General features: G+C 48.2%; 44 protein-coding genes and 3 tRNA genes (1 of these 47 running past the window's edge). 21 read left to right on the plus strand and 26 right to left on the minus strand.

Translation table 11 applies throughout. From position 1 onward, the window contains the following. Nucleotides 1-510: 510 nt before the first annotated feature. The 5 genes from panP to L2713_RS13445 all read right to left on the minus strand — a co-directional run bounded on the left by panP (nucleotide 511) and on the right by L2713_RS13445 (nucleotide 7,709). Nucleotides 511-2,160 (minus strand): pyridoxal-dependent aspartate 1-decarboxylase PanP, encoded by a 1,650-nt coding sequence (gene panP, locus L2713_RS13425; RefSeq protein ID WP_248968236.1) that lies wholly within the window; start codon nucleotides 2,158-2,160, stop codon nucleotides 511-513. Between the two features lie 253 nt (nucleotides 2,161-2,413). Then, entirely contained in the window at nucleotides 2,414-3,559 is a 1,146-nt protein-coding gene (locus L2713_RS13430; RefSeq protein WP_248968237.1) for a glycerate kinase, read from the minus strand. Between the two features lie 58 nt (nucleotides 3,560-3,617). Further along, nucleotides 3,618-4,976 carry a GntP family permease gene (locus tag L2713_RS13435; protein WP_248968238.1) on the minus strand — a complete coding sequence of 453 codons (1,359 nt, stop codon included), beginning with the start codon at nucleotides 4,974-4,976 and terminating at the stop codon, nucleotides 3,618-3,620. 266 nt (nucleotides 4,977-5,242) lie between these two features. Then, nucleotides 5,243-6,241, minus strand: coding sequence for a catalase family peroxidase (locus tag L2713_RS13440; RefSeq protein WP_248968239.1), 999 nt, complete (start codon nucleotides 6,239-6,241; stop codon nucleotides 5,243-5,245). Between the two features lie 235 nt (nucleotides 6,242-6,476). After that, nucleotides 6,477-7,709: a sugar diacid recognition domain-containing protein gene (locus tag L2713_RS13445; protein ID WP_248968240.1), complete on the minus strand. Its 1,233-nt coding sequence runs from the start codon at nucleotides 7,707-7,709 to the stop codon at nucleotides 6,477-6,479. Nucleotides 7,710-7,940: 231 nt separating this feature from the next. On the opposite strand from L2713_RS13445, the gene L2713_RS13450 reads away from it, so the two are divergent. After that, nucleotides 7,941-9,443 (plus strand): M4 family metallopeptidase, encoded by a 1,503-nt coding sequence (locus L2713_RS13450; protein ID WP_248968241.1) that lies wholly within the window; start codon nucleotides 7,941-7,943, stop codon nucleotides 9,441-9,443. 127 nt (nucleotides 9,444-9,570) lie between these two features. Here L2713_RS13450 and L2713_RS13455 read toward each other — a convergent pair whose 3' ends face one another. The 9 genes from L2713_RS13455 to L2713_RS13495 form a co-directional block, all read right to left on the minus strand. Continuing rightward, nucleotides 9,571-10,293, minus strand: a complete 723-nt coding sequence (locus L2713_RS13455; protein WP_248968320.1) for a uracil-DNA glycosylase family protein — start codon at nucleotides 10,291-10,293, stop codon at nucleotides 9,571-9,573. Continuing rightward, nucleotides 10,293-10,907, minus strand: coding sequence for a hypothetical protein (locus tag L2713_RS13460; protein ID WP_248968242.1), 615 nt, complete (start codon nucleotides 10,905-10,907; stop codon nucleotides 10,293-10,295). The genes L2713_RS13455 and L2713_RS13460 overlap by 1 nt, the downstream gene beginning before the upstream one ends. Nucleotides 10,908-11,126: 219 nt before the next feature. After that, nucleotides 11,127-13,214: an MtrB/PioB family decaheme-associated outer membrane protein gene (locus tag L2713_RS13465; RefSeq protein WP_248968243.1), complete on the minus strand. Its 2,088-nt coding sequence runs from the start codon at nucleotides 13,212-13,214 to the stop codon at nucleotides 11,127-11,129. A 12-nt stretch (nucleotides 13,215-13,226) separates the two neighbouring features. Beyond that, nucleotides 13,227-14,216 carry a decaheme c-type cytochrome MtrA gene (mtrA, locus tag L2713_RS13470; RefSeq protein ID WP_011626614.1) on the minus strand — a complete coding sequence of 330 codons (990 nt, stop codon included), beginning with the start codon at nucleotides 14,214-14,216 and terminating at the stop codon, nucleotides 13,227-13,229. Between the two features lie 68 nt (nucleotides 14,217-14,284). Next, nucleotides 14,285-16,237 (minus strand): OmcA/MtrC family decaheme c-type cytochrome, encoded by a 1,953-nt coding sequence (locus L2713_RS13475; protein ID WP_248968244.1) that lies wholly within the window; start codon nucleotides 16,235-16,237, stop codon nucleotides 14,285-14,287. 333 nt (nucleotides 16,238-16,570) lie between these two features. Beyond that, nucleotides 16,571-18,745 (minus strand): OmcA/MtrC family decaheme c-type cytochrome, encoded by a 2,175-nt coding sequence (locus L2713_RS13480; protein ID WP_248968245.1) that lies wholly within the window; start codon nucleotides 18,743-18,745, stop codon nucleotides 16,571-16,573. A gap of 247 nt (nucleotides 18,746-18,992) precedes the next feature. Beyond that, on the minus strand, nucleotides 18,993-20,912 hold the full coding sequence (locus tag L2713_RS13485; RefSeq protein WP_248968246.1) for an OmcA/MtrC family decaheme c-type cytochrome: 1,920 nt from the start codon (nucleotides 20,910-20,912) through the stop codon (nucleotides 18,993-18,995). A gap of 35 nt (nucleotides 20,913-20,947) precedes the next feature. After that, the gene (locus tag L2713_RS13490; RefSeq protein WP_248968247.1) at nucleotides 20,948-23,086 is read right to left on the minus strand and encodes an MtrB/PioB family decaheme-associated outer membrane protein; all 2,139 of its coding nucleotides are present in this window, start codon (nucleotides 23,084-23,086) and stop codon (nucleotides 20,948-20,950) included. A gap of 13 nt (nucleotides 23,087-23,099) precedes the next feature. Beyond that, the gene (locus L2713_RS13495) at nucleotides 23,100-24,065 is read right to left on the minus strand and encodes a DmsE family decaheme c-type cytochrome (RefSeq protein ID WP_283105296.1); all 966 of its coding nucleotides are present in this window, start codon (nucleotides 24,063-24,065) and stop codon (nucleotides 23,100-23,102) included. A 426-nt stretch (nucleotides 24,066-24,491) separates the two neighbouring features. Between L2713_RS13495 and L2713_RS13500 the strand changes: the two genes are divergently transcribed. The 3 genes from L2713_RS13500 to glnS all read left to right on the plus strand — a co-directional run bounded on the left by L2713_RS13500 (nucleotide 24,492) and on the right by glnS (nucleotide 28,872). Beyond that, nucleotides 24,492-24,731, plus strand: a complete 240-nt coding sequence (locus L2713_RS13500) for a FeoA family protein (RefSeq protein ID WP_011623257.1) — start codon at nucleotides 24,492-24,494, stop codon at nucleotides 24,729-24,731. After that, nucleotides 24,724-27,018, plus strand: coding sequence for a Fe(2+) transporter permease subunit FeoB (feoB, locus tag L2713_RS13505; RefSeq protein ID WP_248968248.1), 2,295 nt, complete (start codon nucleotides 24,724-24,726; stop codon nucleotides 27,016-27,018). Before L2713_RS13500 ends, feoB begins: the two co-directional genes overlap by 8 nt. A 183-nt stretch (nucleotides 27,019-27,201) precedes the next feature. Further along, complete coding sequence (gene glnS / locus L2713_RS13510; RefSeq protein ID WP_248968249.1) at nucleotides 27,202-28,872, plus strand: glutamine--tRNA ligase; 1,671 nt, start codon at nucleotides 27,202-27,204, stop codon at nucleotides 28,870-28,872. Nucleotides 28,873-29,064: 192 nt separating this feature from the next. Here glnS and L2713_RS13515 read toward each other — a convergent pair whose 3' ends face one another. Further along, the gene (locus L2713_RS13515; protein WP_011626606.1) at nucleotides 29,065-29,661 is read right to left on the minus strand and encodes a Yip1 family protein; all 597 of its coding nucleotides are present in this window, start codon (nucleotides 29,659-29,661) and stop codon (nucleotides 29,065-29,067) included. Nucleotides 29,662-29,940: 279 nt separating this feature from the next. Here L2713_RS13515 and miaE point away from each other — a divergent pair, with 279 nt between their 5' ends. Continuing rightward, entirely contained in the window at nucleotides 29,941-30,711 is a 771-nt protein-coding gene (miaE, locus tag L2713_RS13520) for a tRNA isopentenyl-2-thiomethyl-A-37 hydroxylase MiaE (protein ID WP_248968250.1), read from the plus strand. An 85-nt stretch (nucleotides 30,712-30,796) separates the two neighbouring features. Here miaE and L2713_RS13525 read toward each other — a convergent pair whose 3' ends face one another. Further along, nucleotides 30,797-31,516 (minus strand): UDP-2,3-diacylglucosamine diphosphatase, encoded by a 720-nt coding sequence (locus tag L2713_RS13525; RefSeq protein WP_248968251.1) that lies wholly within the window; start codon nucleotides 31,514-31,516, stop codon nucleotides 30,797-30,799. Between the two features lie 9 nt (nucleotides 31,517-31,525). Next, a complete protein-coding gene (locus L2713_RS13530) occupies nucleotides 31,526-32,017 on the minus strand; it encodes a peptidylprolyl isomerase (RefSeq protein ID WP_011626603.1) in 492 nt (163 codons plus the stop codon). Nucleotides 32,018-32,157: 140 nt separating this feature from the next. On the opposite strand from L2713_RS13530, the gene cysS reads away from it, so the two are divergent. Beyond that, the gene (gene cysS, locus L2713_RS13535) at nucleotides 32,158-33,537 is read left to right on the plus strand and encodes a cysteine--tRNA ligase (protein WP_248968252.1); all 1,380 of its coding nucleotides are present in this window, start codon (nucleotides 32,158-32,160) and stop codon (nucleotides 33,535-33,537) included. 223 nt (nucleotides 33,538-33,760) lie between these two features. Here the strand turns inward: cysS and folD are convergent, their stop codons facing one another. Beyond that, nucleotides 33,761-34,615 carry a bifunctional methylenetetrahydrofolate dehydrogenase/methenyltetrahydrofolate cyclohydrolase FolD gene (gene folD, locus L2713_RS13540; protein WP_011623249.1) on the minus strand — a complete coding sequence of 285 codons (855 nt, stop codon included), beginning with the start codon at nucleotides 34,613-34,615 and terminating at the stop codon, nucleotides 33,761-33,763. Nucleotides 34,616-34,876: 261 nt separating this feature from the next. Here folD and L2713_RS13545 point away from each other — a divergent pair. The 9 genes from L2713_RS13545 (at nucleotide 34,877) to ppiD (ending at nucleotide 43,990) form a co-directional block, all read left to right on the plus strand. Then, nucleotides 34,877-34,953: transfer RNA gene (locus L2713_RS13545), tRNA-Pro, on the plus strand. A gap of 115 nt (nucleotides 34,954-35,068) precedes the next feature. Further along, a tRNA-Arg gene (locus L2713_RS13550) sits at nucleotides 35,069-35,145 on the plus strand. 9 nt (nucleotides 35,146-35,154) lie between these two features. Continuing rightward, a tRNA-His gene (locus L2713_RS13555) sits at nucleotides 35,155-35,230 on the plus strand. A 262-nt stretch (nucleotides 35,231-35,492) separates the two neighbouring features. Then, nucleotides 35,493-36,797: a trigger factor gene (gene tig / locus L2713_RS13560; RefSeq protein ID WP_011623248.1), complete on the plus strand. Its 1,305-nt coding sequence runs from the start codon at nucleotides 35,493-35,495 to the stop codon at nucleotides 36,795-36,797. An 89-nt stretch (nucleotides 36,798-36,886) separates the two neighbouring features. Continuing rightward, nucleotides 36,887-37,495, plus strand: a complete 609-nt coding sequence (gene clpP, locus L2713_RS13565; RefSeq protein WP_011717550.1) for an ATP-dependent Clp endopeptidase proteolytic subunit ClpP — start codon at nucleotides 36,887-36,889, stop codon at nucleotides 37,493-37,495. 99 nt (nucleotides 37,496-37,594) lie between these two features. Further along, on the plus strand, nucleotides 37,595-38,875 hold the full coding sequence (clpX, locus tag L2713_RS13570; protein WP_011623246.1) for an ATP-dependent protease ATP-binding subunit ClpX: 1,281 nt from the start codon (nucleotides 37,595-37,597) through the stop codon (nucleotides 38,873-38,875). Nucleotides 38,876-39,007: 132 nt separating this feature from the next. Further along, complete coding sequence (lon, locus tag L2713_RS13575; protein WP_248968253.1) at nucleotides 39,008-41,365, plus strand: endopeptidase La; 2,358 nt, start codon at nucleotides 39,008-39,010, stop codon at nucleotides 41,363-41,365. 260 nt (nucleotides 41,366-41,625) lie between these two features. Further along, nucleotides 41,626-41,898 carry a nucleoid-associated protein HU-beta gene (gene hupB / locus L2713_RS13580; protein WP_011717547.1) on the plus strand — a complete coding sequence of 91 codons (273 nt, stop codon included), beginning with the start codon at nucleotides 41,626-41,628 and terminating at the stop codon, nucleotides 41,896-41,898. Nucleotides 41,899-42,124: 226 nt separating this feature from the next. Beyond that, complete coding sequence (gene ppiD / locus L2713_RS13585) at nucleotides 42,125-43,990, plus strand: peptidylprolyl isomerase (protein ID WP_109285618.1); 1,866 nt, start codon at nucleotides 42,125-42,127, stop codon at nucleotides 43,988-43,990. Nucleotides 43,991-44,141: 151 nt separating this feature from the next. Here ppiD and L2713_RS13590 read toward each other — a convergent pair whose 3' ends face one another. From L2713_RS13590 to pspF, 8 genes are all read right to left on the minus strand, one after another. Further along, a complete protein-coding gene (locus L2713_RS13590; protein WP_037417205.1) occupies nucleotides 44,142-44,354 on the minus strand; it encodes a TOBE domain-containing protein in 213 nt (70 codons plus the stop codon). A gap of 118 nt (nucleotides 44,355-44,472) precedes the next feature. Next, nucleotides 44,473-45,675, minus strand: coding sequence for an enoyl-ACP reductase FabV (gene fabV / locus L2713_RS13595; RefSeq protein ID WP_248968254.1), 1,203 nt, complete (start codon nucleotides 45,673-45,675; stop codon nucleotides 44,473-44,475). A gap of 105 nt (nucleotides 45,676-45,780) precedes the next feature. Continuing rightward, on the minus strand, nucleotides 45,781-46,566 hold the full coding sequence (locus L2713_RS13600) for a peptide ABC transporter ATP-binding protein (RefSeq protein ID WP_011623242.1): 786 nt from the start codon (nucleotides 46,564-46,566) through the stop codon (nucleotides 45,781-45,783). After that, nucleotides 46,547-47,554: a peptide ABC transporter ATP-binding protein gene (locus tag L2713_RS13605; protein WP_011623241.1), complete on the minus strand. Its 1,008-nt coding sequence runs from the start codon at nucleotides 47,552-47,554 to the stop codon at nucleotides 46,547-46,549. Before L2713_RS13605 ends, L2713_RS13600 begins: the two co-directional genes overlap by 20 nt. A 3-nt stretch (nucleotides 47,555-47,557) precedes the next feature. Next, complete coding sequence (locus L2713_RS13610; protein ID WP_011623240.1) at nucleotides 47,558-48,448, minus strand: ABC transporter permease subunit; 891 nt, start codon at nucleotides 48,446-48,448, stop codon at nucleotides 47,558-47,560. After that, nucleotides 48,435-49,466, minus strand: a complete 1,032-nt coding sequence (locus L2713_RS13615) for an ABC transporter permease (RefSeq protein ID WP_011623239.1) — start codon at nucleotides 49,464-49,466, stop codon at nucleotides 48,435-48,437. The genes L2713_RS13610 and L2713_RS13615 overlap by 14 nt, the downstream gene beginning before the upstream one ends. Next, nucleotides 49,466-51,091, minus strand: a complete 1,626-nt coding sequence (locus L2713_RS13620) for an ABC transporter substrate-binding protein (protein WP_248968255.1) — start codon at nucleotides 51,089-51,091, stop codon at nucleotides 49,466-49,468. The genes L2713_RS13615 and L2713_RS13620 overlap by 1 nt, the downstream gene beginning before the upstream one ends. 69 nt (nucleotides 51,092-51,160) lie before the next feature. Continuing rightward, the gene (gene pspF, locus L2713_RS13625; protein WP_248968256.1) at nucleotides 51,161-52,249 is read right to left on the minus strand and encodes a phage shock protein operon transcriptional activator; all 1,089 of its coding nucleotides are present in this window, start codon (nucleotides 52,247-52,249) and stop codon (nucleotides 51,161-51,163) included. A 177-nt stretch (nucleotides 52,250-52,426) separates the two neighbouring features. Between pspF and pspA the strand changes: the two genes are divergently transcribed. The 6 genes from pspA to megL all read left to right on the plus strand — a co-directional run. Then, complete coding sequence (gene pspA / locus L2713_RS13630; RefSeq protein ID WP_248968257.1) at nucleotides 52,427-53,110, plus strand: phage shock protein PspA; 684 nt, start codon at nucleotides 52,427-52,429, stop codon at nucleotides 53,108-53,110. A gap of 18 nt (nucleotides 53,111-53,128) precedes the next feature. Further along, nucleotides 53,129-53,368, plus strand: coding sequence for an envelope stress response membrane protein PspB (pspB, locus tag L2713_RS13635; protein ID WP_089067504.1), 240 nt, complete (start codon nucleotides 53,129-53,131; stop codon nucleotides 53,366-53,368). Continuing rightward, nucleotides 53,355-53,741 (plus strand): envelope stress response membrane protein PspC, encoded by a 387-nt coding sequence (gene pspC, locus L2713_RS13640; RefSeq protein ID WP_011623234.1) that lies wholly within the window; start codon nucleotides 53,355-53,357, stop codon nucleotides 53,739-53,741. The genes pspB and pspC overlap by 14 nt, the downstream gene beginning before the upstream one ends. Nucleotides 53,742-53,835: 94 nt before the next feature. Continuing rightward, nucleotides 53,836-55,296 (plus strand): YcjX family GTP-binding protein, encoded by a 1,461-nt coding sequence (locus L2713_RS13645; protein ID WP_248968258.1) that lies wholly within the window; start codon nucleotides 53,836-53,838, stop codon nucleotides 55,294-55,296. Then, a complete protein-coding gene (locus L2713_RS13650; protein WP_248968259.1) occupies nucleotides 55,293-56,495 on the plus strand; it encodes a TIGR01620 family protein in 1,203 nt (400 codons plus the stop codon). Before L2713_RS13645 ends, L2713_RS13650 begins: the two co-directional genes overlap by 4 nt. A gap of 318 nt (nucleotides 56,496-56,813) precedes the next feature. Further along, nucleotides 56,814-57,671: the 5' portion of a methionine gamma-lyase gene (gene megL, locus L2713_RS13655; protein ID WP_248968260.1), read on the plus strand. Its footprint extends 336 nt past the window's final position; 858 of the gene's 1,194 nt are visible here — the first part of the coding sequence; it begins with the start codon at nucleotides 56,814-56,816; its stop codon lies beyond the right edge, outside the window.

Raw genomic sequence — 57,671 nt, forward strand, 5'->3', positions numbered from 1 at the left:
TAGTAATCTTCATAGGTGGACCCGTCCTCTTTCTGATGAGTTTTAGCGACTACATCGTGGCCCATTGCGAGGCCGATTAAAAGTGGATGGGTCCATTCCATTATCCATGGCAAGACTCTCGCAATTTGTCTATTCGCCCCGCGGCAACTCCGAGGGGAAGTGTATTCTGTTACGTCGGAGTTAACTGTTAATCCCAAAAGATTCAAGCATATTAAAACGTTGCCGCGATAGCACCGAGATTTGCTAAGCCGAATTCGATTGTGGACGTGACCTTCGATGATATGGATATCATCGTAGAGCCGCCATGGATGGCTTCACGGCGTGTCACGGAAGCAATGGAATTCGGCGTATCCGCAACGAGATCAGAAGTGCTTGGATAAAGCCTTATATTTTCAACCTAACCTTCTTTCATCCCAGCTCTGCAAACAAAAACAGCCGCATATATTTGCGGCTATTTTTGATTAACACTCTGTATTTAAATGAGATTTAAAGCTTAAGCTAAATCACTCGCTATTCATTGACCATAGCTAATAGCGCAGGTAAGAACTCTTTATCTAAAGCAGCAATTTCACCTTGCTCGATAAGCACTTGATTAAGGATCTCATGGCTAGTCAACGGATTAGCTAATACCACGCGAAACACCACTGTGGGTTGTCTAAAGTAGCGGGCGGGTTGAATGCGGGTGCGGGAGACAAAGGATTTACCCTGTTCGCGTTGGTGTTTTTGAATAAATTGGGTTAGACCATCGAGCAGCTCATTAAAGCGCGCGAGTTTGGTCTTATCGCCTTGTTGAATCGCCACTTGCATGGCCGCCTGCACATTCGCAGGAACATAACGATAGGTGAGCAGGCACAGCTCTGGCGCTGTGACTAGCTCAAAGTCAGGGTGTGCGTCGATTTGCTCGGCAAAATAACGGGCTTTTTCAAGGCTGTTATTGATCAGGATTTCGTAACCATCGCGGCCAATAATCTGCAAACAGGCGTGCACTAACATCGCCATGCCGGGGCGTGAGCCTTCAAGCGTTTGGCTGCCTAAATCCTTAGAGCCTCGGCGCAGAATATATTCGGCGTGGTGGGCAATGGCATGGGCAAACTCTGGGTTTTTAAATAACACCATGCCTGCGCCCATGGGGACATACATTTGCTTATGGGCATCGATGGTGACTGAATCTGCGAGTTCAATACCATCGAGTAAGTGTCGGTATTTATTGGATAATAAGCTTGCGCCGCCCCAAGCCGCATCCACATGGAAGTGGCAGTTTAGCTCAGTTGCTAAGGCGGCAAGTTCGCGCAGTGGGTCGATATTGCCCGTCTCGGTAGTGCCTGCCACCCCAACAATCGCCATGACTTTAATGCGTTTATTCGCCAGTTCAGCGGCGACTTCGCGCATTTTGGCAACGTCAACTTTGTTATTGCCATCGGTAGGGATGCTGATGATATTGTCGCGACCGATACCGAGCAGATCGACGGCCTTACCTAAGGAGTAGTGGCCGCGCTCGGAGACCAGAATCGCTAAATCATCGAAGCCATAGTGGCGCAGCGCCTTGATTAAGCCTTCGCGGGTCACGCCTTTAAAGTCGCCATCGGCCTTGAGTAATTGGTTGCGGGCAATCCACAGGGCGGTGATGTTAGCCACTGTGCCGCCGGAGCAAAATGCGCCGAGGGAATGGTTGGCGCTGTGCATCCAATTACGATAAAAATCATCGTGTTGAGCGTAAATCAAATGGTGCATCATGCCGAGCACTTGGCGCTCAAGCGGCGTAAAGGCTTTGGAGGTTTCGATTTTGACCAAGTTTTGATTCAGCCCCACCATCATCTTCGACAGTGGCAACACGAAATAGGGCAGTGCCGAGGTCATATGGCCGATAAAACTGGGCGCCGCCGTATGCACCGAATGCGCGACGAGATTCTGCATGATTTCGTCGGTGTAGTCGGAGACAAAACGCGGCTGGCTTGGAATTTCAAAGGCTTGAAAATCGGTCTCGATTTCGGAGAGCGGCTTTTCTAGCGCGGCAATGCTGTCACCCAAAAAGCCCGCTAAGTCCTCGGAAAGCTTCTGCTCGATAATGCTTAAAGTGGATTCCGCATCTTCGGGCACAGTGAAAATTCGCATCAAACTGTCTTCGGATGCGATGGCTTGGCGAGGGAGTTTTTGGGTCATGGGGCTTGCCGTCTATTAATTCTTATAGTGAAACCGCAAAGGTGATTAAGAGTATAACCAAATACATGGCGCTTAAACCCGTTTACGGATTACCAAAAAGGGAGCTCACTTTACTGCAAGGCCTTTTAGGCATCAAGCACTAAAACACCGCCTAAGTCTGTGCTTGGGTTATAGAATAAACAAAGGCGCTATGAATAGCGCCTTGGGTGTGTGTCGTTAGCTATCTAAACGCTATCGGTACGCTAAGGTAAAGTTAACATTTGCCCAGCATCAAGACGGCGCCAATATTACGGGCGGTATTGATCAGATTCGTTTTGGCGTTAGCCAGCACATCGTCCAGCGGACTTAAATGTGGAATGATGGGGAAAATCGCCGCCATACCTTGCTCAAGTACCGCATTAGCATTGTCGCCAAGGCAACCCGCAATCCCAATGGTCGGAATGTTTTGCAGCTGCGCTTGCTTCAATACACCCATCGGGGTCTTGCCAAAGATTGTCTGGCCATCGATTCGGCCTTCGCCGGTGATGACAAGATCCGCGCCGCGAATTTTGTCAGCTAGTCCTACCGTTTGCATCACAATCTCAACACCGGGTTTAAGCTCGGCGCCTAAAAAGGCCATCACGCCAAGTCCCATTCCGCCTGCCGCGCCCGCGCCAGCTTGATTGCGGTGATCGGTGACGCCGCTTTGGGCAATCACATCGGCATAGTGACTTAGTGCTGCATCTAAGGTGCTCACCATCTCGGGTGTTGCGCCTTTTTGCGGGCCAAATATGGCCGAGGCGCCACGCTCGCCACACAGCGGATTATCGACATCGCAGGCCACTTCAAAGGTGCATTCTTTCAGTAGTGGATGGGCGTTGCTCATATCGATACTGGTAAGCTGAGCAAGTGCTGAGCCACCTGCACTTAAGGTTTTACCTTGTTTATCCAGCAGTAAAATATCCAGCGCTTGGGCCATACCTGCGCCGCCATCGTTGGTTGCACTGCCGCCTAAGCCTAAAATAATGTGTTTTATCCCGCGATTGAGCGCATCACAAATCAGCTCGCCCGTACCATAACTGGTGGTGAGCAGCGGGTTACGCTGGTCCCTTGGTACATGGTGTAAACCCGAGGCGGAGGCCATTTCAATCACCGCAATCGTGCCTTTGGCTTGCTGGCCTAAAATGCCGTAATGGGCTTTGACTTTAAGGCCGAGTGGCCCCATGACCTCTAAATTGACAATGCTGCCGCCAGTGGCGTCGACCATAGATTGCACTGTGCCTTCGCCACCATCGGCGACGGGGATTTTGACAATCTCACAGTCTGGGATCACTTGTGTTAAGCCTTGTTCGATCGCATTAGCCACATCGAGTGCGCTTAAGCTCTCTTTAAAGGAATCGGGGGCGATAACTATCTTCATTCAAAATCCTACAGCTTTTTGGGCGCACGGATGCGCCCAAGGATGAGAAAAGTGCGGCTTAGAGCAGCACTAAGCTTAGTACATACACGGTCAGCATTGCGGTAACGCCTTGGATAAGGGTCGCCATGGTTTGTGCTTTATAGGCTTGTTTAACGCTCATGCGGCTAAATTGAGTTACCACCCAGAAGAAGCTGTCGTTAGCGTGGGAGACTGTCATGGCGCCAGCACCAATCGCCATTACGGTTAACACGCGGCCCATATCACTGCCAAGACCAATATCGCCCAGCATAGGCGCGACTAAGGCCGAGGTTGCCACTAGGGCGACGGTGGACGAACCTTGCGCCGATTTCAGTGCGGCGGCGACGATAAAGGGCATAAAGATACCCACCCCTAGCGCCGACAGTGAGCTACCTAGGTAGTCGCCAATTGGTGTGGCTTTTAAGACGGCACCGAAGGCACCACCGGCACCGGTGATCAAAATAATTGGGGCTGCGGCAACTAAACCTTGGCTGATGCGCTCGCTAAATTCGGCAATCTTGTTATCGCTTTTCAGTAACAGCAGTGACAGGAACAGACCGATAAGCAGGGCGTTAACGGGTTGGCCAAGGAAGACTAACAGACTGAATAGGCCTTCTTTGCCCAGTGGTGCAGACGGGAAGTTGGCGATAGAGCCTAAGCAAATTAATAGGATAGGCACAAAAATCGGTGCAAATGCCTTTAATGGGCTAGGGAGTGTGCCATAGCTTTGTTTTAAGGCTTCAAAATCAGCAGCTTGAGCTTTGAGTTCTTCTGCACCTTCGCCATCGGGCTCAACACTGGCAAAACGGTTCGCCCATAACATCCCCGCAAGCGCGGCAACGGCAGCAACAAATAAGCCGACACCAATCACTAGGCCTAAATTGGACTCTAGCCCTAAGTTACCTGCCGCGGCGATAGGGCCTGGTGTGGGCGGTACAAAGGTGTGAGTGGCATACAGGCCTGTGGCTAACGCCACGCTCATGGACACGCTCGAAACCTTCATGCGGTTGGCCATGGATTGTTTAAGCGAGTTTAAGATCACGAAACCCGAGTCACAAAACACCGGAATCGACACTAAATAGCCGATGATGGACATAGTGAGTGTTGGGAAGCGTTTACCCAAGACTTTGATCACCACGTCCGCCATGGTAATGGCGGCGCCGCTCTTTTCGAGGATGATACCGATAATGGTACCTAACACGATTACCAGACCGATATAGCCGAGGATATTACCAAAGCCTGTGGTGATGGTTTTGGCAATATCGCCACTCGGTAAACCGTAGGCGAAGGCGGCGATAAAGGCGGCCAGAATTAAGGTTAAAAACGGATGGAGCTTAAATTTTGAGGTCGCGATAACAATAAATGCAATCACGCCGATGAGGATGAGCACGAAGTTCATATGTTTTCCCGTTCAGTCTTGGCTGAAGTTCTTAAGTGGTTTTGGCTGTTTTTGTAGGGCGCGGTCTTTATTTGATCCCAAGTCCAAATAAAGGCTGCTTTAAGGTCAGCCTATTATTGAACACTGTCAATTGAATAGCTTTGGGTAAATCGACGGAATTACGGGCGGAAATGGCCCTTATTTTGTGCGTGCGCACAAAATAAGGGCCGTGAAATCGAATGTAATGCTAAGAATATTGTTGAACCAACGCGAGCAGCGAGTAGCGCTTATTGACGACGGATAAAAGACTCGACATATGCCGCGGTGCGGGCATTGAGGATGGGGTCGTCCGACGCTGCTATGCCTTTGGGGAGGAGCAGAGGATTAAAGATGCTTTTATCACATTGTTGCACTTGAGGATCGCTGTCGCGCTTGCCATCAATCACCACTTGGCCGACGAGAATGCGCGGGCGGTTTTCGGGCCAAAGCACTGTGGGGTTATTAATCTCATCGCCTTGTTCCGCTAACTGAATGTACAGATCCCACTTGGCAGGTTGAGACTGAATTCGCTTGAGCAACTCAGGCTTGAGAAAGTCATCACCAAGCTGTGCCAACGCTTGCTGGGTGAGGGCTTGCGTGCCCGCGACGGGTTCGAAAATCCATTTACCCGCAATGCTGTTATTTTGCTTGTCGGTAAACAGAAAACTGTTCACCCCAAAGTACTGGCTATTGGCAAAACTCGGGCTCGGCGGCAATTGTTTTAAATAGTCGAAAAAGGCCTTGGCATCGGGCTTATTATCGATAAGCCATTGTTTACCTTCGGCGCCTTGCTTGCTCTTGGTTTGGAACAGATAAAAGTCCTCTAGGTTACTGGCAAAAAACATCGGCACATTGGTGGTGACAAAGTTGAGGTTTTCCCGCTCGCCATCGATTTTTAATGACATAAAGCGCCCCGGGGTTTTATCGGACAGCTTAGGATTAGTGCCGCCGAGGGAAAAACGGGCGGTCACTTTGATGGGATTTTGATTAAAAAAAGGAATGTTGAGTGAATCGTGCAATTGGGGATTGGGGGCAAAGTAACCCGAGGTACAAAACCCTTTTGTATGATTACGCAGTTTCACTTTTTTACCCGCTTCGCGACTCGCTGCATCTGGCGTGCCGTTTACTGCATCTACTAATTCTGGAATGGTACGCTCCGCCGCGCTGGCAAGTGGGGCGACAAACACTGAGCCGACCATTAGGCACGCTGTGGCGAGTGAGCTGAGTTTGGCATGATATGGCTGCATGGATTTCCTTCCTTAACAATTTAACCGTATGGGTGTCTTGTGCATTGATAGGAAAGGACGAGGCGAAATTATCTTTCACTCATTTTGTGAATATCTGGCAGAGGACGGCAGAACTAAGCAATGACTGCAGGATTAAGCCTGAGCTTGTATGAGTGAATACCATCGCTAATTTCAATTTATTCATTGAGTTAACGCTTGCTGATGTTGAGTCTTACGCTAGTGGTGATATGGGGCACTACTCGAGTCGGTAATTTGAGGTATCTATCAACTGCCCAAGATAAAGACTTAATAATCCGTGGAGGGAATGGATGTCACTCTTGGTGAGTTGCTGAATTTTATCTAACCGATACCTTAGAGTATTTCGGTGAATAAACAGCGCATTAGCGCATTGCTGCGCATCACCAAAATGAGTGATATAGGCGGCTAGGGTTTTGCGTAACTGACCATTTTTATCGGCCTTGGCTAACTGTTGGTAGGGACTGGCCAGCGCTTGACCACGCCAATCATGCTTGAGCCCAGATAACAGCACTTGCAAGGAGTAGTCTTCAAACAGGTATTTAGTGCCCTCGGGGTTAAGCTGCTTGCCTAAGTTCAAGGTTTCCTGCGCGGTTTGGTAGGAGCGCGCAATACCGCCTTTTTCAGGGAAAAAATGCCCAAGGGCGATTTTAAAATTTAAATCCATTTGCGCGGGTAAACGTTGTAGCAGTTTATCGATACGCTGATTTTCAAGCTCGGGATCCCATTGTTTTCCATCCAGAAACGCCGGTTTTAAGATCACCAGCTGTGACATGGATGTCATGGCAATCAAGTTGCCTCTGTCGGGGTTTTGCAGCAAATGCAGCACTTGCTTGAGGATTTCGCTGACTCTGGGATTACGCTCGTCTGCGCTTTGCTCGCTCTGGATTAATGAAGAAAACGCAGCGGATTTTTGCTGGGTTGGCGTGGATTGTTTTTCACTGACTTCAATTATGGCGGCCACTCGCGGCAAATTGATATCGATATCGAGTTGCTTGGCCCAGCGATGCAATTGCTCATCGTCATCGGTTTGTGCCTTAATTAACTGCAGAATAAATTCTTCACGTTGACGATTTTCCCACTGCTGCTGATCCTGCTGGTTGGCTTGTTCGACAATCATCTCGGCGGTCATTTTTAGCAGCTCACCGTAGTGGGTTAACTCGGCCGGATCGCCAGTAATACCAATCACCCCAATAATTTGCCCTTGATAATGCAAGGGTAAGTTGATGCCGGGTTTGACGCCATGTAAGCCTGAGGCCACTTCTTCACTCAGTTCCACATTGCGGTTTTGGGCGATGGCAAGCAGTGCACCCTCGTGGGTCGAGCCAATACGTTTGGGATCGCCGGAGCCTAAGATCACGCCCTGACCATTCATCACATTGATATTGTGCCCAATGATTTTCATGGTGCGACTCACAATTTGTTTAGCGATGTGTTGATCCAAAACGTACATAACTCACCTTAATTTTCAAAGGATTGATACAGAGGTTCGCCTAAACGGCGACGCCATAAGGGTAAAGGCAAACGACAGAAAAGGGCAGGTGTTTTTTTATCTTCTATACTGAGAATTGAACCTAACTCTTGTTAACCTATTTTTAACAATTGAGTTAGGGAAAGGTTATGGCGGTATTTTGTTCCCTTAAGTGTCATTTGTCCCTTTGTGGACAGGGCGAAGGATATCACGATGAAAGTCTATCTCTTACCTTCTGTACTCAGTATGTGCGTTGCGGCAAGCCTTCAGGCGCAGGCCGCTGAGTTCAACGTTAATCACGGGCAATCCCTCTCTGTTGCGGCAGGGTTGAGCCAAAAACACAGCTTTAAAGAGGTCAAAACGGTAACGCTCAATAAAGGTCAAAGCAAAACGAAAGCGTTGCAGTATTTCGATGGTGTGCTGGTGTATGGCCATCATCTGGTTGTGAGCACGGATGATACAGAACAAAGCGCCATGGGGGATGTGGCACAAATTGCGGATGATTTTTCGGTAGCGGCAGGGATTTCTCAAGGGCAGGCGATTGCGGCGTTGAATCGGTTATATTCAGGTTCGGCGGCTACCGGTAAAAAGGATGTGCAACTGGTGATCTTGATGATCGAGGATAACCCGAGGTTAGTGTATCGGGTGTCTTACTTAAGCGATCAAACCGATGCGTTATCTCGGCCGACAGGTTTTGTCGATGCGCAAACTGGCGAAGTGCTTGAGCATTGGAATGAGATCATGACCGCCAAAAATAACGCGGGTAAACCCGGCGGTGGTGGAGGCGGTTCAGGCGGCAGCAGTACTCCCTTGGATGCAACGGGTCCTGGTGGCAATGCTAAAATCGGTGGTTACTACTACGGCAGTGATTACGGTTTTCTTAAGGTGAGTGAGTCTAATGGTACATGCACTATGACCAACACCAATGTGAAAACCGTGAACATGGCGAACTCGACTCGCCGTGGTTCGGTGTTTACCTTTACTTGTCCGGAGAACACTTATCAGACGGTCAATGGCGCTTATTCGCCTTTAAATGATGCCCATTATTTCGGTGGCGTTATTTTTAATATGTATAAGGATTGGTACAACACTGCACCGTTAACGTTTCAGTTAGAAATGCGGGTGCATTATGGCCGTAACTATGAAAATGCCTTCTGGGACGGCTCGGCCATGTCCTTTGGTGATGGTGCGAGTTACTTCTATCCTCTCGTGAGTTTGGACGTTTCCGCCCATGAAGTGAGCCACGGCTTTACCGAGCAGAACTCGGGCTTAAATTACAGCGGCCAGTCCGGCGGCATCAATGAAGCGTTTTCGGATATTGCCGGTGAGGCGGCCGAGTTCTACATGCGTGGCAGTAACGACTGGAAAGTGGGCTACGACATAGTTAAAGGCAGTGGTGCACTGCGTTATATGGATAATCCGCCTAAGGATGGCCGCTCAATCGACAATGCCGCCAACTACACTAGCTCCATGGATGTGCATTATTCCTCTGGGGTGTTTAACAAAGCTTTTTACACTCTGGCGACCAAGAGTGGTTGGAATACCCGCAAGGCGTTTGATGTGTTTGTGTTAGCGAACCAGATGTATTGGACACCAACCTCGACCTTTAACCAAGCGGCCTGTGGTGTGCAGCAGGCGGCGAGTGCCAAAGGTTCTGCTTATCCAGTGGCGGATGTGGCTGCGGCATTTGCCGTGGTGGGCGTGAGTTGCCTGTGATATTGAGAGCCGTGCAATGTTTGGAGAGCGATTAAGTCGCTCGCCAAAACCTTTCTAAGCTCCAGTTTTTGAGTTCTAGTTTCCGAAAGCCCCTTAATGGGGCTTTTTATTGGGATTTGATTAGGGTTTATATAGGCTTAGAACTTGCCAGCAGGCCTGCGATACGCGCTTGAAGTGTGGGGAGCTGTTCGCGCTCAAACTCGGGATGCTGTTTTAGCCAAAGATTGTTGCGCGGGCTAGGGTGGGGCATGACCATCAGCCTAGGCCAATATAACGACCATTGCTCAATGGCTTGGGTCACTGTGATCTTCTTGTTCGTTTGAGGAGTGGATACCACTATCGCTTGAGAGCTTAACGCTTCGTCTGTCGTATCTATGGCAGGTGTGCGCGGTAGATGGTAATCAATGGCATATTGGCCAAGGACCAGCACTAATTCTATCTGTGGCATCAAGGCCAATAACTTTGCATGCCAAGTTGCGGCGCACTCGGGGCGTGGCGGTTTATCACCTTGCTTTTTTCCATTGCGTTCAATGGTTCCCGGAAAACAAAATCCCATTGGCACTATGGCAAACAGTGCGGGGTCATAAAATTGTTCCCGAGTGACATTAAGCCAAGCGCGCAGCCGCTCGCCACTAGCATCGTCGAAGGGGATGCCCTTATGGTGGGTTTTTACGCCGGGGGCTTGGCCGACGATTAAGATCCGTGCTTGGCTACTGGCTTGCAAGATGGGCTTCGCTGGTAGGGGTAATTCGGCCTGACACAGTTGGCAAGCGCGGATTTGTTTGAGCAATATACTGAGCTCGGCTGAGCCGTTTGGCTCGATAGCTGGGTGCGACATATCTGTCATCATCAAGCCCCAAGTTTGCTCAATAGCTGGTAGAGCCAATACCCAAAGATCCCATAGGAGGCGACTAATACAAGGTAACTCAATAACTTGGCGCCCAAGGCTTTAGTGGGAACCTTGGCATGAGAGGCTAATGCAATATGGCCTAAGATAATCGCAAACAGGGCGCAGGGTGGCAGCAGATAACTGATGCCTAACACGAATAGGCCACCAAGACTCAGCAGCCAGTTCGCGTGTTGGTTGCTGGGCTGATTAAGTTGGCGTAACTGCAGCGGTAATAAAACCAGCCCAACGCCGACAATGATCATGCCGAGATTGAGTGCAAAGTCACTCCAAGCACGGTGATCATAAAGGGTTAAGGCAAAGGCGAGCAGAGGCACTATCAGTGCGGTCAGCACGTGGCGTTTGGCAAAGAGGGGATTACGATACTGACCCGCAAAAAAGAACAGCCCCTGCATCAATGCGTTGATAAGAGTAAATCCACCCAGTCCGACGATGATAAATAAACTCGCCGTGCCACCGCTGGAATCGAATGCCATGGCTGGGGCGGCGAGCAAACTTAAGCCTATCGAGGCGGGCAGAGGCGATAAACGCGAAAAACAACAAGTGAAGGACGACATCTAAGATCCAATGATAGTTAACTCACTGAATTAACATCCGCTAAAGTGCCAGTAAACTCAAGGAATACCTCATCTTCGGCGTAAGTTTTGCCTCAGAGTCTGATCTTATTCAAGATTTTGGCCGCAGGAATAGACTGGACCTGTATCTAAAGCGCGGTGAGTGTTCGTTGGCAATAAAAAAGCCCGCAGTGCGGGCTTTTGATTATCAATAAACGCAGATTAGAGCTTGTAACTCATGCTCAACATCAGCATTTGTGCAGTGTAGTCATGGCTGTTGCTGCCAAAGCCTACGACGTTCCAAATGCCATCAACGGCGATATCGTTAGCGGCGTCATTGTCCTTATAGTTCTCAATTTTGTAATCGAAGCGTAGCGCGAGTTTCTCGGTCGCTTGATATTGAGCATATAAGTTAATGTTATGGACTTTGGCAAAATAGTCGCCATAGTCGCCGGTGATACCTTGTCTGACTTGAGTGTTACTGTCGGAGTCTGAATAAGTGTAATCCAGACCTAGGCGTAACTTGTTCTCCAGCAGATTGTTGTAGCTGATGCCAGCGCCAACCACATCCACTTTGTCTTCAATAAAGCCAGTCCAGGTTGGGGTGCTGTAGTTGCTGCTACCCGCTTGTTCTGACTCTATGGTTTGGTGGTTGTAGAAGGCCGTTGCCAGTAAGTCAGCGGTGATCATATAGCTGATATTGGCATCGTAACTGGTGTCTTTTGACTCAGTTAAGCCAATCACAGTATCAGTATAATCATCCAGCGCATAACGGGCACCGAAGTCTATGGTTAGACTTTCGAGTGGCGTGTGAGTGATGCGAGCTTCGATTTGGGTTCTGTCACGGTCAGCCAGATTGTACTTACGTAACAGGCTGTTGGTTTCAGAAGAGGTCCATTCAGACGCTTGGTATTGTGAGCCGTCACGGTTGCCGTAACTGCCTTTTACCCACATGTCCCACATGTCGAAGCTATTGACGCGCAAACGGGCCCAAACGGTGTTCTCATCTGTGCTTTCACGGTCTTGATACTCACGTTCGTCACGCTTGAAGTCATAACCACCATCGAGCTTAATGCCGTGGGTAATACGATAATCCGCCGCCACTTTAAAGCGCTGTGTGCGGTTATCGTAAGGGGTGTTATAGGCCACCTTACCGCTGACATTGTTGATGCTGATCTGAGTCCACTCTTCGATTGGGGTATTGTTGTCACGGTCGTAATAATCGTAACTACCCGTTAAGCGAAGGGAGTTGCTGACCTTGCTCACGACTTTGAGGTTCATGCCCAGCAGATCGACTTTGGCGTCTACCGCATCCGTTGGCAGTTGATAACCGTAGCCAGAGGTCACCAGTGACTGATCTTGGCTCATTTGTCCGGTTAAAATACGGCCAGACAGTGAGTTACTGCCATCGTTATACTGACCCATCAGCGACACTGTGTGTGACTGGTTATCGGGATCGAGTGCAATGGCACCAGTCGTTTGCGCACCAAAGGTGGGGTTGAAGGCACTGTCAAAGTTCAGCTGGTTGTATTCATTTTTGAAAATTGAACCATTGTAACTGAGCGCTGTGAACCAACGATCGCCTTTGAGTTTGACGCCCGCTTCTATGGTGTCAGTGGTGTAATCCACGGGTTCTGCCAACATCATAGATTGGTTAAAGAAGCTACCAGAGGTTTGTTTTAAACCGGTTTTTTCTTCACGCATGTAGTTCACATAGGTGCTCCACAGCGATTCACCCTGATATTCGAACCCAAGGCCTGCGCGTTCACGTTTCAGTGATAACTCGAGGCTGTTGAGGCTGTCCATCAACAGTGGCATTTGGCTGCTCGAACCTGCGGTGACCCAGTTATCGGGCAAGGTCAGGTTATTGCCGCCGATACCAGAATAGGGCGAGAGGGCACTATTGCTATCGTAAGTGGCTATTTGGCGGTAGTTCAGATTGATATTGTACTGGCCTTGTTTGCCCGCATTTACATCTAAACGTCCGCCGTCCATTCCCAGTTGATAGGCTTCAACACTGGCGCGGTAACCTTTTTCACCACGGTAGGCAAGGTCTGCATCGAACTTACCCGCAACTTCGTTTTTAGAACCAAAGGCATTGGCTGAGCGAATGTCCTCTTCGCCATTGTAACCTACGCCGACACCGACAGTGCCAGATACGCCCGTTTCAACCACGCAGCCTTTACAGCTCCATGCTGACAGTTTCACCTTGTCGGTATTGGCATTGGCGAGGCCATAACCATCGGCAGCTACGGCTAAGCCGGTGTTGGCTAATAACGCTAGAGTGATCAAATTGAGTTTGAATTTCATCTTCTCGTCTCCTTAGCGCTGTAATAGCTTGCCAGATGGATGGTTAGAACCATGGACCTGACTATGGCAATTTAAGCAGCTTCTTCCACCCGTAAAGGCATTGTCACCGACATTTGAACCTAAACCAGTGTTACCTAAGTAGGCATTGCTGGCGTGGCCATCGCTGGCGTGACATTGCTGACACAGCTGCGGCGCACGGGTTTTCAGCATGGCATCGTTCACGCTGCCATGGGGATTATGACAAGTGACACAGTTTTCAGTGACGGGTGCATGCTCCCAGAGTTTTGGGCCGCGCTTCTCGGCGTGACAGGAATAACAAGTTTCGTTAATGCTTGGCTTGTTCAGGTCTGAATCTGTCATGCTCCCATGGGGATTGTGACAGTCGCTACAGGTCATTTGTGCCCATTTGAGTGGGTGACTTGAGCGTTTGTTCATGTCCGCTTTTTGCTTAGTGTGGCAGCTTGTACAGACGTCCATCTCAGTGTTTTTAGATAACACAGGGTCTTTCGCGACGTGTACTTGGTGGCACGAGGCACAAGCAACATCGGCATTGTCATGGTGACCGCCATTCCAAGACATACGCTTATCGTCTTGGTGACAGCTCATACATACGCTGTTTTGCTTGTCGGCACTTAAGGTCGATTGCTTACCAAAAGTGATCATCGGCTCGTTGCCGCCCTTGTTGTGTTGACCCATAGGTCCGTGGCAAGCCTCACATTGTAGGCCAGCCATTGGGCTCTTAGTGGAGTCAATGGCGCCGTGGACACCTTTGAAAAGGTCCATCACTTTTTCGGATTTCTTGTGGCACATCAAGCAAGAGTCGGCACCTTTAGGTGAGTAGTTGCCTTCGGCAAACTTCTTATCTAATGTCGCTTCGACTTGCTCTGGCGTCATTTTTTCATCCCACTTGGAGGCGTGAGCACTCGGTGCGATGGCCAATGCCATGACCGCAGACATCATCAATGCCGGCAGTAGGTTTTTCATTTTGTGGCTGTTCTTCATAATAGGCTTCCCAATTTGTCCCAACAAAATTCAAGAAAGGGGGAGCGAACTCCCCCTGCTTGGGCAAATTACATTTTCACTTGAGTGTGATCTGCAACTGTTGGGGTATGGCAGTAGAAACAGGTTTCTGACTGTGCCGCTTGGTTGGCTTGAGTATAATCACCGTTCACAATCGCACCCATATTTTCTAAGCCGTGGCCAATAGATTCTGGCGCGTGGCATGAAGTACAAGTTGCTGTGATTGGGGTGGTGTATTTACCGGCAGAAGTGGCCAGTGCACCCTTCACTTTGAACGCGTCTAAGTTGAAGTCGTTGTGGCACTGAGTACATTCTTTGATAACGCCTTGCTCACCGTGAACAACGTGCAGTTTCATTTCGAAACCACCTTTGTTTGCACCGCTTGCATAGGTACCATCAGGGGTATGACAGGCCACACAGGCATCCACACCGACAATTGGCTTACCGTTGGCATCTTTGGCATGTGAAACTTGTTCTGTCATCACAAAGCCAGAGTGGTGACCTTTGTGTAGCTCGAAGGTATCACTGTGACAGTTTTGACAAGTGCTGAAGTTCACTGAGTTCACATGGCGCATGCTAGGTGCATTGCCTGATTTAGTACCGAAGACTAAGTCGGCTTTCATGCTGGTGGTTGTGCTATCTGCAGTACAAGCCGTCAGCGTGGTGCCAGTGTTACACATTTCCAGACCGATAAAGGTAAAGGCGGTATCAGTATCGCCAGCACCAAATGGCAGTGCAGGGGTAGTAAATACCAGTTTACCGTCAACTAAGGTCACACCATCTTGCAGTGCACCATCTTTAACGAGGTCTTTGGCTATCTTCGCAGCACCGCTACCTGGGCTCTTGTTGTAGCCCATGATTGGGAAGTTAGGACCGACGTTAGTGATCGTTTCTAAACGTTTGATCTTATCTTGTACGCTTGCTGCATCGATGGCATTACCGTCTTTATCTAAGATAGATACGGTTAATACCGCAGTATTGTCTTCTTGACCAGCAAGCGTTGCAGACATACCTAACTGAGCCATGACAGCTTTCTTCTCAGCGGTTTTGCCTGTGTGTAACTCGGCGGTCCAATTGCTGTTGTGACAAGCGATACAGTTAGAGTTATCTAACTGCTGAGAGTGGCCTTTGCCTGCGGCAAAATCAACGGCAGTATGGCAGCTACCACAGGTTGCGGCGGTTGGAATACGTGACCAGTTGCCCCAATCAGGTGCGGCTTCGGTTTCAACGTGACAGCTTTGGCAGCTTTCTAACGAACCTAAGGTGAGGTCTTTATGTTTAGCGTGGACTAACACGTTAAATTCTTTACCTACACCCACTTTGCCAGAAGTGTGGCAAGTCGCGCAGTAGTTCACATCTGAGTAAGCGCCGCCGTGTTTCACATTGGCTAAGTCTTGGTGACAAGCATTACAGCTTTCTGTGGCGACGACTTTGCGGCTGTAACCCGGTGTTGCACCTGTGTCAGCGGTAAAATCAACATAAGCGTTGCTGTTAGGGACTTGTGTGCCATCTGGTAATGGCGTGTTGTAAGCGCGGATCAGAACACGTTGCGCTAACTGATCGTTGTAGGTGATCTTAGCGTTGGCGCTGAGGTTCATCTTGAAGGTGTAGCTGTAGTGGCCGTTCTTCATGTCCACGAAGGTACCGGGACAGGTAGATGCCACATCACAGGTCTCATCACCGAAGTATTGCCACTGAGAGGCATTACCGGCACCTGTTGCACCCTGTGGAATCAACTGAGCTGCAGCAAAGCGCATTTTCTGCAGACCAACAACGGGTAAATCGTCTTCGTTAGTGACGGTGAATTCCACACTTGGGACACCGTTAGTCACTACTGATTTGTTGAATGTAAAATTGAGTTTTTGAATGGCTGGAGCAGGCTCGCCACCGGGTTCACCGGGTTTACCATCGTTACCATCACTTCCACCACAGCCGGTTAAGGCCACAGTGACAGCACTTGCTGCGAGCAGCAGTGCGATTTTTGATTTTTGTGCGTTCATCATTTTTTTCCCTGCATAGGTTTGGCATTACTTAAGCGCTTGTCTTCTTCGCCCGACAGATTCTTTGTCTGTGCTTTGGTCTCGAAGGCGACTTAAGTGGATGCTGGAAATAGAATTCCCCAAGGAAAGGCTAACCTAACATGCCCCTAAAATCTTCAAGGCCTTTGCTAATGTGTGACTTGGATCTTTCTATTTCTAAAGAGGTAGTTAAACCACAGGGGAAAAACAAATTTAGATCAAAAAAACGGCGGATAGTGAGGTGGAAAATAAAAAAAGAGAGAGGGGTTACCTCTCTCTTTTTGTCCAGTCTCTTTAATCGCTAAAGAGGTGGGTTATTTAGTTACCGTGTGCTTCGCGTAACTGAGTTGGAGTATGGCAAGTAGCACAGCTTTCAGACGCACGGGTTTGAACATCCGCAGCACTGGTACCATTTAAGATACCGCCGTTAGCTTCAATGTGAGACTTAGCCGCATCAGACAGATACTTCTGGTGACAGCTTAAACATGCACCCGCATCTGAAGATACCCAAATATCAGCGCCAGCGTTGGTGATGTCGCCATAGCGCCATACACGCTCAGGAGCACGTCCTAGGGTGATACCTTTATCAGTGTGACAGGTTGAACAATCGGTCTTAAGTACAGTACCTGATTGAACGCCCGCATACTTGAGGTAATGGCCTTCACGTTCGTGCGCTTTCCAAGCAAAGCTGGTTGGGATCTTACCGCCTGGATAGGCTGTATCATTCTTCAGGGTCTTATCCGATGTATGACAAGTTTGGCAGTTTACGCCGTTGTCATAGTGGTGGATTTCCTGATTGTGACAGCCTTGGCACTTAGTTGGGTCGATGATTTCACGACGAGTTTTAGCAGTTGCAGTGCTATCTACGCCAGTGTCTTTCCAAACGAAGTGGTAAGGGGCTTCTTTCACCGCCACTTTACGCACGTTCGCTACACTACAATCGGTTGGAACGATTTCGGCAACACCGTAACCACCATTGTTGAAGCACACTTCTAATGTTGACCAGAGCTCAAAGGTCTTACCGTTAGCATCCGCTGGCAGGCTGAATTTAGTGCCAGTTAATGTATAGGTTTTGGTCGCTTCGTTGTAAGTACCTTCGCTCAGTGCGATGCGACGGTTGCTGTAAGAGGCATCTGTGTAGCTTGGATAATCTTTATCAGAATCCCATGCCACGACAACGCGTGAGCTTTGGTTGACAAGTGCTTTATCGATAGCGTTGCCATCTTTATCAACCACTTGAACATCAAAGGTAATCTTACCTGTGTCATTCACACCCACATTGCTGAACTTGATACCCATTGCTTGAGTATCAGAATAGGCTTTCAGTACATCACCATGACGCTTAGCCGCGCTGCCAGTACCGCCGTAAGGCTCGGTCGCATTGTGGCAAGACGTACAATCTGTGCTGCTGTGGTGAGAAGATGGTTTTTCGGTATGACAACCAATACAAGCTTGATTGCTTAAATCGGCTTTGAAGAGGTCTGCATTCGCAGGCGCTCCCGCACCTTCAACGTGACATGCAGAGCAATCGGCGGCAGGTTTCAATGGGAAGCCTACTTTACCGTAGTCATGTAATGAACCACCGTAACCGACAATCTTGTAAGGTGCTGGAACTTCTGCGCCTGTCTCATCGAAGGTATGACGCTCACCACCTTTGTGGATAGCGTGGATCATGTAAGTGAATTCAATGCTATTGCCTGATTCTGGGTCGCCAGAAGTTGCAGTATGGCAAGAAGCACAGTTTTCAATGTCGATACGACGACCACCATGCAGCTCTAAGCTTTCTGGTTGGTGACAGGTGTAACAGGCTTGAATAGAAACCACATTGCGGGTTTGAATGCCTTCAGTCTTACCTGTAGAGGGTTGCCAATCGAAATGGGCGTTGGCCACAACCTGTGGTAAATCCAGCTCCATTGTGGCGCGTTGAGTCGCATCGGCACTGTAAGTGACAGTGAGTGGCTCAGTTACATTGGCAATGTTAGCCTGATAGGTGTAACTATAGCTACCGTCACCGTGGTCAACTAAGCAAGTGTCGCATTTATTTGCCGCTTCCACGTTGGCTTGGTATTGGGCCGATGGATTCAGATTATCGACACCCGATGGAACAGTGCCTGGCTCTTTTTTAGCATTGATATAGGCTTGCCATTGATAGCCGCGATCCGCTGGTTTAGCTGGATCGTCCGTTGCTTCAGTCACATGGGTGAGCTGAGCAATACCGAATCGTAAATCGTGATCTTTCGTTAAGCCGAGTACGGCCACACCATTGGCATTTTCCAATGTAAAGTCAACGGTGACTTTGCCAGCATCAACAGTGGCATTTGTGAATTTCGCTTTTAACGTTGAGGTTGAGTCGATATTAACACCAACAACGCCTGGTTTACCGTCTTCACCATCTTTACCATCACTGCCACCGCAACCAGTGAGCAGAAGTGAAAGTAAACCGGCACCCAACATCGCTTTTGTTGCGGTATTGAAATTGAACCGTTTCATCATGATATTTCCCTGCAATAGTTTTAATCATCATTAAGCGCTTAGTAAATAAGAATAAATCTCATTAACCGCATTTAATGTGTGGAATTAGTTTTCCACCTGTAAGGCTAACTAAGTCATTGGTATTTATCAGTCACTTTAAGCGGGTAATGTGATTGAGATCTGACTATTTCTTTAGGGGTAGATGACTGCATAGTATGAGTTCCTTTTATATTTGCAGTAGCAGGCCTTTTCGGCCTGCATCATAGGGTTATTTAATAGGGTGCACTTTTAAAACGTCGGCGACAGCGCCTTGTCCGTGGCAGAAAGCACAGGTTTCTGTGCCTGCGGTGGCGTCGGCTTTTGTTCCCGCAAATACCGCGCCTTGCTGCATCATATGGTTGCGGGTGGTATCACTTGAGTGACAGTTACTGCACACCGCAGCTATTGGGCTGGTATAGGTACCGTTGTTCAGTGCAAGTGGTTGAACTGCCGCGTTTAAGGGTAGGGCAACCGTTGAAACTCCCGCAGCATCTTTAATATGGCATTGAGCACAATTACCGATTTTGCCTGGGTAGTTGAGGTCTTCAAAACCTGCAAATTGGCTGGTATGGATCCCATGAATTAACTGCTTAAAGTCAAAGGAGGTAATGGAGGGATTTGCCGCTGTCGCATCGGCTTGCATATTCGGGTTGTGGCAAAGCTGGCATTGGCCCGCTAAATCGTTGCGTGCGCCATGAATATTCAGTTGTTGATCGCCGTGGCAGCTAGCACAGTTGGCATTGCTAATGACTTCGCGTCTGCCAGTGGCACTCAGGGCTGACATATCAAAGTAACTATGGCTTGCCTTGATAACCAGAACTTCGGCAAGTTCAGTGCTGCAATCCACTAATACTTTATCTTTGGCGCAAACTCGGCCTTGAATCGCTAAGCCGCCGTGGTCCGCTTCAGTTCCTGCCGGAATAGTGAGACCCGAAATGGTATAAGTGTAAGTGCCGTTGCTGCCAGAGACCGGTGTGGACTCGGGTAGACGAATAGAGCGCGCGGAGCGGGTACTGTAATCGAAACTGGTTCCCCAGTTAGCATAGACCCTTAGGTCGCTGATAAATTTGAGCTTATCTGCGCTATCATTGTACACAGTACCGGTGGATGGATTGCTCAGCGTCACGGCAACTGTCACTGTGCCATTGGCATCCATACTTGCGCTACTGATGCTAGGACTAAACTGGGCTAACGCGGCTGTTTGATCTTCATTACCGTGTACGCTGGCGGTCCAATCGGCATTATGGCAGGCAACGCAATTGCTGTTATCTGCTTGCGCAGGATGGCCTTGGCCCGCAGGGAAGTTAATTTGGGTATGGCAGGCACCACAGGCTTCCATGGTGGGGACTCTATGCCAGTTTTGAGCTTCGGCTAAATCAGGATTATCAACGTGGCAAGTCTGGCAATTACTGATGGATTGAGGGAAACCCGCTAAGTGTTTGCTGTGGATCATTTGCGGGAAAATATCCGCAGTATCACTGACTTTTTTACTGTTATGACAAGTTACGCAGGTTTCAACTTGGTTGTAACGGCCACCATGGAAAGCCAAATTACTGTGACAGCTATTACAGGTTTCAATAGTGATTAAGTTACGGCTGTAAGCGAGGGCATTACCCGAGGTTTGCCAATCGTAGTGTTGATTGGTAATAGGGAGCGCCGTGCCATCGGCTAGTGCATCTCCGCCCAATTTGATGACGACTCGTTGGGTTGCATCGTTAAGGAAGCTCACACCATTCATGCCGTTAAATGTGGCACTGAAACGATAGCTGTAATGGCCGTTTTTATGGTCGACAAACGTGCCTGGGCAAGAAGCGGCACACGTTTCAGAGGTGAAATGTTGCCACTCACTGCTATTACCCGCACCTGTCGCGCCCTGAGGCAGTAATTGCGCCGCAATGAAGGTGGCCGAGGGAATACCGACTACGGCTTCATCATCTTGGTTACTCACCTGATAATCGACTTGGGCAATGCCGTCGGTCACGGCGACTTTATCGACCATGATCTTTAGCTTGGTGATTGTCATCGCGGGGGGTTTACCAGGCTCGCCAGGATCGCCATCGTTACCGTCACTGCCACCACAGGCAGTAAGTAGGGTGGTTAAGGCCAGCAACAGACTGAATTGTGTGCTAAATCTTGCAAACTTGTTCATATTTCTATCCTTGGAATACGCTGTCAGTGCCTAAGTTACATTTGGTAGCTTAAGGTCAAACCTAAGTAATGAGCATTGTAGTCGTGGCTGATATCGCCAAAACTGAGCACATTGGGGACTGTGCCCCAAGTGGTGTTTTGGTTTTGCCAGTTTGCATCTTGATATTTCTCGAACAACCAATCGAAGCGTAACGACATGCTGTCGGCCAGCTTATATTTGGCGTAGGCGTTAATATTGTGCTTGCGACTGTAATAGTCACCGTAGGGACTGTTGATACCGTAGGTGACTTCGGTGTCGCTTTGGCCATCGGAGTAGCTGTAGTCCAAGCCAAGATCTAAACGATTATCCAACAGGTTTTGATAGGCGATACCCGCGCCAATCAGGGTCGATTTCTCTTCAGAGGTGCTGTACCAATCTGGGGTTGAGAAACGATTGCTTCCGGCCTGATCGGAATCGCGCCAGTCTTGGTTGAGATAGGCGTTTACACTTAAATTGTCGCTAATCAAATATTGTGTGGAGACGTCATAGCCAAGGTAAGAGACTTGGGTGAGCCCGACCAAGGTGTGGTCGTAGTCATCGTCGATGCTGTGTAAACTCGCGCCTACAGATAAGCCAATATCACTTTGATAATCTGTGTGTAGGGTGATTTTTTGACGTTTCCTGTCCGCGAGATAGGATTTACGTAGCCAAGGGTTGCTTGGACTTTGGGTGCTGGTCACAGGATTGTATTCACTGCCATTGCGGTCTAATGCTTCTCCCTTTAACCAAGCAGACCAAGCGGGCGAATAACGGTAGCTGAGTTTGGCAAACAGTCCCGATTCGTCAACGGATTGCCTGTCTAGTTCAGAATAGATAACTTCATCACGACTATATCCCGCCTCAGCATAGGCCGACGGGGTTAAGCGGTATTTTCCTTTAAGGTCGAATTGTTTGCTGCGTTTATCGTAGAGGCGATTTTGTTCTGCGCCTTGATGAAAGCTGTCGGTCACGACCTGTGGGAAATCCAGTTGAGCCGTTTTGTTTTCCCTGTCTTGATAGTTATAACTTGCTTGAACACTCAAATCCTGTGTGATGCGTCCTGAATACTTAAGCACCATATCTAGGATGTCTACTTGAGCATCCAGATTATCAGTTGGCAGTACAGGAGAGGGGCCATTAATGGTCGCGGGAAGAAAAGCCTCATCCTGCGACATTTTGCTGATACCCGCGTGCATAAGGATGTTATGGCCATTTTGGCCACCACTGGCCTCGGCGGCGATCCGATAGGCCTTGTTATCGGGGTCGACGGCATTTTGCCCAAAGTAGGCCGCACCAAATGTGGGCGTATAGGCCGATTGCCATAGCAGTGCCTGATGGTCATTCTTGTATTGGCTTATCTGGCTGTTTATGCCCGCTTGCCAGCCAGCGCCGCCAAAATAGACTCTGGCATCGATTTCATCTGTGCTGTCATCGATTGGCTGCGCCAACATCACACTGTTAGTGAGAATATTTGCGCTGGTTTTTTTCGCGCCGCTACGGTTTTCATGCTGGTAGTTTACCGAGGCTTTGTAGCGGCTGCTCGATGAGATATGGCCGGCATAGTAACCGCCGAGGTTGAATCTATCCCGCGTAATGCTTAAGTCCTGCTCGATTAAACTCGATTGCAGTAATGGCATCGATTGGGTCGTTGCTCCCTCTACCCAATTATCAGGCAAGAGCATCTTATCGTTATCGGTGAGATAAGGGCTCTTTAGCTGATTGTATTGATAATTGGCGAGACCTTTATAACCCAATTGGATTTGATAGTGTCCGGGTTGGCCTGTGGTGAGCTTGGCTGAACCTGTGTCAAATCCCAATTTATCGGCCTCTAGCCGGGTTTGGTAACCACTCTCTGCCTGATATTGCATATCGGCGCCCACGGCACCGACCATGCCATCTTTATCCGTGCCAGTGCGATTACCAAAACGGCTGTCTTCACCGTCATTGTAGGCGAGAGTGGCGCTGACGTTGCCTTGGCGTCCTGTTTTGGGCTGGCATTGCTTGCAGCTCCATGCCTCACTTTTTACGCCACTGCGATTCGCTTTTTGGATTTCATATCCCTCAGCATGGGCTGTGTTGAGTACGCCACTAATCGCCCAAGCCAGTAATGTGAGTGAGAAACAAGCTTTAGGAGTCGATATGTTCATTATTTGCATGATCATTCCCTTGTTATCTCTGGAGCAACTTGCCGGATGGATGGTTTGAACCATGCACTTGTCCATGGCAATTCATACAGGAATTACCCGAGGTGAAGGCATTGGTTTGATTACCAAAGTAAGCATTACTGCTGTGGCCATCGGAGGCGTGGCACTGTTGGCATAACTGTGGCGGTTTGCTGATTAGCATGGATTCGTTGACGCTGCCGTGGGGGTTATGGCAGTTCGCGCAATTATCGGAGACTGGCGCATGTTCCCACAATTTAGGACCGCGTTTTTCGGCGTGGCAGCTGTAACAGTTTTCGTTGACGCTCATTTGCTTCAGGCTGGCATCATTTAAACTGCCATGGGGATTGTGGCAATCGCTACAGACCATTTGTTGCCATTGCAATGGATGGGATGAGCGTTTGTGCATATCCGCTTTTTGCTGGGTATGGCATTGGGTACAAATCGCCACTTCGTTGGCTTTGTCGCTGATAGGGTCTTTTGCTACGTGTACTTGGTGGCAGCTACTGCAGGGAATATCGGCATTGTCATGGTGATTGCCTTTCCACGCGATGCGTTGATCGTCGTTATGGCAACTCATGCAGACACTATTTTGTTTTTGTGCGGGAACGGGGGAATTCTGGCCGAAGGTGATCATCGGCTCTTTGCCACCCTTGTTATGATTACCGAGTGGGCCGTGGCAAGCCTCACACTGTAAGTCGGCCATGGGGGAATCTTTGACATTAGGATTACCATGTACACCATCAAAAATGGCCATCACAGTGGCACTTTTCTTATGGCACATCAGGCAAGTGTCAGCCCCTTTGGCCGAGTACTTACCTTCGGCAAATTTTTTGTCCAAAGTCGCGACGACCTCCTCGGGCGGCTTGTCATCCCAAGGTGTCGCTAACGTTGAAAGGCTGAGTATCGATAACATCACAACAAGCATAACCTGAGTTATGCTTTTGAACTTTAACCCAATATCCATGTTCATCTATTCCCGAGTGCGTTTTATTTGTTATTTTTCAAGCTTTCGACATCACTAATTTAGCTGATTAATACTAGAACAAATTTGCGACAATCGCGTAACATTTTTGTGGTCATTGACAGTAAAGAAGGATGATTTTGTTAGTGATAAATAACAAAGTGTGATCTTGTTCTCACTTTGGTTTGTGGGGCACTCGTTTACAGCTCATTGACTTTTACTCTAACTTGCGAAGAGTGATGTGCCTTTATGGGGATTTTTATTTTTGGTCAGGCGTTTATTCATTGAGATTTTTGTCACATAATACTCAACACAATTGAAAACTATTATCGTTACCAGTCATAAAGCTTGATCTAGGTAAAGTTATTAGAGCCATCGCTCAGTTACAATGGGCGCAGTTTTTCAAGCTGAAGCTGTTACAAGGTGAAATAGGTAATGAAGTTAAGCGAACTCAGTCCCGGTGACCGTGGCATTATTTCTGAAATCGGGCGTTTAGATCTGCCGCAGACAGTGAAGCGTAAATTATTATCCATGGGCATCACCCCAAATACACGATTTTCGTTGATCCGCAGAGCGCCTATGGGCTCTGGTTTAGAGTTGGATATTCGTGGCAGTAAGCTTTGTATGCGCAGAGACCTGGCAGACATCATAGAGGTGGAAAAGGCGAATGACTAAGCAGTTTCATTGCGTCACTGTTGGTAACCCAAACGCGGGAAAATCAACACTCTTTAACGCGCTAACCGGCGCGAATCAGCAAGTGGGCAACTGGTCCGGTGTGACCGTTGAGAAAAAAACCGGTCATTTTACCCTTAATGGCGCCGACGTTTACTTAACCGACTTACCCGGTATTTACGATTTACTCCCCGCAGGTAACAGCTGTGATTGTTCCCTCGATGAGCAGATTGCTCAGCAATACCTCGCCGAACAACGTGTCGATGGCATCATCAACTTAGTCGATGCGACTAATATCGAGCGCCACCTTTATTTGACGGCACAACTACGTGAGCTGTCGATCCCTATGGTGGTGGTATTGAATAAAATCGATGCGGCCATTAAGCGTGGGATCCGTGTCGATTTAAAGAAAATGAGCCAAGAGTTAGGTTGCCCTGTCATTGGCGTGTGCTCTCGCGATCCTGCCGATGTGGCTAAAGTGCAAGCGCAGGTTTTGGATTTACTCCAAGGCCGCGTATCCGAAGCGCCTCTGCTACTCGATTACGACGAGCAAATTGAAGCGGGCGTGCAACTCCTTTGCAGTAAAGACCCCAACTTAAGCCGTGGCCGCGCTTTAGCGATGCTGGGTAACGGTTCTGGTTGTGGCAGCTGCAAAAATGCCGAGCTACAGGATGAAGTCAGCACTTGCACCGAGCAAATTGCGCAGCAAGGGCATGACATCGAAGTGATGGTCGCTACGACGCGTTTTAACTTTGTTGAACGTGTGTTCCAAGGTTCCGTTAAGACCGATGGCTTCCTCACGCTCAGTGATAAACTCGACAAATTAGTGTTACATCCCGTGCTTGGCATTCCGGTGTTCTTATTTGTCATGTATCTGATGTTTATGTTCAGCATTAACATCGGTAGTGCGTTTATCGATTTCTTCGATGTATTTGTCGGAGCATTACTGGTCGATCATTTTGGTGCATTCCTTGGCAATATGGGCGCGCCAGCATGGCTGGTGACGATTCTCGCGGGTGGTGTCGGTCAAGGTATTCAAACCGTTTCTACTTTTATTCCGGTTATCGCAGCGCTATTTCTCGGTTTATCTATCCTTGAAAGTTCAGGTTATATGGCCCGCGCGGCCTTCGTGGTGGATGGCTTAATGCGCCGTATAGGCCTACCGGGTAAAGCGTTCGTGCCTATGATTGTTGGCTTTGGTTGTTCGGTGCCAGCGATTATGGCGACACGTACCTTAGGCAGTGAGCGTGAGCGTATCGTGACAGGTATGATGGCGCCCTTTATGTCCTGCGGTGCACGTTTACCTGTGTATGCGTTATTTGCGGCGGCGTTCTTCCCTGACTCTGGTCAAAACCTGGTGTTTTTACTGTACGTGATTGGGATTTTTGCGGCGATTGGTACAGGGTTATTACTGCGTAGCACCTTATTACCAGGCACAAGCAGCGCGGTGGTGATGGAGCTGCCAAGCTATGAAATGCCAAAATTGAAGGCTGTGATGGTCCGTACTGGTAAGCGAACTAAGAGCTTTATCTTAGGTGCGGGTAAAACCATCGTGCTTGTGGTAACTCTGCTTAACTTTATCAATGCGATTGGGGTCGACGGTACTTTTGGCCATGAAGATAGCCAAGCGTCACTCTTAAGTGTGGCGAGTCAAAAGGTGACACCTATCTTTGCTCCTATGGGGATTGAGCAAGATAACTGGCCTGCGACTGTGGGTATTATCACGGGTATTTTCGCTAAAGAAGCGGTAGTGGGTACACTGAATAGCTTGTATGCCAATGTTGCCCATGAAGATGCAGAATTAACGCCATTAGCAGATAGTTTCAGCGAAGCGCTGGCGACGATTCCAGCTAACCTGTTTGGCTTGGATTTAGAAGACCCGCTAAAGTTATCTGTGGGTGATGTGTCCAGCACCGACGTTGCCGCAGAGGCGCAAGGTGTAGCAACGTCAACCTTTAGTGCGTTACAGTCAGGCTTTACCACTAAGGTGGCTGCGTTCTCTTATCTGCTGTTTATCTTACTCTATACGCCATGTGTTGCTGCTATGGGTGCCTTGGTACATGAATTTGGCAGCCGCTGGGCAACGTTTGCGGCAACTTGGACATTCTCACTGGCCTACGGCAGTGCAACCATTGCTTACCAAGCGGCAACCTTTGGTGCACATCCACTGCAATCGAGTTTGTGGATTGGTTTCTTCCTCGGAGCGCTCGTGGTGTTCTACCTGTGGCTCAAACGTAAGGGCCGCAGAACCCAACAGATCATTCCTGGCGTTAGGATCATTACCGAGTAACCGCTGAGTAATAAATGTCAGCTTAGTAATGACAAAGATAAAAGCAGCTTTCATGGCTGCTTTTATTGTTTTACTATCCATGCCATAAACCATAGTTTTTTATACTGGGCATTGTAACTGGCCGAGATCTGTAGGATCATGCGGGTTTTGTTAAAATTGCCATTGTTCGCAAAGAGGAATTCCATGAGTCATGTGGACACTGAAGTACGTCCGAGTAACTTTATCCGTAATATCATTGATGAGGATCTGAAAAGCGGTAAGCACACCAGTGTGCAGACGCGTTTTCCTCCCGAGCCAAATGGTTATTTGCATATAGGTCATGCTAAGTCTATCTGTTTGAACTTCGGCATCGCGCGCGATTACCAAGGCCTTTGTAATTTACGTTTTGATGATACCAATCCTGAAAAAGAAGACATCGATTATGTGAATTCTATTCAGGCGGATGTGCGTTGGTTGGGATTCCAGTGGGATGGTGAAGTTCGTTATTCCTCTAACTATTTCGACCAATTACACCAATATGCCGTTGAGTTGATCAACAAAGGCTTAGCCTATGTGTGTTTCCTCAATGCCGATGAAACCCGTGAATATCGTGGCACCTTAAAAGAGCCGGGTAAAAACAGCCCGTACCGTGACACTTCCGTTGAAGAAAACCTGCAATTATTTGAAAAAATGCGTAAGGGTGAATTCAAAGAAGGTGAGTGTGCATTGCGTGCGAAAATCGACATGGCATCGCCTTTCATGTGTATGCGCGATCCGGTGATTTACCGTATTCGTTTCGCTCACCATCATCAAACGGGTGACAAGTGGTGCATTTACCCAATGTACGACTTCACTCACTGTATTTCCGATGCGCTGGAGCACATTACTCACTCGTTATGTACGCTTGAGTTCCAAGACAACCGTCGTCTTTACGATTGGGTTCTCGACAATTTAGATGATTTCCAAGCGCCGAACCGTACTCGTCAGTACGAGTTTTCTCGCTTAAATCTTGAATATACGCTGATGTCTAAGCGTAAATTAAATGACTTAGTGACACGTAAGTTAGTTTCTGGATGGGATGACCCACGTATGCCAACGATTGCTGGCCTGCGTCGTCGTGGTTATACCCCAGCGTCTATCCGTGAGTTTTGCCAACGTATTGGTATCACTAAGCAAGAAAACATGATTGAAGCCGCGATGCTGGATGCCTGCATCCGTGAAGAGCTCAACGAACATGCACCACGTGCGATGGCCGTACTGCGCCCATTAAAAGTCGTGATTGAGAACTACCCAGAAGGTCAACTCGAGACGATTCAAGCGGCTTCTCACCCAAGCGATGAAAGCATGGGCACACGTGAACTTGCCTTTGGCCGTGAACTGTATATCGATGTGGCGGACTTCAGAGAAGAAGCCAATAAGCAATACAAGCGTCTGGTGATGGGTAAAGAAGTACGTCTGCGTAACGCGTATGTGATTAAGGCTGAGCGTTGTGACAAAGACAGCGACGGCAATATCACCACGGTTTACTGTAGCTACGATGCAGATACCTTGGGTAAAAACCCCGCCGATGGTCGCAAGGTGAAAGGCGTAATTCATTGGGTGGAAGCGACTACGGCTAAACCTGCTGAATTCCGTTTATACCAACGCTTGTTCACGGATCCAAACCCTGCAGCAGCAGAGACTGTGGATGAAGTGCTTAACCCTAACTCACTTGAAGTGGTGAATGGTTTAGTTGAAGCCAGTCTTGTGAATGCGCCAGCGGAAAAAGCATATCAGTTTGAGCGTGAAGGTTATTTCTGTGCTGACAATAAAGACTCATCAGCCGAACATTTAGTCTTTAACCTAACGGTTGCACTGCGTGACTCGTTTGAATAGCAAGTATTAGCCGCGATAATCTCTGTTGCGTCTAACAGTCAACTGCAGTAAAGCATAAAAAGGCCCTTAGTGTTTTCAAGCTAAGGGCCTTTTCTGTTTTACAACTTTTTGTTTTCAACACGTCTATTTGCCACTATCAATTTGTCACTATCTGTATTTCAAGTCGTTTGCGCCTGAGTGCGGATTAATACCTTATTGGTACATTGGACCAAAGCCAATGCTCCAGAGGATAACGCTGGTGGCCATTAGACCGACTAAGAGTACTAAACCGGCAGTGACCATAGAGCTGGCGTAAATAAAGCCTTTCTCTTCAGGGATATTCATAATGATGGGCACACCTGCATATAGCAGATAAACCGAGTAGGCCAGTCCTACCAACCCAACAATCATAATAAACCAGAGCACGGGGTAGAGCGCCGCCAGACCGACCATAAACAGAGGCGTTGCGGTGTAGGATGCGAGCTCTAACGCTTGGGTGAAAGTAGGCTGGGCATCGAAGGTTTTTGCCATCCAGTAGGCTAAATAGGCGAGGGCAAACACACCTGCAATCAGGCCGAAGTACATACCAACGGACATAAACATAGCGCTTTGTGGTGTAAGATAAATCGGATCACCCGAACCCGGATTCCAACCAATATATGCGGTGGCGATAAAGCTACAGACAGCCGGTATGAGTGCGATGAGAATAACGTGACTTAAACTACTTTTGAGTGCCTCGTGATTCTTCTCAATCGCGTGCCACTCTTGTTTTGGATGAGTGTATAACCCCATTAAGTGATTCAGTATCATTATAATTATCCTTGTTTAGCATTGATGATGGCTCGCCAAACGTCAGACGAGCTGACAACAGCTCTACAATCAGGGTTAAACGCTCTCCTATCCCTTAACGCCCGACTGTGTACACTCCGAATTGAGACGCGGTGTGATCAGGATCTCAGTTCTTAAGGTGTAGATTATTTATTGAACAAAAAGTTCATCTCGTCAAGTTTACTGCGGTGTAAAGCTATAGCTTGTCGATAATTACGCGTAAAATATGACGATATTTTTTTAATGATTTTGAGTGATCCCATGCAGCAATTATTGGCACCTGTTCATGCGTTTCTTCGTTGTGAGACGCCGCAAACTTGGATTGATATGGCAAGAGCCTCTGCCTCGTTAGATGAACTCTTAATCGACCATTGTAATTGTGAGCTAAAAGCGGCGCAGACTGCGATGTTTTTGTTGAGGCGATACGCCTTGGATAAAGACAGCGGGCAATCGCTATTGGCGTGGGCAAAATCCTATGAGGAATTTGTTTATCACAAGGATCGCGATATCGAGCAGTTTTTGGCTCGCGACGTTAAAAAGAACGAGCTGGTTGCCAATCTACAGCCGAATCAGCATTTTGCCTTTGCTCAGGATCTGATTCCGCCACTAATTCGTTTGATAAAAGAAGAATTCCATCATTTTGAGCAAGTGCTGGAGTTGATGCATGCTCGGCACATTCCGTATCGCAATATTCGTGCGGGACGTTACGCAAAGGGCATGATGAGCCACGTGACCACCCATGAGAAGGATATTCTGCGGGATAAGTTGATTGTGGGAGCGTACATTGAGGCGCGCTCCTGTGAACGCTTTGCCAAGTTAGCGCCTTACTTGGATGCGGAGTTAAGTAAGTTTTATGTGTCCTTACTGCGCTCTGAGGCACGTCATTTTGAGGATTATCTTAAGCTGGCGCAGCTCGTTTCAACGGAAGATATTACTGAGCGGGTGGCTTATTTTGGCGAGAGGGAGGCCGAATTAATTATGGCGCCCGATGACGAGTTTCATTTCCACAGTGGGCAACCCTCAGTTGCCTAGTGGCAATACAAGCAGCGGCCTCAACCATATTCAGGTATGAGGCCTAAGCGGTTCGATGTGTTAATGGTGAAGACGCTATCGTTTCTTAGCTGGCGTCGAAGGGCAGACTTTTTAAATCCACGCCATCGGCGCTGACCACCAACACACTGCCTTGTTCGTACCAATCACCGACCACAATACGTTTACAGCCATTAGTGAAGTTGTGGATGGCGGGTCTGTGGGTATGACCGTGGATCATCTGTTTGCAGTGGGTCTGGGCAAATAACGCATCTACTGCACTTGGTTCCACATCCATGATGACGTAGCTTTTTTGTTGATTGCTGCTCTGACTATTGCTGCGGATCTTATTGGCAATCGCTTGACGTTTTCTCTTCGGCAAACAGCTATAAAGCCAACGGGCGAAGGCAAAACTGCGTAATTTACGAAAGCGTTGGTAGGCTTTATCTAAGGTACACAAGCTATCGCCGTGCAAGATAACAGTGTTAACACCATAGAGATCTAAGCAAGTGACTTCGGGCAATATTTGCATACCCGCAGCATCGGCAAATTGTTTGCCTAACATAAAGTCACGATTTCCGTGAATAAAGTAGATGGGCAATCTTTGGGAGATTTGCTTGAGCCTGCGCGCTAATTCGAGGGCAAAAGGCGCTGCTAAATCGTCGCCGACCCATACCTCAAATAAATCCCCCAGAATGTAGAGGGCATCGGCATCATCAAGTTCTGTATCGAGGAAACGATTAAAGGCTTGGGTGATATCGAGGCGATCGGCACTTAAGTGCAGATCGCCAATAAATAAGGTCCGCATCCTAGGGAATTAGGCCGCACTTACTTTTTCAATCACAACCGCTTCTAATGGCACATCTTGGTGCATGCCACGGTTACCAGTGCTGACAGCTTTGATTTTTTCAACGATGTCCATACCTTCAACGACTTCACCAAATACGCAGTAACCCCAGCCTTGCATACTTTCAGATTTGAAATCGAGGAAGGTGTTATCGTTTACGTTGATGAAGAACTGAGCCGTCGCAGAGTGTGGATCAGAAGTACGCGCCATCGCAATAGTACCAGTACGGTTTGATAAACCGTTGTTGGCTTCGTTTTTCACTGGCTCATGGCAACGTTTTTGGCTCATTTCAGTGGTGAAGCCACCACCTTGGATCATAAAGCCGTCAATTACACGGTGGAAAATGGTGCCGTCGAAGAAACCTTCGTCAACATATTTCATAAAGTTTGCCACGGTCAGCGGTGCTTTTTCGGCGTTCAGTTGCAGTTTAATGTCGCCAAAATTAGTGTGTAATGTGATCATGTTTTCATACTCTCAGTAAATAGTGGCGCGATTCTAACTTATCTCGGATTGCACGCAAAGTGCAGTATTCAAAACCCTCGTCAGCGTGGTAGACTGACCCCTTGATTTTACACTCGAATCTATCATTGAAGAGAATGCCGATGTTGAAGATTTACAACAGTATTACCCGCCAAAAACAGGAATTTAAGCCAATTACTCCCGGAAAAGTTGGGATGTATGTATGCGGAGTGACCGTATACGATCTGTGTCATATTGGCCATGGGCGTACTTTTGTTTCCTTCGATATGATCGTTCGTTACCTGCGTTTCGCGGGTTATGAAGTGAATTTTCAACGTAACATCACCGATATTGATGACAAAATCATCAAACGCGCCAACGAAAACCAAGAAGATTGCAATACATTAACCGATCGCTTGATTGGTGAAATGCACAAGGATTTCGATGCGCTGAATATGATCCGTCCCGATTTCGAGCCTCGTGCAACTCTGCACATTGCCGAAATCATCGATATGGTTGAGCGCTTACTGGCCCGTGGTCATGCCTATGTGGCAGCCGATGGCGATGTGCTATTCAGTGTGGCCTCATTCCCTGAGTACGGCCGACTATCAGGTCAGAACCTGGAGCAATTACAGGCGGGGGCACGGGTTGAGGTTGACGATAACAAGCAAAATCCAATGGATTTCGTGCTATGGAAAATGTCTAAACCGGGCGAGCCAACATGGGAATCGCCATGGGGGCCGGGTCGTCCAGGCTGGCATATCGAATGTTCAGCAATGAACAGTAAGCACTTAGGTCTGCATTTCGATATTCACGGTGGCGGTTCAGATTTACAATTCCCTCACCATGAGAACGAAATTGCTCAGTCTTGCTGCGCCCATGATACGCCGTATGTGAATTACTGGATGCACACTGGCATGGTGATGGTTGACCGCGAGAAGATGTCAAAGTCTTTAGGTAACTTCTTCACCATTCGTGATGTATTAGGCCATTACGATCCTGAAACCGTGCGTTACTTCCTGCTATCGGGTCACTACCGTAGCCAGATAAACTACTCAGAAGAAAACCTCAAGCAGGCGCGTGCCGCCTTAGAGCGTTTATACACTGCGATTAAAGATGTTGATCTGACGGTAGCGCCTGCACCAGCTGAAGAGTTTGTTGCTAAGTTTAAAGCGGCAATGGATGATGACTTTAATACGCCAGAAGCCTACTCAGTGCTGTTTGATATGGTACGTGAGATCAACCGTTTGAAAACCACTGATATGGCGCAGGCTTCAGCTATGGCCGTTGCTATGAAGCAACTGGCCGATGTATTGGGATTATTGCATCAAGCACCGGATGCCTTCTTTAAAGGCGAGGGGAGCGATGATGAAGTGGCAGAGATTGAAGCGCTGATCGTTGAGCGTAATCGTGCCCGCGCCGAGAAAGATTGGCCTGCGGCTGATGTTGCGCGTAATCGTTTAAATGAGCTTGGTGTGGTGTTAGAAGATGGTCCAAGCGGTACTACTTGGCGTAAGAAATAGGTTGGCGTAATAAATCATCCCATCGCTTAAGTTTGATTCGTAGCGATAATAAAAAACCTGCCAATGGCAGTTTTTTTTTATGGTCTCACGTATTTGATTAAGCTCATGTTATTGCGTTACTGGCTACTGAGCTTAGATGGCTAAATCGCAGGTTTAAATGCTGCGATTTGCGCCATAACTTACGCCATAACTTAAGCCATTATCTACCCGATGGCGAAGCACATTAGTCGTGATATTGCTCTGCAGCATACAAGGTATTTTCAAGTAAGCTGGCAATCGTCATTGGGCCGACACCACCTGGGACAGGGGTGATAAAGCTGGCGTTTTGCGCAGCGACATCATATTGCACGTCGCCCACTAAGGTACCGTTTTCTAAGCGGTTAATACCCACATCGATAACAATGGCGCCCGGTTTAATCCATTCACCTGGGATAAAGCCAGGTTTACCCACGGCAACCACTACTAAATCAGCTTGACGGATTTTTTGTTCGAGGTTTTTGGTAAAGCGATGGCATGTGGTGGTGGTACAGCCCGCAAGCAATAGCTCCAGTGTCATTGGCCGGCCGACAATGTTTGATGCGCCAACCACAACGGCATCTAATCCATAGGTATCGACACCCGTTGATTTGATTAAGGTCATGATCCCCATTGGGGTGCATGAACGTAATACGGGAATGCGCTGGGCTAAACGGCCAACGTTATAGGGGTGGAAACCGTCGACATCTTTATCGGGGCGAATGCGCTCGATCACTTTAGAGTCTTCGATATGCGCAGGCAGAGGGAGCTGCACTAAGATACCGTCGATCGTCGGATCATCATTGAGTTCGTCGATAAGGGCTAATAATGCTTCCTCGGTATAACTGGTATCGAGATCGTAAGAGCGAGAAATAAATCCCACTTCTTCACAGGCTTTACGTTTACTACCAACATAAACCTGAGAAGCGGGGTCGGCTCCCACGAGAATGACGGCTAAACCTGGTACGCGTTGTCCTGCCTCTTTGCGGGCGGTTACTTTTTCGCGAAGTTGTGTGCGGATGGATTGAGCAATCGCCTTGCCGTCGATTATTTGGGCTGTCATGGGTGTAGGATATCCTTTATATGGGCGATGGTGAAAACTGTCGTTAACACAGAGAGTGGCAATCGCGGCTATTTTAACAGGGCGTTGCGGGTGTGTCATGGTGAAAGCCGCGGCGAGATGGATAAAAACAGGCGTATTCGCCTGATAATTCAGCATCTAGTTTGAATGCTTAAAAAAATCGTTGACGGGTGCAAAGTGAGGGGCTAAGATGCGCTCCGTTCTCAAGCAGATGTGCTCATTTGCTCTGAAAACAATGATTCTCGGTGATTAGCGCAGTCCGGTAGCGCATCTGGTTTGGGACCAGAGGGTCAGAGGTTCGAATCCTCTATCACCGACCAAATTAATATTATTGGCTCATAAATTACTCAGGTAGTTTGAGCGGGTAATAGCGGATGACTTCATAAAGAAAAGTTATCCCGCCTAGGTTAGGATACAGCAGAGTCTGTAAACCATGCGCCCGTAGCTCAGTTGGATAGAGCATCCGCCTTCTAAGCGGATGGTCGCAGGTTCGAATCCTGCCGGGCGTACCAGTTTCAGTGGTGATTGTAGCTCAGTTGGTAGAGTCCCGGATTGTGATTCCGGTTGTCGTGGGTTCGAGCCCCATCAGTCACCCCATTTTTAAGTACTTTGAGTACAAAATAAAAAAAGCGACCTCTGGTCGCTTTTTTTATACCCTAGATTCGGCCGTAGAGGCTCGACTCTGCACAAAACGGTGGCTATAATGTCGCGTCTTGATAGATATCAACTAACAGCGACCTGTGCCGAAAGCCAATAGTGGTGGGCATTGTAGTCAAATTTAATGATCAAGAAACGAATACCTGAATAGTTGAAGACTCGACTATTACAAAGGACGTTAGACAAATTTCGAGGTAAAACAATGCAAGTTTCTGTTGAAGCAACCCAAGGCCTAGAGCGTCGCCTGACCATTTCTGTTCCTGCTGAACAAATTGAAAAACTGGTTAAAGACAGTTTACAACGTGAAGCTAAGCGTGCTCGTATTCCAGGTTTCCGTCCTGGCAAAGTGCCTGTTACTGTAATCAACAAACGTTATGGCGCCGCTATTCGTCAAGACATCACTGGTGAAGTGATGCAACGTAACTTTATCGAAGCGATCATCGCTGAGAAATTAAACCCAGCTGGCGCACCTACTTTCGTACCTGGTGCGACTGACGGTGAAAAATTCGAATTCGTAGCGACTTTCGAAATCTACCCAGAAGTCGAGCTGAAAGGTTTAGATGCAATCGAAGTAGAACAACCAAAAGCGTCTGTAACCGATGCTGACGTAGACAGCATGATCGAAACCTTACGTAAGCAACACGCGACTTTCGCAGCGGTTGAGCGTGAAGCGGCTGATGGCGACAAAGTGAAAATGAACTTCGTTGGTTCAGTTGACGGTGTTGAATTCGAAGGCGGTAAAGCTGATGATTTCGAACTGCAATTAGGCAGCGGCCGTATGATCCCAGGTTTCGAAGCGGGTATCTTAGGTCACAAAGCGGGTGAAGAATTCGTTATCGACGTGACTTTCCCAGAAGAATATCACGCTGAAAACTTAAAAGGTAAAGCAGCTAAGTTTGCTATCACTTTAACTGAAGTGTTAGCGGCTAACTTACCAGAAGTAAACGATGAGTTTGCAGCATTATTCGGTATCAGCGAAGGCGGCTTAGAAGCTCTGAAAACTGAAATCCGTAAAAACATGAACCGTGAACTTGAGCAAGCGTTAAAAGCAAACGTGAAAGAGCAAGTGATCAATGGTTTATTAGCCAACAACGACATCGAACTGCCAAAAGCACTGATCGATGGCGAAGTTAACGTACTGCGCCAACAAGCGATGCAACGTTTCGGCGGTCAAACGGCTAACATGCCAGAACTGCCAGCTGAATTATTCACTGAGCAAGCGGCTCGTCGCGTGAAAATCGGTCTGTTATTAGGCGAAGTTATCAAGACTAACGAGCTGAAAGCAGAAGATGAGCGTGTACAAGCGTTAATCGCTTCTATGGCTTCTGCTTACGAAGATCCAAGTGAAGTTGTTGCGTACTACAACAGCAACAAAGAGCTGATGCAAAACATGCGCAACGTTGCGCTTGAAGAGCAAGCTGTTGAAGCACTGCTGAAATCTGCCAAAGTGACCGAAAAAGAAGTCGCTTTTGAAGAATTTATGAACAAGGCTACAGGTCGCGCATAAGCTAAGCTTGACTTGATTGGCAGTTCGCCATTTATAATGGCTCGTATGAGGCTCCTCATGCGAGCCATTTTTATTTAGGGAAACGAATAATGCATAATGCGTCAGACATACAAAGTGCTTTAGTGCCTATGGTGATCGAACAGACGGCTAAGGGTGAACGCTCATTCGATATTTATTCTCGTCTGTTAAAAGAGCGGATTATCTTTTTAGTGGGTCAAGTTGAAGAGCATATGGCGAATCTGATTGTGGCGCAGTTGCTATTCCTCGAGTCAGAAAGCCCAGATAAAGATATCTTCTTATATATCAACTCACCCGGTGGCTCAGTCACTGCGGGTATGGCGATTTACGATACCATGCAGTTTATTAAGCCGAACGTCAGTACTGTGTGTATTGGTCAAGCTGCCAGCATGGGCGCGTTTTTATTAGCTGGTGGTGAAAAGGGCAAGCGTTTCTGCTTACCTAACTCTCGCGTGATGATTCACCAACCACTGGGTGGATTCCAAGGTCAGGCTTCTGATATAGCTATTCATGCCCAAGAGATCTTAGGCATCAAGCATAAACTGAACCTGATGTTGTCAGAGCATACTGGCCAGCCACTCGAAGTGATTGAACGTGATACCGATCGCGACAACTTCATGAGTGCGACTCAAGCTGTTGAATATGGTTTAGTTGACGCAGTGATGACTAAACGCGGCTGATTTTTACTTTTGACTGGGCTATGCTCTATTATGCAAAGCCCAGTAAAGGGTTAGCAAGTTTAAGACAAGCAGTAGAGCAGACTGCAAATGAGGTAATTAATGGGCGACAACAAAAATAATGGTGACAGCGGTAAATTGCTGTACTGCTCTTTTTGCGGTAAGAGCCAGCATGAAGTCAGAAAACTGATTGCAGGCCCATCAGTATACGTATGCGACGAATGTGTCGAATTATGTAACGACATTATTCGTGAAGAGATTAAAGAAATCTCTCCTAAGCGTGATAATGATAAATTGCCAACGCCACATGAGTTGCGTGCGCATTTAGACGATTATGTGATTGGTCAGGACAGAGCCAAGAAAGTGCTGTCTGTCGCTGTATACAATCACTATAAGCGCCTGAGAAATTCTTCCCCTAAAGATGGCGTGGAATTAGGCAAGAGTAACATTCTGCTGATTGGTCCAACGGGCAGTGGTAAAACGCTGCTGGCCGAAACGCTGGCGCGCTCATTGAATGTCCCATTTACTATGGCTGACGCCACCACCTTAACCGAAGCGGGTTATGTGGGTGAAGACGTTGAAAACATCATTCAAAAGCTGCTGCAAAAGTGCGATTACGATGTTGAAAAGGCACAGCGCGGTATCGTCTATATCGACGAAATCGACAAGATCAGCCGTAAATCGGATAACCCATCGATTACCCGTGACGTATCGGGTGAAGGCGTGCAGCAAGCGCTGCTGAAACTTATCGAAGGTACGGTTGCCGCGGTTCCACCTCAAGGTGGCCGTAAGCATCCACAGCAAGAGTTCTTACAGGTTGATACCTCTAAGATCCTGTTTATCTGTGGTGGTGCATTTGCGGGTCTTGAAAAGGTGATTGAACAGCGTGCTCACGTAGGTTCAGGTATCGGTTTCGGTGCGCAGGTCAAGGGCGAGAAAGATAAGGCAACAATTTCGCAAACCTTATCTCAGGTCGAACCCGAAGACTTAGTCAAATATGGCTTGATCCCCGAGTTTATCGGCCGTCTACCTGTTGTTGCGACACTCACCGAGCTGGATGAAGAAGCGCTAGTGCAAATTCTGTCAGAGCCCAAAAACGCGCTGACTAAGCAATACAACGCGCTGTTTGAGATGGAAGGTGTTGAGCTCGAATTCCGCGAAGATGCGCTCAAAGCGATTGCACATAAAGCCATGTCGCGCAAAACCGGTGCCCGTGGTCTACGTTCAATCGTAGAAGGTATCTTACTCGATACTATGTACGATATTCCTTCGATTGAGGGCGTGGTGAAGGCGGTTGTTGATGAATCTGTGGTGAATGGTGAATCTGCACCTATCCTGATTTACGAGCGTAACGACGCGCAAGCGGCCTCTGGTGAGCAATAATTGTACTGATTATTAATAATCTGAAAATCAAGGAGTCCATCGGGCTCCTTTTTTTATTTTGACCATTGAAACCCAATAAAGCGCCCCAATATACTCCATAACTAATCCCTTTCATCTAAACGGAATCGAACTATGACCTTAGAGCGTGAAGCGCATATCGAACTCCCCGTGCTACCACTGAGAGATGTGGTGGTCTATCCCCATATGGTAATTCCGTTGTTCGTTGGCCGAGAAAAATCGATTCGTTGTCTCGAAACGGCAATGGCCCAGGATAAGCAAATTATTTTAGTCGCTCAGCGTGACGCTGAGTTAGACGAGCCGACCAAAGACGATATCTTTGAAGTCGGTACAGTGGCGTCTATTCTGCAACTGCTTAAACTGCCTGACGGTACGGTCAAAGTGCTGGTCGAAGGTGGTCGTCGCGCCCGAATTACCCGTTATACCCAAGAAGCGGATTTCTTTGTGGCTAAGGCGGAATATCTTGAGTCTGAGCCTTTAGAAGATAAAGAAGAGGAAGTCTTGGTTCGCAGCGCGATTGGCCAATTTGAAGGCTATATCAAGCTTAACAAGAAGATCCCGCCTGAAGTCTTAACCTCGCTCTCGGGCATCGATGAAGCGGCGCGCCTTGCCGATACTATGGCGGCCCACATGCCACTCAAGCTTGAGGACAAACAGTCTGTGCTTGAGATGACTAACATCGGTGAGCGTCTGGAATATTTAATGGCGATGATGGAGTCGGAAATTGACCTGCTACAGGTCGAGAAACGTATCCGTACTCGCGTTAAAAAACAGATGGAAAAGAGCCAGCGTGAGTATTATCTGAACGAACAGATGAAAGCCATCCAAAAAGAATTGGGTGACTTAGACGAAGGCCACGACGAGTTTGAAGTCTTAAATCGTAAGATTGAAGAAGCCAACATGCCAAGCGATGCCAAAGAGAAAGCCGTCGCCGAGCTGAATAAATTACGCATGATGTCACCTATGTCTGCCGAAGCGACCGTGGTTCGCAGCTATGTGGATTGGATGACCTCAGTGCCTTGGAGCCAACGCTCTAAAATCAAACGCGATTTAGCCAAAGCCCAAGAAGTGCTGGATACCGATCACTACGGTCTGGAAAAGGTCAAAGACCGTATTCTGGAATACTTGGCAGTGCAGAGCCGTGTGCGTCAGCTTAAAGGGCCTATCCTGTGCTTAGTCGGCCCACCAGGTGTAGGTAAAACCTCATTAGGTCAATCGATTGCGAAAGCAACCGGTCGTAAGTATGTGCGTGTTGCCTTAGGCGGCGTGCGTGATGAAGCGGAGATCCGTGGTCATCGCCGTACTTACATTGGCTCAATGCCGGGTAAAGTCATTCAAAAGATGGCGAAAGTGGGCGTGAAAAACCCCTTATTCCTGCTCGATGAAATCGACAAAATGAGCTCGGATATGCGTGGCGACCCAGCGTCAGCACTGTTAGAGGTGCTTGATCCTGAACAAAACGCGACCTTTAACGACCATTACCTCGAAGTCGACTACGACTTATCCGATGTGATGTTCGTGGCGACCTCGAATTCGATGAATATTCCAGGCCCGCTTCTGGACCGTATGGAAGTCATTCGTCTGTCGGGTTACACCGAAGATGAAAAGTTGAATATTGCTAAGCAGCATTTACTGACCAAGCAAATCGAGCGCAACGGTCTTAAAGCGAACGAAATTCATATTGAAGACAGTGCGATAGTCGGTATCATCCGCTACTACACCCGTGAAGCAGGTGTGCGTGCACTAGAGCGTGAATTGTCGAAGATTTGCCGCAAAGTCGTGAAAATGATCCTGCTGGATAAATCCATCAAGTCAGTCACTGTGACCGCGGACAATCTCAAGTCTTTCCTCGGTGTGCAGCGTTTTGACTATGGTAAGGCAGAATCGAACAACCAAATCGGTCAAGTTACAGGTTTAGCGTGGACCGAAGTGGGTGGCGATCTGCTCACCATTGAAGCGACCTCTGTGCCCGGCAAAGGTAAGTTGACCTACACAGGCTCACTTGGCGATGTGATGCAAGAGTCGATTCAAGCGGCAATGACGGTCGTACGTGCCCGTGCGGAACAATTAGGTATCAACGGCGACTTTTATGAGAAGCGTGATATCCATGTTCACGTGCCAGAAGGGGCGACGCCAAAAGATGGTCCATCAGCGGGCGCGGCAATGTGTACTGCATTAGTGTCTAGCTTAACGGGTAACCCTGTGCGCGCCGATGTGGCGATGACGGGTGAAATTACCTTACGCGGAGAAGTGTTACCTATTGGTGGTTTAAAAGAAAAACTGCTCGCGGCACACCGTGGCGGCATTAAATTGGTACTTATTCCAAAAGAAAACGAGCGTGATCTGGAAGAAATTCCTGCCAATGTGATTGCCGATTTGGAAATTCGTCCCGTGCGTTGGGTCGACGAAGTGTTAAAACTGGCGCTGGAAAGACCGGTTGAAGGCTTCGAAGTGGTTAAAAACTTGGCATAACGCAAGAAAATGCGCTATCACGCTAAAAAAAATGAAAAAAGGGGCTTAACAAAGCGCAGACCTGTGGTAGCCTAGGTCTGTGGAGAGTCGGTTGCTCCAAGCCCTTGGCGCAACTGGCTTTGAGCTGTATCCAGTTTTATTTCTTTGGTTTTCGAACTCAGCTTGAACTTTGAATTCAAGCTTGTTATAAAAGCCTCCGCAGACCGCTCTAGAGACGGATTTGGTTGCGGCGCAAAAAAAATTACATTCAAGGGGATGACATGAACAAATCTGAACTAATCGAGAAAATCGCTTCTGGTGCTGACATTTCTAAAGCCGCTGCTGGCCGTGCACTGGATTCTTTTATCGCTGCTGTGACTGAAGGTCTGAAAGAAGGCGATAAAATTTCTCTTGTTGGTTTTGGTACTTTTGAAGTGCGTGAACGTGCTGAGCGTACTGGTCGCAACCCACAAACGGGTCAAGAAATCAAAATCGCAGCAGCAAAAATTCCAGCATTCAAAGCTGGTAAAGCTCTGAAAGACGCTGTCAATTAATTTTTGATATCGTAGCCTTTGTAAGGCGTTCGTAATGATAAGCACTGTTTAAACAGTGCTTTTTACGAATTGAAAGTAATGGATTTTGAAGCACAATTTCTACCATTACTCGGGGTTTTAGTACTTACCAGTGGTAGCGTCTGAATAATCCCCATAAATTACAGAAAGGCGCATCTCAAATTGATGCGCCTTTTTATTTTGTTAATCGCAACGAGCGAGAAATCTGATGTTAGAAAAGATCCGCGACGGTTCGCAAGGCGTGATTGCTAAAGGCATTCTCGTACTTGTGATTTTATCTTTTGCATTTGCAGGCGTAAGTAGCTATTTAGGCTCAAAATCGGACGTCCCTGCCGCAGAAGTCAACGGTGACAAAATCACTAAAGCCGAGTTAGAGCAGGCCTATCAGAGCGAACGCGCTCGTATGGAACAACAACTGGGCGAAATGTTTGCTGCGTTATCTGCCGACGAAAGATACCTAGAAAGCATCAAGCAGAGCGTACTCGAACGTTTAGTGGCCGATAAATTGATTGACCAAGCTGCCGCCGCTATGGGGCTGCGTGTGTCTGACGAACAAATTATCACGGCGATTAAATCAGAACCCGCTTTCCAAACCGATGGCAAATTCGATAACGACCGTTATCAAGCTATTTTGCGTCAGTTAGGCTATCAGCCACAAACCTTCAGAAGCATGATGCGTGTTGATATGACTCGTCGTCAGTTAACTGCAGCGTTAGTGGGCACTGAATTTGTATTACCAGGTGAAGCTAAGCAATTAGCTGAGCTGCAAGGTCAAACTCGCGACATTCGCTACTTAGTCGTGGATTCTGCGCCATTCCTTGCTAATGCCTCTGTGACAGACGAGCAAGTTAAAAACTACTACGACACCAACCAAGGCCAGTTTATGAGCCCTGAGAAGGTGAGCTTAGAGTATGTTGAGTTAAACGCGGCTGATTTTGCTAAAGACAGCAAAGTGACCGATGAAGAAGCTCAGGCTTACTACGATGAACACAAGACGCAATATGTGTCTAACGAGAAACGTTTAGCGGCGCACATTCTGATTGGCCCTGGCAGCGATGAAGCGGCGGCGAAAGCCAAGGCTGAAGATTTAGCTAAGCAACTAGATAACGGTGCTGATTTTGCCGAGTTAGCCAAAGCCAATTCAGAAGATACCTTAAGTGCAGAGCAGGGCGGTAAATTAGACTGGTTTGAACCCGGTGTCATGGACCCAAGCTTTGATACTGCACTGTTTGCACTGCAAAAAGGTCAGCATTCAGCGGTCGTGAAAACGGACTTTGGTTTCCACATCATCAAATTGTTAGACGTTCAGCCTGGTACAACTGTGCCATTTGCGGATGTCAAAACGAAGATTGTGGCTCAGCTGCAAGAGAAAAAAGCGGTCGATCAATTCTATAGCTTGCAGAGCAAACTGGCTGATACCAGCTACGAAGTGCCTGATACCTTAGCCGAAACTGCTAAAGTGGTGGGCGTTGAGATTAAGACTACGCCAATGTTCTCACGTGATGATGTGCCAGCGGCATTGAACAAGCCTGACGTAGTTAAAGCGGCATTCTCTGACACGGTTTTACGCCAAGGCCTAAACAGTGAAGTCATTGAACTTGAGCCAAACCATGTTGTGGTTATCCGTATGAAGGAACATCACGATGCGGGTACTATGCCATTAGCCGAAGTGAAGGCCGATATCGCTGAGCGTTTGAAGCAAGACCAAGCGAACGAAGCGGCACGTGCTAAAGCGCAAGAGCTGATGACCCAAGTTAAAGCGGGTGCGACGGATGTGACTCTCACGGCTAAGACTAAACTGGGCCGTGGCGCACAAGACGTTGACGCGGCCATTGTGGGCAAAGCCTTCCAAATGCCAACGCCGAGTGCTGCACCTGTGGTTGACACTGTTGGTTTAGCTAATGGCTACGCTGTGATTGCACTGGATAAAGTGAACGCGGCAGAGTCAGTTAGCGATGAGTTAGTCAATGCGCTGAAACAACGCTTAAATGCACAATACAGCGAAGCGGATTACCGCGGTCTGATTGAGTCACTGAAAGCGAATGCGAAAGTTCATTACCCTGTAGAAGGTTAATGACGATAAGGGATAACTGAGCTTATCCCTCATTTTGTGCGAAGCAAAAACTGCTTTCGCGATGCAAATAGAAAAAGGCCAAGTGTTTACTTGGCTTTTTTGTTTGTCTTGATCCCGCCTTATCAAACGATAAGTGCGCTATTTCTGCCGCTTAATCATCCACGCCAATCATCACGCTGCTGGCTTTAATGAGTGCATAAGCCGAATCACCTACCTTCAAGTTTAAACGCTCACAGGATGCTTTAGTGACCACAGAGGTTAACACTACGCCCGGTGCCAGTTCGATAGTGACTTCGTTGTTTACAGAGCCAATTTCGATAGCGGTAATAGTGCCACTCAGGGTATTACGTGCACTGATTTTCATTCTTTGTCCTTAGTTTGTGTTGAATGGTCATGCTAGTTTAGCCTATCGTACGGCATTTGCGGCAAATAAAAACGCCACCCGAGGGTGGCGCTTTATCGTGATTATTCAATCTATTCGATTACAGCTCGATCACATCGAACTCAACGTGTGGATTCACATCTGCATCGTAGTCGATGCCTTCGATGCCAAAGCCGAACAGTTTGATAAACTCGGCTTTATATTCTTGATAATCGGTCAGCTCTGACAGATTTTCAGTGGTCACTTGTGGCCACAGATCACGGCAATGCTGCTGGATATCTTCGCGCAATTCCCAATCGTCTAAACGCAGACGGTTGTCGCTGTCGGTTTCTGGTTTTGCACCATCGGCACGGAACAGACGCTCGCTGAACATGCGATAGATTTGCTCCATACAGCCTTCGTGCAGGCCTTCTTGGCGCATCTTCTTAAATACCATTGCAATATACAGTGGCATCACAGGGATGGCAGAGCTGGCTTGAGTCACAACGCTCTTCAGCACGGCAACATTCGCGCTACCGCCTTTGGCCGCGAGTTTATCATTTAGGGCTTTAGCCGCACGGTCTAAGTCCATCTTGGCTTGACCTAATGCGCCGTGCCAGTAGATTGGCCAGGTTAACTCAGTGCCGATATAGCTGTAGGCTACAGTCTTGCAGTTATCGCTTAATACGCCAGCCTCGGCAAGTGCGTTAATCCACAGTTCCCAATCTTGACCGCCCATCACAGTGACAGTATCGGCAATTTCTTGCTCAGTTGCAGGCTCAACGGTGGCTTCGATAATGCAATCTTTGTTGGTATCAACGGCGGTCGCTGTATACACTTCACCGATTGGCTTGAGTGCAGAACGCACTAGCTCACCAGAGTCAGGCAGTTTGCGCACGGGTGATGCTAATGAATAGACCACCATGTCCACTTGACCTAAATCTTGCTTAATAAGCTCGATAACTTTTTGCTTAGCTTCATGGCTGAAGGCATCGCAGTTGATGCTCTTAGAGTACAAACCTTCAGCTTTGGCAAACTTGTCGAAAGCGGCAGAGTTGTACCAGCCCGCGGTACCAGGTTTCGCTTCAGTACCCGGCTTTTCGAAGAACACGCCAATAGTTGCTGCATCGCTACCGAAGGCGGCGGCAATGCGTGAAGACAGGCCATAGCCACTTGATGAACCAACAACAAGCACTTTCTTCGGACCGTTGGCGATTTTGCCTTTGGCTTTGGTTAAAGTAATTTGTTCTTGAACGTTAGCTTCACAACCAACGGGGTGAGTTGTGGTACAAATGAATCCACGAATTTTGGGTTTGATAATCATGTTTAAGCTTCTTCTATCAAAATGACCAATAGGATAAATACTTCGGCGGCTAAATGGCATCTATTTTTAGCCAATTCGCCTGAATATTTAAGTGGTTGGAGCAGTTTAACGCTTATGAACAAACAGGCTCTGCTCCTGAATCAGCCTTTGGGTATATTCGTGCTGAGGCGAATTAAATATCTGTTCTGTTGGGGCTTTCTCAACCATCACGCCTTTGTGTAACACCATAATTTTATCGCTGACATGGCGAATAATATTCAGGTTATGGGACACGAAGATATAGGACAAGCCTAAGTCCTTCTGCAATTTAAGCAGCAGGTTAAGGATCTGTGAGCGTACCGAGAGATCCAAGGCGGTTAAAGCTTCGTCGGCGATGATGATTTTTGGATTGAGCATCAGTGCCCGCGCCACCGCAACCCGCTGTTTTTGACCCTCGGAAATCATATGGGGATAAAAATCCGCATGCTCGGGTAATAAACCGACCTTCCTCAAGGTATCAATCACTTGGCCATTACGCTCCTTGGCGGATAACTCAGTGTTAAAGCGCAGCGGTTCGTCCAGTAATTGCCCAATCGTCAATCTTGGGTTGAGTGAGGTATTGGGGTCTTGGAAAATCATCCGAATAAGACGGCAGCGCTGCTTAATATTGCGGCTGTCGAGGGCCTCGCCCTCAAAGTAAATTTCACCGCCGCTGCGGGGTTCTGCGCCCACCAAGATACGCGCTAACGTACTCTTACCTGAGCCCGCTTCACCCACGATAGCTAAGGTTTCGCCGCGGTTTAATTCAAATGAAACCGGTGCTAAGGCATCGTTATATTGGCGGGTAAAACCTTTATAGCCGGTATCGTACCTCTTAAAGAGATCGTTAACTTTAAGCAGTGGGGTCGTCATTCGTCGTTTCACCGTGGTAAGGGAAATGGCAAGCAAAGTAGCGGTCTCGTAAATGACTCAAACTTGGCTGATTAACGCATTTTTTTTGTGCCTCAGGGCATCTTGGCCCTAGGCGACAACCAATGGGCAGATGTTGCAGGGCGGGGGCCGAGCCTGGCAGGGTCGGCATAATCGCCTTGTGCGCCTCTATCCCCGAGTAATCTGGCATATTATCCAAGAGTGCCTTAGTGTAAGGATGATAGGGCTGATTGATCAGTTCTTCCGTTGGACCTGATTCCATCACTTGACCGCAATAGAGCACGGATAGGTGATCGCACCATTGTGCTAGGGTTTCAAGCTCGTGGCTGATGATTAAAATCGACACGTTTTGTAGCTGGTTAAGCTGTGACAGTAGGCGGAAAATCTGTGCCTGAGTGCTCAGCTCCATCGAGTTTGTTGGTTCGTCGGCGATCAATAATCGCGGTTGGTTGGCAATTGCCATCGCGATCATCACTTTTTGGCATTCGCCTTCCGAAAGCTCCCAAGCGTAGCTTGACATGACTTTTTGTGGATTCTTAATCCCGACCTTATGTAGCCATTTTTGTGCTGTCTGTTTGGCGTGTTTGTGCTTTTGCCAAAAGTAAGCCTTAGGATTTTTTGGCATGGCCTGCATCAGCTGACTACCCACGGTTTGTGAAGGGTCAAGACTGCCTGATGGGTCTTGGAAGATCATCGCCATATCTGAACCCATCAGATTACGGCGCTCCTTCGAGGTCATGGCCATCAGATTGTTACCATCCCACATCATGCGGTCGGCGGTAATGGTCCAGTTGGGGCCTGGGATCCCAAGAATGGCTCTAGCGAGCAGACTGCGGCCCGAGCCTGATTCTCCCACGAGACCGTGGATTTCCCCCGCGTTCAGGGTCAAACTCACTTTCTCAAGGGCGCGGACTCTGCCGTGGGGCGTGTCGAGCTCAATAGTCAGGTTTCTAACGTCGAGTAATGGCATAGGTTAGTTTCTGATGGGCGCAAGCGCCGATCTCAAGCCATCGCCCACCAAGTTAATGGCGAGCACACTAAAAAGAATCGCCAGTCCTGGAATGGTCACAGTCCAAGGTGCGGTCAACAAATTATCCATACCTTGGGCGACCATTGCACCCCATTCAGGACTGGGAGCTTGGGCGCCAAGGCTTAAAAAGCCAAGGGCGGCAATATCTAAAATCGCGGCAGAAATGGCTAACGTGGTTTGAATAATCACTACTTCCCAGACGTTTGGCATGATCACATACCAAAAAATCTGCAGCGAATTGGCACCGTCTAAACGGGCGGCAGTCACATATTCTTTTTGTAGCTCTTCATGTACCGATTGATGAATGGAGCGTACAAACTGTGGCGTTAAGGCAATGCCCACAGCCCAGAAGACGTTTTCAAGCCCTGGCCCCATCACGGCAACCACTAAAATCGCCATTAATAGTGAAGGGATAGACAGTAGTGCATCGAGCAAGTGCCCCAAAATACTGGACTTTAAGCCGCGCATCATGCCGGAGAGCGAGCCTATGATGAACCCCATAAACAATGCGGTGCCGACAATCATCAGCGCCATGCCGAAGGTTAAATGTGCCCCATGCAGCAAGCGGCTAAAAATATCACGGCCTAGATCGTCGGTGCCTAAAAAGTGCGCCACTGTGCCCGAAGGGTCCCAAGAGGGCGGCAACAGTAATGCGCGAGGATCTTGCGCCTCAGGGGAGAAGGGGGCAATCATAGGTCCAAACAGGGTGAGCAGCAGCAGAAAAGCGATGGTCCACAGACCCGCTAAGGCAAAGGGGTTTGCCGAAAAATTCTGCCAGACCCGCATCATGGGCGAGGCAATTTGATCTTCCTGATAAATTTTAATTGGAGGCATAAAGATCTTTTCTGCTCAAGGGATTGAAGACGGTATGCAGCACTTCAATCAAAATACTTAAAAAGATGATCAACAAGGCTACGGCTAAAATCCCGCCCTGGATAACCGTATAATCCCGCTGATAAATACCCGACACCAACCAAGAACCCACACCCGGCCAAGAGAAAATCATTTCAACAACAATCGCATAGCTCGCAAATGCTCCGAGCATTAACCCTAAGTGTTTTAATACTGGGATCAGCGCGTTGGGTAAGGCGTGGCGCAAAATAATGGTATTGGTGTGCATGCCTCTGGCTTCGGCGGCGCGGATAAAGGTTTGGTTCATCACATTCATCATTGCCGAGCGAGTGCTGCGTACGACCACGGTAAAAGGTAGCACTGCAAGTGTGGTGGCGGGCAGAACGATATGCAATAAGGCATCTTTAAAGGCAGATATGCGATATTCAGAATCAGACAGCAAAATGTCGACCAACATAAATCCAGTAACGGGTTTTATCTCATATAAAAGATTGAGTTGCCCTGAAATTGGCAGCCAGCCTAGGTCGACACCAAACCAGAGTGACAAGTACAAACCTAACCAGAATACAGGAACGGAATAGCCCGTCAGGGTAATCGCCATAATGGTATTTTGGGTGAGTTTATGTTGACTCTGGGAGGCTAACACGCCCAGCGGCACACCTAAACCAATGGCTATCACAGCTGCCATGACGGCCAGTTCGAAGGAGGCCGGTAGTACAGAGCTTAACTCTTCTGCCACGCTCTGGTGCGAGGTGACGGAAACGCCCAAATTGCCGCTCAGCCTTTGCTGTAAATAAGCAATAAACTGCATGGCTTTATTGCTATCTAACTTATAGTCCTGCTCAATTTGAACCAGTTGGCTCTCTGACGGTGCATGGATCCCTGTGAGGGCGAAGGTGCGTTCAACTGGAAACAACCCAGTTGCATAAAACAGCACGCCGACCATCACTAGCGAAGTGGCAAGAAACAGATTGAGGCGCCGTAACAGGTATCTGAACATCAGTGCGTCTCCTGCTCAGCTTGGCTGGTTCGGGCAAATGAGATGCCGCCAAAAGGGGTTAACTGCATATCATGGATATTGCTGCGAGTGAGTGCGACTCGCTTGGCGTGGGCCAGACTCAACATTGGCACTTGCTCGGCTAAGAAGGCCTCGGCCTCTTGGTAAATTTCCTTGCGTTCGGCCTGCGTCGAGACTTCCCTCGCTCTGTCTAGAATGGCATCAAACTCTTTATTGCACCAGCGAGAGCGGTTGTTGTTTGATTGCATCGCCGAGCAACTCAGCAACGGCGTAAAGAAGTTATCGGGGTCACTGTTATCGGCGTTCCAGCCGATGAGGACTGAGTCATATTCATCTCGGCTCAATCTTTGGCTAAAGACGCTCCAGTCGTAACTGATGATATTGACCTTTACACCGATATTGGACAAGTCAGATTGAATTAACTCGGCGGTTTTCAACGCATTAGGGTTGTAAGCGCGGGCGACAGGCATGGCCCAAATATCGATGCTGAGATGTTTTATTCCCGCTTCTTTTAACAAATCACGTGCTTTTTGCGGATTGTAATCTAACAGTTTTTTATTGCTGTCGTAGGCCCAAGATGCTGGCGGCAACACACCTATGGCTTCTATGGCGGTATTTTGATACACGGCCCGTAAGATATTTTGCTTATCCACGGCATAGGCGAGGGCGCGGCGCACGCGTACATCATCTAAAGGAGGCTTTTGCGTGTTAAAGGCCCAAAAGGCCACGTTAAGACCAGGTTGAGACTCAATGCTCAGCTGTTCATGTTGCTTGATAACGGGCAGTTCACCCGCTTTGGGCAGGGCCGATACGCTGCAGTCACCAGCGATAAGTTTGGCCAGTCTGACTGTGCTTTTTGGGGTGATATCGTACACCAGCATATCGACTTTGGCGGGCTCGCCCCAAAAGTCGGGATTGCGTCGATAGCGAATATATTCGTTTTTGGCGTAATGCACTAAGGTAAAAGGCCCTGTGCCGATGGCGAAATGATCGAGATTTTCTGGGTGCCCTAGTGCCAGTTGCTGTTCGGCATATTCGCTCGAGAGGATAACGGCAAAGTCGGTGGCAAGATTTGATAAAAACGACGCATCTTTGCGCGCTAGTCGAAAGATAACCTCGTGGTCATTGATTTTTTCGACACTTTTAACTTGTTCTGAAAAGCCAATACTTTGGAAAAAGGGATAACCGGTACGTGATACGCTATGGTAAGGGTGATGTTTGTCGATAATTCGATTGAAGGAAAACAGTACATCGTCGGCGTTAAAATCGCGACTCGGGGTAAAACGGGAGGAATGTTGAAACTTAACATTTTCCCTGAGGGTAAAACGGTAACTTAAGCCATCGTCACTCTCGGCCCAACTGGTGGCCAGCGCGGGCACGAGCTGGCCTGAGAGCGCGTCATAGTCCACTAAGCGGCTATAAATTTGGTGTGAAGTCGCGTCGATAGTGGTGCCTGAGGTCACCAACTGCGGATTAAAAGACTCGGGATTCCCTTCGGAACAATAGACCAAACCAGAAGGGAGTCGTTGGGGGCCACATGCAACCAACAACCCACTCATGCAGAGAACTGCAGTTGATAGGCACAGGCGTCTTATTAGCACACTCATTTATAAATCATTATTTTATCGACTATGAACGGCTATTTTAGCAGTGCATCTTGCCCGTGGGCAATCTGCTTATGCTTTATCGAGCAAATTGTACTTTTTCAGAATGCCGCGCAGCTGGTGATAGCTTAAACCAAGGATTTCAGCCGTCTTCTTTTGATTGTACTGACTGGCCGATAAGGCTTGTTGGATGAGCTCCATCTCATAACGCTCGGTTTGCTCTTTAAAGTCCAAGGGAAAACTAAATGGGTTGTTGATGGACTCTGCAATGACGGCCGTGTCAGTATCGGTTTTGGCCGACGTGACCACTGGCGAGCTCTGTGGCACTTCAGGTGTAGTGATTTGACGCTCGCGTGTCCGCACTCGCGTGGTTGGGCGATAGGGAGAGGCAAAGGGGTCGAGAATAATCTGTTCAATAGGGCGGTTTTCGCCGCTACTGCGATACACACTGCGCTCGACCACGTTTTTAAGTTCACGGATATTTCCCGGCCAGTCATGGCTCATCAGCTGTTCGACCGCGCTGGCACTGAAGCCACTGAAGAGTTCCAGCTTAAGTTGCCTCGCCATGCCCACGGCAAAGTATTCGGCTAAGGTCATGATATCTTCGGGGCGACAACGCAGAGGCGGCAAGGTGATCACATCGAATGCTAAGCGGTCGAGCAAGTCGGCCCTAAATTCGCCGGCGTCAGCCAGTGAGGGTAAATCTTCGTTTGCGGCGCAAATCAGGCGCACATCCGCTTGAATAGTTTTACTGCCGCCGACCCGTTCAAACTCACCATATTCGATGACCCGCAGCAGTTTTTCTTGAATTAGTCCCGAGGTGTTGGCTAGCTCATCGAGGAATAGGGTGCCACCGTCGGCGCGCTCAAAACGGCCTTCGTGTTTGCCTTTGGCGCCAGTAAAGGCACCTGACTCATGGCCGAATAATTCACTCTCGAGCAAATTTTCACTCAAAGATGAACAATTTAGCTTAATAAAACTTTGATCCCAGCGTTTAGACAGATAATGTAAGCGTTCAGCAATCAGCTCTTTCCCCGTACCCCGTTCCCCAATAATGAGCACAGGTTTAGAGAGCGGTGCAATCTGCGACACATGCTCTAATACTTCGAGTAGGGCGTTCGATTGGCCGATGAGGTTGTCTTGCTGAAATTTATTATCCACGATATTTTTTAGTCTTTCGCGCTAAATTTTGGTGAAAATGATAATAAGTGGCTTGAGCCATAAAATAAAGAAAAAGTTAAAAATATGTTTATCTTTATGAATTTAAACATAAAATAAAAGTTGGCACACTTAGTGTATTACCCTAAGCGAGACCAACATCAATTTGAGGATAGCATTATGGGAATTTTCTCTCGTTTCGCCGATATCATTAACTCCAATATCAGCGCATTACTCGATAAAGCAGAAGACCCTGAAAAAATGGTTCGTCTGATTATTCAAGAGATGGAAGATACACTGGTAGAAGTTCGTTCAACGTCAGCAAAAGTGTTAGCTGAAAAGAAAGAATTAATCCGTCGTATCAACCGTGTTGAAGAACAAGTTCAGGATTGGCAAGACAAAGCTGAACTGGCCCTTTCAAAGGACCGCGAAGATTTAGCCAAGGCAGCTTTAGTTGAAAAACAAAAAGCCGCGGGTTTAGTGGATACCTTAAACCAAGAGTTGGCCGTGATCGACGAGCACATTGTGCGCTTAAAGGATGAAGTTAGCCTGCTGCAAGAAAAGTTGCTGGATGCTAAGGCGCGCCAAAAGACCATTATTTTGCGTAAACAAACCGCCTCATCACGTTTAGAAGTGAAGAAGCAGTTAGACTCAAGCAAAATCGACAACGCTATGCTGAAATTTGAGCAATATGAGCGCCGTGTCGAAGGGTTAGAAGCGCAGGTTGAATCTTACGATCTGGGTAATAAAAAGACCTTAGCCGATGAGTTTGCCGCGCTGGAAGCCGAAGATTCAGTGAATGCCGAACTGGAAGCATTGAAGGCTAAAGTGAAAGGCAAAGCCACAACTAAGTCAAAAGAATAACAATTTCAGAGGTGAGTTATGGATATGGACATACTAATGGCACCGATTATCATCTTTATGATAGTGGTGGCGCCAATATGGTTAGTTCTTCATTATCGCAGTAAGCGACAAGTGAGCCAGGGACTCACTGAGGAAGAGTTTTCACAGCTCAATGATTTGATTGCTAAAGCCGATAAGATGGCTGCACGCATCGAAACCTTAGAGGCTATTCTGGATACAGAATCGCCTGAATGGAGGGGCAAACATGAGAGGAACTAGTGGCCGTACTTTGTATCGCATTCCCCAGTCAGGTAAAGTCGCAGGTGTGTGTGCGGGGATAGCCGAATACTTTGCAATTGAAACATGGTTAGTGCGGGTACTTGCGGTTTCTATCTTCCTATTAGGTGGTTCGGGCGTCGTGTTTATCATCTATGTTGCGTTATGGGTGATACTCGACATCAAACCCCAAAATAGCACTGTTAGGGATGACATCGAGGTGAAGAAGAAACCTTGGCAATCGGGAGAGCCTGCTAAACAAGCGCTGAGCGATGTGAGCAGGCAATTTAGAAGCCTAGAGGTGAGACTGCAAAACCTTGAACGCCATGTAACATCTGATAACTTTGATTTAAAAAGACAAATCAATAGCTTGTAATCCCTCTAAAGGGCGGCCATGTCCGCCCTTGTTGCTTAATCTCCCGTCAATTCCAGTGTATAGTTAACCTCATTCAACATTTAGGGACATCCTTATGGGAATGCTTGACGTTTCGCTCCATAAATTAACTCAGAAGAGCCAATCCCTGCTCCATAGAACGGCTGACAGGCATTTACGACTCGCGGTAACAGGGTTATCGGGGGCGGGCAAAACCGCATTTATTACCGGATTAGTCAACCAACTACTCAATAGTGGCGCGGCTTCTCAGGTATCCCATTCCCGCCATGGAAATACCTTGCCCCTATGGCAAGTAAGCCGTGAGCAACGTTTGCTCGGGGTGAAGCGGGCAATGCAGCCGGATCTTGAAATTGCCAGCTTCGATTATCAGGGCGCAATGTTAGCGCTTACTTCGACGCCTCCGACTTGGCCAGCATCGACCCGTACGATTTCGGAGCTGCGCTTAGCCATCAAATATCAGCCGCAGAAGGGGCTGCTAGCCAAGTTTGCCGATACCGCAACGCTGTATTTAGATATTGTCGATTATCCCGGCGAGTGGCTATTAGATTTACCTATGCTGCGTCAAAGCTTTATCGAGTGGTGCAGCGCGCAGCAACAACGTGTCGCAGTGTTAAAAAGCTCGCCCTTATATGCTGAGTTTCAAACTTCGTTAAGTGCGCTCAATTTAACCGAGGCGGCCGATGAGCTGCAGCTTAAACACATTGCCGATCAGTATCAGCAACTCTTGCACGATTTAGTGCATGTGCAGGGTTATTATCAGGCGCAACCCGGACGAATGTTATTACCAGGGGAATGGGAAGGCGCGCCGCTGCTGGCGTTTTTTCCGCTGTTATCGGTGACCGACAATCAATGGAGCGAGTTTAAACAAAGCGATAAACACAGTGCCTTTCATGTCCTAGAAAAACGCTACCAAGAATACGTGGCCAAGGTAGTTAAACCTTTCTATAAACAGCATTTTGCGGGGTTTGATCGCCAGTTAGTGCTGGTAGATTGCTTCAGTGCCTTAAACCGTGGCAAAACCCAGTTTGAGGATATGGGCGCCGCGTTAAATGCCATTATGGAGAGTTTCCAATACGGTCAATCCAGTTACTTACGCCGATTGTTTGCGCCGCGGATAGACAGATTATTATTTGCCGCCAGTAAGGTTGACCATGTGACGCGGGACCAACAAAGTCATGTGTTATCTCTGCTCACCGATATGCTCAAACACAGCCAACATTTTGCCAGTTTCGATGGTTGTAAAGTCGAGACTATGGCCATTAGTGCCATTAAGGCGACGCGTCATGGCATGGTAACCACTCAAGAAGGCGATGTGGAAGTCGTGCAGGGGATTGGATTGAACGGCCAAGCCCTGACGCTTTTTCCCGGCGAAGTGCCCACTCGCTTACCCGAGCCCAACTTTTGGCGCGACCAAGGGTTTCATTTTATGGGATTTGCTCCGCCGAATAACAGCAATGTGGACCCATCTTCGGTGCATTTTGACCATATCCGTCTCGATCACCTTCTGCAGTATCTCGTGGGGGATAAATTGGAATGAGTTTAGATTCGTTACCACCTTCAAGTGAGTCAGAGACAAACGGGCTCGATAAGCCAATGTCTGAAAATACACTTGGAAGCCAACCGCTCAAAAAACAACAAGTATTTGATTCTGATAAGGTCAAACTTCAGTCAACATCTGATGAGCTTAAGAGTGCCCAAGCTTTTGCACCACAGACACCCTTAAAAGCGGTGGATGAGGTTGTCGATGATGCCTTAGCGGCCCATCCGCAAGCACTGGATGTGTCATCCATTCAGCCAAAACTGCATCAATCTCGCCGTTGGTCTTGGCTGGCGCGCTTTTCCGTTTTTGGGTTATTGCTACTGGTTTTAGTACAAACGGGATTAGGTTTGCGGGACGCTTGGTTGGCAAGCCCTTGGTTATTTAGCTTTTATGGCGCCGTACTCGGTTTAGTCGGCAGTTGGGCGATGGTTGGAGCCTTGGGCGAATACCGTAAATTAAAACGCCTCAAGCAGGTTGCCGATACGCAAGAGTCTGGCGCAAGGCTTGCGCTCAGTATGCAAATGGGCGAGGCCGATGGTTTTATCAATAACATAGTGCGCCATTATCCCGATAGTCAGGGGCTACAGCGGCTGCGTCAGTCGCTCAAAGATGAACATAACGATGCTGAAAAAGTGCTGTTATTTGAGGACTTAGTGCTTACTGAGCGGGATGAACTGGCGAAAAAAATCGTCCGTCGATACGCGGCCGAGTCAGCCGTGTTGCTTGCCGCGAGTCCGCTGGCGGCATTGGATATGGCCATTATTCTTTGGCGTAACCAACGCATGCTGCGGGATGTCGCCGCCTGTTATGGAATAGAGTTAGGCTATTGGAGCCGGATTAAACTCATTCGCAGCATCATCATTAACATCATCTATGCCGGTACCAGCGAGCTAGTTACCGATTTGGGGACCCAACTGCTGTCGGTTGAGATGACGGGGAAATTATCCGCACGGCTCGCCCAAGGCTTAGGTGGCGGGCTGCTCACGGCGCGCTTAGGATATCAAGCCATGGCGTTGTGTCGACCAATTCAGTTTAGGGAGGAGCAGCGCCCCAAATTATCGAAAGTTCATCAAGAGTTGTTGATTGAGCTTAAACAGTTTGCCGGTAAGTTATTGACTAAAGACGGGCGCGATGCGCTTAAGAGCCAATTAGAGGCTGCTGAGCTTAAAACAGGCTCAACACCCAAAGAGAAATAACCTAGCCGAGTGCGCAACACCGCGACTGCACTTTAGGCTAAATGCTAATGCGCTAATGACCCTGTCATTAGCGCATTTTTTATCGCAGATTTTCTGCCCCAAACCTCTGAATGTAACAACTTAGTTACAGCGCCTCTGATGCTATTTTCACCATGGCACTGGTTTCACCCGCTCGGCGGGGTATGTTAGTGCTTATTCGATAGGGCTAATGTTTCATTAACTTATCAATAGGACTTATCAAGACGCTAAGCATGGCCTCATTAAAACGAACAATGACACAACAAGCGAATGAGGCTTTGCAACAACAAGGAGTGAGCAATGCAAGATGAATCAAGTAAGCAGTGGAAAGCCGCAACCCAAGCCATTCATGCCGGGCATGAGCGCGAAGCCTTTGGTACTTTGGTGACGCCACTTTATCAAACGGCGACCTTTGTCTTTGAGTCGGCGCAGCAAGGTGGTGAGCGATTCGCTGGCAACGAACCCGGTTATATTTATACTCGCCTAGGTAACCCGACAGTTGCCGAGCTGGAACGTAAAATGGCGATTTTAGAAGGGGCAGAAGCGGCGGCAGCAACGGCTTCTGGCATGGGGGCCGTATCGGCGGCGCTGTTGGCTAACCTCCAGATGGGCGATCATTTAGTGGCTTCCAATGCGGTTTATGGCTGCACCTTTGCCCTTATGACCAGCCAATTTGCCCGCTTCGGTATCGAAGTCACCTTAGTCGATTTTACCGATTTAGCGGCCATTGAGCGGGCCATCAAACCCAACACTCGGGTGATTTTTTGCGAAACTCCGGTTAATCCTCATCTACAGGTGTTTGATCTCAAAGGTATCGCCGATATTGCGAAACGGCATCAGCTTGTCAGCATTGTCGATAATACTTTTATGACGCCGCTGCTGCAGCAACCCTTAGCATTCGGCATCGATTTAGTGGTACACAGTGCGACTAAGTATTTGAATGGGCATGGCGATGTGATTGCCGGCGTCGTGTGTGGCAGTGAAGAACAGCTGCACAGAGTGAAATATGAAATTCTAAAAGATATCGGTGCCGTCATGTCTCCCCACGATGCTTGGCTGATTTTGCGCGGGCTGAAAACCTTAGATGTACGTTTGCAGCGCCATTGTGACAGTGCCCAGCGTGTTGCCGAGTTTTTGGAGCAACATCCTGCGGTGACT

This window comes from Shewanella seohaensis (assembly GCF_023283775.1).
Taxonomy (GTDB): Bacteria; Pseudomonadota; Gammaproteobacteria; order Enterobacterales; family Shewanellaceae; genus Shewanella; species Shewanella seohaensis.

Bases quoted from the DNA above. Each gene is read 5' to 3' on its own strand.
- panP (WP_248968236.1), bottom strand. From the start codon at position 2,160: ATGACCCAAAAACTCCCTCGCCAAGCCATCGCATCCGAAGACAGTTTG.
- L2713_RS13430 (WP_248968237.1), bottom strand. From the start codon at position 3,559: ATGAAGATAGTTATCGCCCCCGATTCCTTTAAAGAGAGCTTAAGCGCA.
- L2713_RS13435 (WP_248968238.1), bottom strand. From the start codon at position 4,976: ATGAACTTCGTGCTCATCCTCATCGGCGTGATTGCATTTATTGTTATC.
- L2713_RS13440 (WP_248968239.1), bottom strand. From the start codon at position 6,241: ATGCAGCCATATCATGCCAAACTCAGCTCACTCGCCACAGCGTGCCTA.
- L2713_RS13445 (WP_248968240.1), bottom strand. From the start codon at position 7,709: ATGTACGTTTTGGATCAACACATCGCTAAACAAATTGTGAGTCGCACC.
- L2713_RS13450 (WP_248968241.1), top strand. From the start codon at position 7,941: ATGAAAGTCTATCTCTTACCTTCTGTACTCAGTATGTGCGTTGCGGCA.
- L2713_RS13455 (WP_248968320.1), bottom strand. From the start codon at position 10,293: ATGATGACAGATATGTCGCACCCAGCTATCGAGCCAAACGGCTCAGCC.
- L2713_RS13460 (WP_248968242.1), bottom strand. From the start codon at position 10,907: ATGTCGTCCTTCACTTGTTGTTTTTCGCGTTTATCGCCTCTGCCCGCC.
- L2713_RS13465 (WP_248968243.1), bottom strand. From the start codon at position 13,214: ATGAAATTCAAACTCAATTTGATCACTCTAGCGTTATTAGCCAACACC.
- mtrA (WP_011626614.1), bottom strand. From the start codon at position 14,216: ATGAAGAACAGCCACAAAATGAAAAACCTACTGCCGGCATTGATGATG.
- L2713_RS13475 (WP_248968244.1), bottom strand. From the start codon at position 16,237: ATGATGAACGCACAAAAATCAAAAATCGCACTGCTGCTCGCAGCAAGT.
- L2713_RS13480 (WP_248968245.1), bottom strand. From the start codon at position 18,745: ATGATGAAACGGTTCAATTTCAATACCGCAACAAAAGCGATGTTGGGT.
- L2713_RS13485 (WP_248968246.1), bottom strand. From the start codon at position 20,912: ATGAACAAGTTTGCAAGATTTAGCACACAATTCAGTCTGTTGCTGGCC.
- L2713_RS13490 (WP_248968247.1), bottom strand. From the start codon at position 23,086: ATGCAAATAATGAACATATCGACTCCTAAAGCTTGTTTCTCACTCACA.
- L2713_RS13495 (WP_283105296.1), bottom strand. From the start codon at position 24,065: ATGAACATGGATATTGGGTTAAAGTTCAAAAGCATAACTCAGGTTATG.
- L2713_RS13500 (WP_011623257.1), top strand. From the start codon at position 24,492: ATGAAGTTAAGCGAACTCAGTCCCGGTGACCGTGGCATTATTTCTGAA.
- feoB (WP_248968248.1), top strand. From the start codon at position 24,724: ATGACTAAGCAGTTTCATTGCGTCACTGTTGGTAACCCAAACGCGGGA.
- glnS (WP_248968249.1), top strand. From the start codon at position 27,202: ATGAGTCATGTGGACACTGAAGTACGTCCGAGTAACTTTATCCGTAAT.
- L2713_RS13515 (WP_011626606.1), bottom strand. From the start codon at position 29,661: ATGATACTGAATCACTTAATGGGGTTATACACTCATCCAAAACAAGAG.
- miaE (WP_248968250.1), top strand. From the start codon at position 29,941: ATGCAGCAATTATTGGCACCTGTTCATGCGTTTCTTCGTTGTGAGACG.
- L2713_RS13525 (WP_248968251.1), bottom strand. From the start codon at position 31,516: ATGCGGACCTTATTTATTGGCGATCTGCACTTAAGTGCCGATCGCCTC.
- L2713_RS13530 (WP_011626603.1), bottom strand. From the start codon at position 32,017: ATGATCACATTACACACTAATTTTGGCGACATTAAACTGCAACTGAAC.
- cysS (WP_248968252.1), top strand. From the start codon at position 32,158: ATGTTGAAGATTTACAACAGTATTACCCGCCAAAAACAGGAATTTAAG.
- folD (WP_011623249.1), bottom strand. From the start codon at position 34,615: ATGACAGCCCAAATAATCGACGGCAAGGCGATTGCTCAATCCATCCGC.
- tig (WP_011623248.1), top strand. From the start codon at position 35,493: ATGCAAGTTTCTGTTGAAGCAACCCAAGGCCTAGAGCGTCGCCTGACC.
- clpP (WP_011717550.1), top strand. From the start codon at position 36,887: ATGCATAATGCGTCAGACATACAAAGTGCTTTAGTGCCTATGGTGATC.
- clpX (WP_011623246.1), top strand. From the start codon at position 37,595: ATGGGCGACAACAAAAATAATGGTGACAGCGGTAAATTGCTGTACTGC.
- lon (WP_248968253.1), top strand. From the start codon at position 39,008: ATGACCTTAGAGCGTGAAGCGCATATCGAACTCCCCGTGCTACCACTG.
- hupB (WP_011717547.1), top strand. From the start codon at position 41,626: ATGAACAAATCTGAACTAATCGAGAAAATCGCTTCTGGTGCTGACATT.
- ppiD (WP_109285618.1), top strand. From the start codon at position 42,125: ATGTTAGAAAAGATCCGCGACGGTTCGCAAGGCGTGATTGCTAAAGGC.
- L2713_RS13590 (WP_037417205.1), bottom strand. From the start codon at position 44,354: ATGAAAATCAGTGCACGTAATACCCTGAGTGGCACTATTACCGCTATC.
- fabV (WP_248968254.1), bottom strand. From the start codon at position 45,675: ATGATTATCAAACCCAAAATTCGTGGATTCATTTGTACCACAACTCAC.
- L2713_RS13600 (WP_011623242.1), bottom strand. From the start codon at position 46,566: ATGACGACCCCACTGCTTAAAGTTAACGATCTCTTTAAGAGGTACGAT.
- L2713_RS13605 (WP_011623241.1), bottom strand. From the start codon at position 47,554: ATGCCATTACTCGACGTTAGAAACCTGACTATTGAGCTCGACACGCCC.
- L2713_RS13610 (WP_011623240.1), bottom strand. From the start codon at position 48,448: ATGCCTCCAATTAAAATTTATCAGGAAGATCAAATTGCCTCGCCCATG.
- L2713_RS13615 (WP_011623239.1), bottom strand. From the start codon at position 49,466: ATGTTCAGATACCTGTTACGGCGCCTCAATCTGTTTCTTGCCACTTCG.
- L2713_RS13620 (WP_248968255.1), bottom strand. From the start codon at position 51,091: ATGAGTGTGCTAATAAGACGCCTGTGCCTATCAACTGCAGTTCTCTGC.
- pspA (WP_248968257.1), top strand. From the start codon at position 52,427: ATGGGAATTTTCTCTCGTTTCGCCGATATCATTAACTCCAATATCAGC.
- pspB (WP_089067504.1), top strand. From the start codon at position 53,129: ATGGATATGGACATACTAATGGCACCGATTATCATCTTTATGATAGTG.
- pspC (WP_011623234.1), top strand. From the start codon at position 53,355: ATGAGAGGAACTAGTGGCCGTACTTTGTATCGCATTCCCCAGTCAGGT.
- L2713_RS13645 (WP_248968258.1), top strand. From the start codon at position 53,836: ATGGGAATGCTTGACGTTTCGCTCCATAAATTAACTCAGAAGAGCCAA.
- L2713_RS13650 (WP_248968259.1), top strand. From the start codon at position 55,293: ATGAGTTTAGATTCGTTACCACCTTCAAGTGAGTCAGAGACAAACGGG.